This is a genomic window from Serratia sp. CY31944, assembly GCF_052169175.1.
Taxonomy (GTDB): domain Bacteria; phylum Pseudomonadota; class Gammaproteobacteria; order Enterobacterales; family Enterobacteriaceae; genus Serratia; species Serratia sarumanii.
Genome location: NZ_JBJNLG010000001.1, coordinates 114320 through 169625, shown reverse-complemented (window position 1 = coordinate 169625; position 55306 = coordinate 114320). Strand labels below are relative to the sequence as shown.

Genomic DNA, 55306 nt, shown 5'->3' with positions numbered 1-55306 from the left:
ATGGCGGTCTGCAATTCGTAGAAACCGCCGTCGCCATAGGCTACGCGGTACTGCATCCTTAATCTGACTACGTCATAAGAGAGTTTGATCAACAACAATGCGCCGAGCACCACATAAAGCGCGCTTACCATTTTTAACTCCGTTCCCTAACCAAAACTGGCAGCCAGCATCATAGCCGTCATTGTATTCACTGTCGCGGGGAAATATTTGATGTTATTGGTCAGATTAATAGGTCAAAACAGTGCATCTTGTTCTGGCCAGTCCGGCGGCGCAGGCAAATCGGGGATCGCCAGCCGTAGCTGCTGCCAAATTTTTTGCGCCTGCTGGGGCGAATCGCCGTTGTCCGGCGTATGAATAAACAGATAGGGCTGATGCTGTTGCTGCCACAGCGGCAGTTTTTGCTGCCAGGCGTCGAACCAGCGCAGGTTGTCGGCCAATTGGTCACCGCCGATAAAGCGCACCAGCGGTTGGTCGGCGGTGACCAGGGCGTGCACCGGCAGCTTCGGCTTTTTCTGCTGGGCATCGCGCACGGCGGCGGTGTCGGGGGCGGCGTGATGCACCGGGCGGCTGTCGAGGATCACCCGATTGATGCCGCGCTGGTGCAATCCCTGATTCAGCGCACGCTCTTCCTCGCCCTTGGCGAAAAACGCCGGATGACGCACTTCTACGCCGTAGGTGAATTCCTTCGGCAGGCTTTCGAAGAACTGCCACATGCGCGGCAGCTCGTCAGGGCCGAAGGCGGCGGGCAACTGCAGCCACAGTTGGCCGATGCGTTGATGCACCGGGCTCAGGCAGTGGTAAAACGCCTGCAGCTCGGCGGCGCAGTTGCGCAGGGAGGCCTTGTGGCTGATGTCCGACGGGAATTTGAAGCAGAAGCGAAAATCGTCACCGGTCATGTCGCGCCAGCGCTGCACGATTTCCAGCTTCGGCAGCGCGTAGAAGGTGGTATTGCCTTCCACGCAGTTGAAATAGCGGCTGTAATCCGCCAAATCACGCAGCCCGATGCGATTCCAGGCTGCATGTTGCCATTGCGGCAGTCCGATGTAGATCACGGCGTCGTCTTCCTTTACTTGTCCTTGGCTTATCAGGCTACAACTTAACGTTACCGCTCGAGCGCGGCAAGAATTTCGCCGGTGTCGCGCACCCGTGCCAAACGCGGGAAGATGTGTTCGAACGCGAAACGGTGCATTTCCGCGTTCTGCGCGCTGCAGACATCTTCGGCGATCACCAGCTCATAGCCATGCTCCCAGGCGGCGCGGGCGGTGGATTCCACGCCGATATTGGTGGATATGCCGCCCAATACCACGGATTTGATGCCGCGACGGCGCAGCTGCAAATCCAGATCGGTGCCGTAGAAGGCGCCCCATTGGCGCTTGGTGACCAGAATATCGCTGTCGCAGACCGCCAGCGGCGCGGGGAACTCCCACCAACTGGCCGGCAAGCCGCCGGCGGGCGCGGGAGCCGGCTTGTCCACCGGCTGTTTCAGCGCTTCGGCGAAGGAGTTTGACCAGCCGACGCGCACCAGCAGCACCGGCGCGCCAAGCAGACGAAAACGGGCGGCCAGCAGGGCGGCGTTCGCCACCACCTGGTCGGCGCTGTGCGGGCCGCCGGCGTAGGGCAGAATGCCGTTTTGCAAATCGATCAGCACCAGAGCGGTGGTTTGGGCGTCAAGTTTCAGCATGGATTTCATCTCGTTGCGAAGTGGATAAAAACTGTTCGGTGCGCCGGGCGAGCTGCGTTCGGCGCAGAACCGGGGGAGAATCAGGCTACGTGAAAAAACTGTCGCAGGTTAATGGGAAATTTGTTAACCGATGTGTTGATTCGAGCAAAAACGCGCCATTTAGTGCAGTAACAATGCTGTGTTCGCACTTATCGGGCGGATGAATTTCCTTTATAATGACTCCCTTTTTTCAACACTCTTTAATCCAACGACCTATGCCGATTTATGAATATGCATGTGGTGCTTGCAACCATCGGTTAGAGAAATTGCAAAAATTTTCCGATGCGCCGCTGGCAGACTGCCCGGCGTGTGGGCAGCCCGCGTTGACCAAGTTGATTTCATCCTCCGGTTTCCAGCTTAAGGGCACCGGCTGGTATGCGACGGATTTTAAACCGGGTAACAAGTAGAATTTATCAGATAACAGCCGCGCGACAGGGGCGCAGTAGCCCGGCGCGGCATCGGCTGTGTAAAAGGATAGCGTATGCGTACTGAATATTGCGGGCAGTTGAATCTGTCCCACGTGGGCCAGGAAGTCACTCTGTGTGGTTGGGTCAATCGTCGTCGCGATCTCGGCGGCCTGATCTTTATTGATATGCGCGACCGCGAAGGCATCGTGCAGGTGTTCTTCGATCCGGACCAGAAAGTGGCGTTCGACAAGGCCTACGACCTGCGCAATGAGTTCTGCATCCAGATCGTCGGCACCGTGCGTGCGCGTCCGGACAGCCAGATCAATAAAGATATGGCCACTGGCGAAGTGGAAGTGTTCGCCCACGCGCTGGAGATCATCAACCGCTCCGAGCCGCTGCCGCTGGACTCCAATCAGGTCAACAGCGAAGAAGCGCGCCTGAAATACCGCTACCTGGATCTGCGCCGCCCGGAAATGGCCGAGCGTCTGAAGACCCGCGCCAAAATCACCAGCTTCGTGCGCCGCTTCATGGACAGCCACGGCTTCCTCGATATCGAAACGCCGATGCTGACCAAGGCGACGCCGGAAGGTGCCCGCGATTACCTGGTGCCGAGCCGCGTACACAAGGGCAAATTCTACGCGCTGCCGCAGTCCCCGCAGCTGTTCAAACAGCTGCTGATGATGTCCGGCTTCGATCGTTACTACCAGATCGTCAAATGCTTCCGCGACGAAGACCTGCGTGCGGACCGTCAGCCTGAATTCACCCAGATCGACGTCGAAACCTCCTTCATGACCGCCGATCAGGTACGTGAAGTGATGGAAAAACTGGCGCGCGAGCTGTGGCTGGACGTGAAGGGCGTGGATCTGGGTGATTTCCCGGTCATGACCTTCGCCGAAGCGATGCGTCGCTTTGGTTCCGACAAGCCGGACCTGCGTAACCCGCTCGAGCTGGTGGACGTGGCTGACTTGGTCAAAGACGTCGAGTTTAAAGTGTTCTCCGGCCCGGCCAACGACGCCAAAGGCCGCGTGGCGGCGATCCGCGTACCGGGCGGCGCACAGCTGACCCGCAAGCAGATCGACGAGTACGGCGCTTTCGTCAATATCTACGGCGCCAAAGGCCTGGCGTGGCTGAAGGTCAACGACCGCGCCGCCGGCATGGAAGGCGTGCAGAGCCCGATCGCCAAATTCCTCAGTGCAGACGTGCTGGAAGGCATCCTGGCGCGCACCGATGCGCAGACCGGCGATATCCTGTTCTTCGGCGCCGACAGCGTCAAGATTGTCACCGATGCGATGGGCGCGCTGCGTCTGAAGCTGGGGCGCGATCTGGCGCTGACCCAACTCGACAGCTGGGCACCGCTGTGGGTGGTTGACTTCCCGATGTTCGAAGAAGACGAAGAGGGCGGCCTGGCGGCCATGCACCACCCGTTCACCTCGCCACGCGACATGAGCCCGGAAGAGCTGGAGGCAGCGCCGGTCAACGCCATCGCCAACGCCTATGACATGGTGATCAACGGTTACGAAGTGGGCGGCGGTTCGGTGCGTATCCACCGTAGCGAAATGCAGCAGACGGTGTTCAGCATTCTGGGCATTAACGAACACGAACAGCGCGAGAAGTTCGGCTTCCTGCTGGACGCGCTGAAGTACGGTACGCCGCCGCACGCCGGCCTGGCCTTCGGCCTGGATCGTCTGGTGATGCTGTTGACCGGCACCGACAACATCCGCGACGTCATCGCCTTCCCGAAAACCACCGCGGCGGCCTGTCTGATGACCGACGCGCCGAGCTTCGCTAACCCGGCTGCGCTGCAGGAGCTGGCGATCAGCGTGGTAAAGAAAGCCGGTGCGGAACAAGAGAGCGAGTGATGAGTTACAAGCGCCCTGAATCTATCCTGGTAGTGATTTATGCGAAATCCAGTGGTCGGGTGCTGATGTTACAGCGGCGCGACGATACCGAGTTCTGGCAGTCGGTCACCGGCAGCCTGGAACAGGATGAGTCGCCGCCGCATGCCGCGCGGCGTGAAGTCATGGAAGAAGTCGGCATCGATATCGAAGCAGAGCACCTGCCGTTGTTCGATTGCCAGCGCTGCGTGGAGTTTGAACTCTTTGTCCATTTGCGGCATCGCTATGCGCCGGGAACCACGCGCAATAAAGAGCACTGGTTCTGTCTGGCGTTGCCCGAAGAGCGCGATCCGGTGATTACCGAGCATCACGCTTACCAATGGCTTGAGGCGGCCGAGGCCGTGAAGTTGACCAAGTCGTGGAGCAATCAGCAGGCGATTGAAGAGTTCGTGATCAATTCAGTCCAGTAGTTTTTTTCGGAGATTTTTTATGGCAGGTCATAGTAAGTGGGCCAACACAAAGCACCGTAAAGCGGCGCAGGACGCCAAGCGCGGTAAAATTTTCACCAAGATTATTCGTGAGCTGGTCACGGCCGCCAAGCTGGGCGGCGGCGATCCGGATTCCAACCCGCGTCTGCGCGCGGCGATGGACAAGGCGCTGTCGAACAACATGACGCGCGACACCATGAACCGTGCAATCGCGCGCGGCGTGGGCGGCGATGATGATACCAATATGGAAACCATCATCTATGAAGGTTACGGCCCTGGCGGCACCGCCGTGATGATCGAATGCCTGAGCGACAACCGCAACCGCACCGTGGCGGAAGTGCGCCACGCCTTCACCAAATGCGGCGGCAACCTCGGCACCGACGGTTCCGTGGCTTACCTGTTCACCAAGAAGGGCGTGATCACCTACGCACCGGGCCTGGATGAAGACACCGTGATGGAAGCGGCGCTGGAAGCCGGTGCGGAAGACATCGTGACCTATGACGATGGCGCCATCGACGTGTTCACCGCCTGGGAAAGCCTGGGCGCGGTGAAAGACGCGCTGACCGCGGCGGGCTTCGAAGCCGAAGCGGCGGAAGTGTCGATGATCCCATCGACCAAGGCCGACATGGACGCGGAAACCGCGCCTAAGCTGCTGCGCCTGATCGATATGCTGGAAGACTGCGACGACGTGCAGGAAGTTTACCATAACGGTGAAATCTCCGACGAAGTGGCGGCGACGCTGTAATCCGGTAAAACGGGCGCCGCCGTTCGGCGGCGCCGTGCATGCAAGGTGGATGTAGATATGGCGATCATACTCGGTATCGATCCCGGCTCACGCGTCACCGGCTATGGCCTTATCCGCCAGCAGGGGCGTCAGTTGAGCTATATTGCCAGCGGCTGCATCCGCACGGTGGTGGACGACATGCCGACGCGACTGAAGCTGATTTACGCCGGCGTCAGCGAGATCATCACCCAGTTTCAGCCCGACTTCTTCGCCGTCGAACAGGTGTTTATGGCCAAGAACCCGGATTCGGCGCTCAAGCTCGGCCAGGCGCGCGGCGTCGCCATCGTCGCGGCGGTGAATCAGAATCTGGAAGTGTTCGAGTATGCGGCGCGGCAGGTCAAACAGACCGTGGTCGGCACCGGCGCGGCCGAAAAGGCGCAGGTACAGCACATGGTGCGCTCGCTGCTCAAACTCTCGGCCAACCCGCAGGCGGACGCCGCCGATGCCCTGGCCATCGCCATTACCCACTGCCACCTCAGCCAGAACGTGCTGCGGATGAGCGAAGGGCGGTTGAACCTGGCGCGCGGGCGTTTGCGCTGACGCAAAGCGATGATTGCTCAGGCTGGATATTCATCCAGCCTTTTTTATGTTATAAGCTTTACCAGCAACGGCATGGCAGGGCGCCATGCCCGGTCATTCTGCAGGAGGGTAAATGATAGGTCGTCTCAGAGGAAATATTCTGGAAAAGCAGCCGCCGCTGGTGTTACTGGAGGCGAACGGCGTGGGCTATGAGGTACACATGCCGATGACCTGTTTTTACGAGCTGCCGGAACTGGGGCAAGAGGCCATCGTGTTTACCCACTTCGTGGTGCGTGAAGACGCACAACTGCTGTACGGTTTCAACGACAAGCAGGAGCGCGCGCTGTTCCGCGAGCTGATCAAGGTCAACGGCGTCGGGCCGAAACTGGCGTTGGCGATCCTGTCAGGCATGTCCGCGCAGCAGTTCGTCAGCGCGGTGGAGCGCGAAGAGATCACCGCGCTGGTCAAGCTGCCGGGCGTAGGCAAGAAAACCGCCGAGCGCCTGGTGGTAGAGATGAAAGACCGCTTCAAAGGGCTGAACGGCGATCTGTTCAACAGCAGCAGCGAGATCAGCCTGCCGTCCGCCGCCGCCAACGCGCCGGAAGCGGACGCAGAAGCCGAAGCTGTCTCGGCGTTGGTGGCGCTGGGCTATAAGCCGCAGGAAGCCAGCCGCATGATCAGCAAAATTGCCAAACCGGGCGCCGACTGCGAGACCCTGATCCGCGACGCGCTGCGCGCGGCTTTGTAAGGCCGCTAAGAGGTAGATAATGATTGAAGCCGATCGCCTGATCTCCGCCGAACCGATCAACGAGGAAGAAGTCCTCGATCGCGCCATTCGTCCCAAGCTGTTGACCGAATACGTTGGCCAGCCGCACGTGCGCGAGCAGATGGAGATTTTCATCCAGGCGGCCAAGCAGCGCGGCGACGCGCTCGACCATCTGCTGATCTTCGGCCCGCCGGGCTTAGGGAAGACCACCCTGGCCAACATCGTGGCCAACGAAATGGGCGTGAATCTGCGCACCACGTCCGGCCCGGTGCTGGAGAAGGCGGGTGATTTGGCGGCGATGCTGACCAACCTCGAACCGCACGACGTGTTGTTCATCGACGAAATCCACCGTTTGTCTCCGGTGGTGGAAGAGGTGCTGTATCCGGCGATGGAAGACTATCAGCTGGATATCATGATTGGCGAAGGGCCGGCGGCGCGTTCGATTAAGCTCGATCTGCCGCCGTTTACCTTGGTGGGCGCTACCACTCGCGCCGGCTCGCTGACCTCGCCGCTGCGCGATCGCTTCGGCATTGTCCAGCGGTTGGAGTTTTATCAGGTGGCGGATCTGCAGCACATCGTCTCGCGCAGCGCCGGCTGCCTGGGGCTGGAGCTGTCCGATGAGGGCGCCCATGAAGTGGCCCGCCGTGCGCGCGGTACGCCGCGTATCGCCAACCGCCTGTTGCGCCGGGTGCGCGACTTTGCCGAGGTGCGCGCCAACGGCGTGATCAGCGGCGCGGTGGCGGCACAGGCGCTCGATATGCTCAACGTTGACGCCGAAGGTTTCGACTATATGGATCGCAAGCTGCTGTTGGCGATTATCGACAAGTTTACCGGCGGCCCGGTTGGGCTGGACAACCTGGCGGCGGCGATCGGCGAAGAGCGCGAAACCATCGAGGACGTGATCGAACCGTTCCTGATCCAGCAGGGCTTTATCCAGCGCACGCCGCGCGGCCGCCTGGCGACGCAGCATGCCTACCGGCATTTCGGGCTGGAACGCGAAGCATAAGTTTGCCATCCTCCATACAAAAGGGCCGCATCTGCGGCCCTCGTCATATTCTGGTTCTGGCTTCAATCAAGCCTGCTGTTTTTTTAACAGGCTCAGCGTGAACAGCACGGCGGCGCAGAGCACTACCGAAGGGCCGGCCGGCGTATCGTAACACGCCGAGAAAGTCAGGCCGCCGGTGACGGCCACCATGCCGAGCAGCACCGCGACGCCGGCCATCTGTTCCGGCGTGCGCGCGAAGCGGCGAGCGGTGGCTGCGGGAATGATCAGCAGCGAAGTGATGATCAGCGCGCCGACGAATTTCATCGCCAGGCCGATGGTCAACGCGGTCACCAGCATCAGCACGGTGCGCGCCCGCGCCAGATTGACGCCGTCGACGTGCGCCAGCTCCGGGCTGATGGTCATCGACAGCAGATCGCGCCACTGCCACCACAGCACCAACAGCACCACGGCGACGCCGCCGGCGATCATCATGATATCGCTCAGCGTGACCGACAGCAGATCGCCGAACAGGTAGGCCATCAGATCGACCCGCACGTTGGACATCAGCGCCACCACTACCAGGCCCAGCGACAGGGCGCTGTGGGCCAGAATGCCGAGCAGGGTATCCACCGAAAGCTGCGGGCGGCGTTCCAGCCACACCAGGGCCAGAGCCAGCAGCAGCGTAATGGCGATCACCGCATAGAAAGGATTGATGTCGAGCAGCAGACCAAAGGCGACGCCGAGCAGCGAGGCGTGCGCCAGGGTATCGCCAAAGTAGGACATGCGGCGCCAGACCACGAAGGAGCCCAGCGGCCCGGCGGCGCCGGCCAACAACACGCCGGCCAGCCAGCCGGGAAGTAACAGTTCGATCATGCTTCGCGGCTCCCGGTTTTCTTCAAGACAATTCTTCCCTGCAGGTCGTGGCGGTGATTGTGATGGTGGCGATACACCGCCAGTTGCTCTGCGCCGCGGTTGCCGAACATGGCGATGAATTCGGGATGCATCGACACCACCTCCGGCGCTCCTGAGCAGCAGATGTGCTGATTGAGGCACAAGACCTCGTCGGTTTTCGCCATCACCAGATGCAGATCGTGCGACACCATCAGCACGGCGCAACCCAGCTCTTTACGCAGTTGATCGATCAGATCGTAGAGCGCCAGCTGGCCGTTGACGTCCACTCCCTGCGTGGGTTCGTCCAGCACCAGCAGCTGCGGTTTGTTCAGCAGCGCTCGCGCCAGCAGTACGCGTTGGTTTTCACCGCCGGAGAGCTTTTGCATCGGCTGGTCGAGCAGGTGGGCGGCGTGCACGCGCTTGAGCGCCGGCAGAATGTCGGCTTTCTTGACGCCGGGCTTGAGGCGCATAAAGCGGCTGACGGTCAGCGGCAGGGTGGCGTCAAGGTGCAGCTTTTGCGGCACGTAGCCGATGCGCAGATCGGGCTCACGCTCCAGCGTGCCGGCGGTCGGTTTGACCAATCCCAGCACCACGCGCACCAACGTAGACTTGCCCGCGCCGTTCGGGCCCAGAAGCGTGAGAATACGGCCGGGTTGCAGGCTGAGGGAAATGTTCGACAGCACCTTGCGGCTGCCGAAGGCGACGGAGATATTTTTTAGCGTTATCAGTGTAGACATCTCGAGATTACAGGTTGCAGAACGAAGCGAATGTTATAATATCACGCCTTGTTGATGAAAACGATGGGATTACTGATGATGGCAAAGAAAAATAAATGGCTGCAGCGCACGCTGCTGGCCAGCGCACTGTTGATGGCCGGCCCGCTGAGCAGCGCTTCCGCGGCGGTGGTGACCTCGATTCGTCCGTTGGGCTTTATCGCTTCGGCCATCGCCGACGGCGTGACGCCGACCGAAGTGTTGCTGCCGGATGGCGCTTCACCGCACGATTTTGCGTTGCGTCCTTCCGATATCCAGCGCTTGCGTTCCGCGGACCTGGTGCTGTGGGTTGGGCCGGATATGGAGGCGTTCCTGAACAAGGCGCTGGTGCCGATCTCGGCGACCCGAAAACTGGCCATCAGCGAACTGCCGGCGGTGAAGCCGCTGCTGATGAAAGGCGAAGAGGACGACGATCATGATCATGCAGGCGAAGCGCATAACCATGCCGATGACGATCATGGGCATCATCACGGCGAGTACAATATGCACGTTTGGCTGTCGCCGGAGATAGCAAAAGTGACCGCGATCGCGATTCACGACAGATTGTTGGAACTTATGCCGCAAAATAAGGACAAATTAGACGCAAACCTGCGCCAGTTCGAGAATCTGCTGACGCAAACTGACAAAAATGTTGGTAACATGCTTACGCCTGTGCAAGGTAAGGGTTATTTTGTTTTTCATGATGCTTACGGCTACTTTGAGAAACACTACGGTTTGAGTCCGCTGGGCCATTTCACCGTCAATCCCGAAATTCAGCCTGGAGCACAGCGCCTACACCAAATTCGAACACAGTTGGTTGAGCAGAAAGCGGTATGCGTTTTTGCTGAGCCACAATTCAGGCCGGCCGTAATCAATGCCGTCGCCAAGGGTACCAAAGTGCGTTCCGGAACGCTGGACCCGCTGGGCGTCGGCATCGCGCTGGGGAAGGACAGCTACGGGAAATTCCTGACTCAGCTGTCAAGCCAGTACGTGAGCTGCCTGAAGTAAAGCTTATGAGGATAATATCGAGTGCAGCAGATAGTCCGAACTATCGCTCTGGCGTATAACAACCTGCCACGGCCCCACCGCGTCATGCTGGGGTCGCTGACAGTCGTCACATTGGCCGTCGCTGTTTGGCGGCCTTTTGTTTACCACCCAGAACACAATCCCATCGCCAAGAGCGTCGAGTTAGAATCCAGCCAGATGCGGTCATTGCTCCCCGAAGCCAGTGAGCCGATTGATGCCGACCAACCCACTCCCGATGACGAAATCCCGCAGGATGAGCTGGATCAGAAAGACGCCGGCGACGATGGCGTGCATGAATATGTGGTTTCCACCGGCGACACCCTCGGCAGCATTCTGACGCAATATGGCATCGATATGTCGGATGTCACGCTGCTGGCCTCGCAAAACCGCGATCTGCGTAATCTGAAGATCGGCCAACAGCTGTCGTGGACCGTGAACGATGCGGGCGATCTGCAGCAGTTGACCTGGGAAGTTTCCCGCCGCGAAACCCGCACCTATGACCGCGTCGGCAACAGCTTCAAAGAGTCGAAAGAGGCGCAGCAGGGCGAATGGCGCAACAACGTGATCAGCGGCCGGGTCAACGGCAGCTTCGTCAGCAGCGCCGGCGACGCCGGGCTGAGCCGTAACGAAATCAACTCGGTGATTAAGGCGCTGCAGTGGCAGCTCGATTTCCGCAAGCTGCGCAAAGGCGACCAGTTCTCCGTGCTGATGTCGCGCGAGCATTTCGACGGCAAGAAATCGCAAAGCCAGCTGCTGGGCGTGCGTTTGCGCACAGGCGGCAAGGATTACTACGCGATCCGCGCCGAAGACGGCAAATTCTACGATCGCCAGGGCTCAGGCCTGGCGCGCGGCTTCATGCGTTTCCCGACCATGAAACAGTTCCGCATCTCCTCCAACTTCAACCCGCGCCGCGTGAACCCGGTGACCGGCCGCGTGGCGCCGCACAAAGGCGTCGATTTTGCCATGCCGGTCGGCACGCCGGTGCTGGCGGTCGGCGACGGTGAAGTGGTGATCGCCAAACGCAGTGGCGCAGCGGGCAACTATGTGGCGATCCGCCACGGTCGTCAGTACACCACGCGTTATATGCACCTGAAAAAGCTGCTGGTGAAACCGGGCCAGAAGGTGAAACGCGGCGATCGCATTGCGCTCTCCGGCAACACCGGCCGCTCCACCGGGCCGCACCTGCACTTTGAACTGTGGACCGGCCAACAGGCGGTGAACCCGCTGACGGCCAAGCTGCCGCGTTCCGAAGGGCTGAGCGGCAAAGATCGCAGCGATTATCTGGCGCAGGTGAAGGAAGTGGTTCCTCAACTGCAGTTGGATTAACGCCCGCCCTTTTTCCGGCGCTTCGGCGCCGCTAATTTCATCGGCCTGATTGCGGGCCGATGCTGTTTTATCTGGGCGGTTCGCGGTTGTTAATTGCAAAATCGGTGATGGCAATTATGATTAGCCGAATCGCTAAGCTAAGAGCATGTGCATGCAAAACGAGAAGAAATCGAACGTAGAGTTCATCCCGCAGTTTCAAAAAGCCTTTTTATATCCGCGCTACTGGGGCGTGTGGTTGGGAACCGGCCTGATGGCCGGCATTTCGCTGGTGCCTGCGCGCCTGCGCGATCCGGTGCTGGGTGCGGTCGGCAAACTGGCCGGCAAGCTGGCGAAGGGCGCGCGCCGCCGTGCCCGCATCAACCTGCTGTATTGCTTGCCGGGGCTGCCGGAAAGCGACCGCGAGCACATTATCGACCAGATGTTCGCCTGTGCGCCGCAGTCGATGGTGCTGATGGCGGAGCTGGCCTGCACCAAGCCCGAGAAAGTGCTCAAGCGCGTGCGTTGGCACGGTGAAGAGGTGTTGGACAAGATCCGGGCGGAAGGGCGCAACGTGATTTTCCTGGTGCCTCACGGCTGGGCGGTGGATGTGCCGGCGATGCTGATGGCCGCGCGCGGCCAACCGATGGCGGCGATGTTCCACAATCAGCGTAATCAGCTGATCGACTACCTGTGGAATGCCGTGCGGCGTAAATTCGGCGGCCGCATGCACGCGCGCAACGACGGCATCAAACCGTTTATCAGTTCGGTACGGCAGGGGTATTGGGGCTACTATCTGCCCGATCAGGATCACGGCGCCGAGCACAGCGAGTTCGTCGATTTCTTCGCCACCTATAAGGCGACGCTGCCGGCGGTGGGTCGGCTGATGAAGGTGTGTCGTGCGGCGATCGTGCCTTTGTTCCCGGTGTACGACGGCAAAACCAGCATGCTGGATATTTATATTCGCGAGCCGATGGACGATCTGGCCGAAGCCGACGATCCGCGCATTGCCCGCCGCATGAATGAAGAAGTGGAAAATCTGGTGGGCCCGAATCCGGAGCAGTATACCTGGATCCTCAAACTGCTGAAGACGCGCAAGGAAGGGGAGATTGAACCTTACTCGCGCGACGATCTGTATCGTTAATCCTTTCTGCCGCTAACGCCGGCCGGGCCGCAATCCGGCCGGCGTCTCTTCATATATGCACCCTACAGCCGCGAGCCCGCAGGATGTCGATGACGTTGGGGGTGTGGGTGAAATCATTCCAGCGCAGATCCAGTTTGCGCAGGCGGCTCAGTTCGCCAAGGCTTTCCGGCAGGTCGCTCAGGCGGTTGGCGCGCAGATCCAGACTTCTCAGCGCCGTCAGCTCGCCGATATTTTCCGGCAGGCGCGTCAGCTGATTGAAACGCAGGTTCAGCTCGCTCAGCCGCGGCAACCGACAGAAGGCCTGCGGCAGCTCGGCGATGGCATTGTTAGCCGCGTCGAGTATCTCCAGCTCACCGAGCTGAGCCATTTCCGCCGGCAGCGAGTTCAGGGCATTTTTCATGATATGCAGTTCGCGCAGCGCGTGCAGTTGCCCGATTTCGGCGGGCAGGTTGCCGATGCGGTTGTTGTATAAACGCAGCTCTTGCAATGCCGCCAGCCTCGGTATCGCCTGTGGCAAAACGGTTAAATGGTTGTCGGTCGCGTTGAGGTAAACCAGCTGCTGCAGCTGCGCCAGCGAGCGCGGCAGATCGCTAAAGCCGTTATCGCTCAGATAGAGATATTTCAACCGATGCAGCTGCCCCAGCTCTTCGGGGAGTTCGTTTGCGCGATTGTGGCCAAAGTCGAACATCTCGAGCTGTTGCAACTGGCCAATCTCCGGCGGCAGGCGGTCGAGCTGATTGCAGGAGATATTCAGCACCCGCAGATTTCGGTGCCTGAAGAGGGCGACAGGGAGGGCCGTCAGCTGATTATCGTACAGGCTAATCTTGCGCAGCGCGTGGCCGGCTAACGGCGACTCGTCGAGCTGCGTCAGGCCGTGGCCGTCGAGATCGAGCTCATCACCGCTCGCTGCGGGAGTGTGTTGGTGGAGCATGGCGTTCTCCGTCTTTTATGGCGGTGTCAGGGCAAAAAAAATGCCGGCCAACGTGAGCCGGCCGGCATTTCGTCTGCGGCGTGGATTACTCGACGCGCAGGATACGGCTGGTATTGGTGGTGCCGACGGTTTCCATCACGTCGCCCTGGGTAACGATCACCAGATCGCCGGAGACCAGGAAGCCCTTGTCGCGCAGGCGATTGACGGCTTCATTGGCGGCGATCACGCCGTCTTTGTGGCTGTCGAAATACACCGGCGTCACGCCGCGATACAGCGCAGTCAGGTTCAGCGTGTGCTCATGGCGCGACATGGCGAAGATCGGCAGGCCGGAGCTGATGCGCGACATCATCAGCGCGGTGCGGCCGGATTCGGTCATGGCGATCAGCGCGGTAACGCCTTTCAGGTGGTTGGCGGCATACATCGAAGACATGGCAATCGCTTCTTCAATGTTGTCGAACTGCACGTCCAGGCGGTGTTTGGAAACATTGATGCTCGGGATCTTCTCGGCGCCCAGACAAACGCGCGCCATCGCCGCCACGGTTTCCGCCGGGTATTGGCCGGCGGCGGTTTCCGCCGACAGCATAACGGCGTCGGTGCCGTCCAGCACGGCGTTGGCCACGTCCATGACTTCGGCGCGGGTCGGCATCGGGTTGGTGATCATCGACTCCATCATCTGAGTTGCGGTGATCACCGCGCGGTTCAGGGTACGGGCGCGGCGGATCAGTTTCTTCTGAATGCCGACCAGTTCCGGATCGCCGATTTCGACGCCGAGATCGCCACGGGCAACCATCACCACGTCGGAGGCCAGAATAATGTCGTCCATCGCTTCGTCGCTGCAGACCGCTTCGGCGCGCTCAACCTTGGACACGATCTTGGCGTTGCAGCCGGCGTCGCGCGCCAGGCGGCGGGCATAGTTCAGGTCTTCACCGGTGCGCGGGAAGGAAACCGCCAGATAGTCGACGCCAATCTTGGCGGCGGTCACAATGTCCGCCTTGTCTTTTTCGGTCAGCGCTTCGGCCGACAGGCCACCGCCGAGCTTATTGATGCCCTTGTTGTTGGACAGCGGGCCGCCGACCGTCACTTCGGTAAACACTTTCATGCCCTGAACTTCGAGCACTTTCAGCTGAACGCGGCCGTCGTCGAGCAGCAGGACATCGCCCGGCACCACGTCGGCAGGCAGGCCTTTATAGTCGATACCGACTTTTTCTTTATCGCCTTCGCCTTTTGACAGGTTGGCGTCCAGCAGGAATTTATCGCCCACGTTGAGGAAGATTTTGCCTTCCTTGAAGGTGGAGACGCGGATTTTCGGCCCTTGCAGATCGCCGAGTATAGCGACGTGACGTCCCAGTTTTGCGGCGATTTCGCGCACTTTGTCAGCGCGAGCCTGGTGATCTTCCGGGCTGCCGTGGGAGAAGTTAAGCCGAACTACGTTGGCGCCGGCGGCAATGATCTTTTCCAGATTATTGTCGCGGTCAGTAGCCGGACCCAGGGTGGTAACGATTTTGGTTCTTCTGAGCCGTCTGGACATGTATTACTCCGTTGACTGGTGAAGCAAATATTGGTGTTGCGATAACGTCGGATAACGAAACCAGGCGTGAAATGTAATTTTACAACACTGATATTTCACCCGGGTTACCCGCATGAGCATGTTAACAGGGTACCGCCTCTGATGCCGTCATTCAAATGTCTGTTGAACGGCGATTTTTTCTTCGTCGGGTCACGAATCAAAACTGTTGGGAATGACCACGCCTTTATCAAAGCGCGATTCTTTGAGCGCTTCTTTGACCCGCTTCAAGTTATCTCTGAATTTAGCCCCTCGGCGCAAGGTAAATCCGGTGGCGAGCACGTCAATGAGCGTTAATTGCGCGATCCGCGACACCATCGGCATGTAAACGTCGGTGTCTTCGGGCACATCGAGCAGCAGAGCGAGGGTCGCCGCCTGGGCGAGCGGGGTGTCGCGCGAGGTGATAGCCAGTACCGTGGCGTCGTTTTCTCGCGCCAGGTGGGCCATCTCCACCAGATTCTTGGTGCGGCCGGTGTGTGAGATCAGCACCACCACGTCGCCTTCGCCGGAGTTCATGCAGCTCATGCGCTGCATAACGATGTCATCGAAGTAGACCACCGGAATGTTGAAGCGGAAAAATTTGTTCATCGCATCGTGCGCCACCGCCGCGGAGGCGCCCAGGCCGAAGAAAGAGATCTTTTTTGCCTGGGTGAGCAGGTCAACCGCACGATTGATTGCGGCAATATCCAAATTTGCCTTTACTGTATCCAGGCTGGCCATGACCGATTCGAAGATCTTGCTGGTATAAGCATCGACGCTGTCGTCTTCCTCGACGTTACGGTTTACGTAGGGCGTGCCGTTAGCCAGGCTTTGGGCGAGATGCAGTTTGAAGTCGGGAAAGCCTTTGGTGTCAAGGCGGCGGCAAAAACGGTTGACGGTGGGTTCACTGACGTCGGCCATGCGCGCCAGCGTGGCGATGCTGGAGTGAATGGCGGTCTGCGGGGAGGCCAGGATCACCTCGGCGACTTTCCTTTCAGATTTGCTCAGGAGTTCCAGATGGCTCTGGATTTTGTCCAGCGTATTCATATAACGAGAGTCACTCATGGTTTTATCCCTGTGGCTTTCAAGCAACAGCGTCGAATCTCGCCCGTGTTTGCCGTGCAAGCAGACGCCAAACGAGCGGCTGTAACCTGGAATCGATAGGGTATGACGATTTCAAACAAAGGAGAAATCAATGCCGGTTTAGTGAAAATATACTACGTGCTGGTAACCGTTGGCAGTCTCGACAGGGCGTATGCAGGCTTTTTTCACCAGAATATGACCTGTGTCTAACTTTCATAATGGTAACAGAGCGTCAAAAAAGACGAAAAATTACAGTTTTGCCCGGGACGAGGGCGCTGGCGCACATTGGCGCTTTCCACTGGAATATTGAGGTCTTTTTTTCTGCTTCTGCGCTGGGTTTGCTGGCCGTAGTCAAACAGAGTACATTAGTAATGTAAGAAAATTACAAATATCCTGCAACGAGGAGATGAACATGGCGGTAACCTCTACAGCCCAGGCGTGTGACCTGGTTATTTTCGGCGCGAAAGGTGATTTGGCGCGCCGTAAGCTGCTGCCTTCCCTGTACCAGTTAGAGAAAGCCGGACACATCCACCCGGAAACGCGGATCATCGGCGTCGGCCGCGCGGAGTGGGATAAAAAAGCCTATACCGAAGTGGTCAAGGAAGCGCTTGGCACCTTCATGAAGGAAAAACTGGATGACGAACTCTGGGCCACGCTGAGCGCACGCCTGGACTTCTGCAATCTGGACGTCAACGACAGCAAGAACTTTACCAAATTGGGTAAAATGCTGGATCAGAAACACCGCACCACCATCAACTACTTCGCCATGCCGCCAAGCACCTTCGGCGCCATCTGCAAAGGGTTGGGTGAAGCCAAGCTGAACCATGAGCCGGCGCGCGTGGTGATGGAGAAGCCGCTGGGCACCGATCTGGCGTCTTCCCGCGTGATCAACGACCAGGTGGCGGAGTACTTCAACGAATCCCAGGTTTACCGTATCGACCACTATCTCGGCAAAGAGACGGTGCTGAACCTGTTGGCGCTGCGTTTCGCCAACTCGCTGTTCGCATCCAACTGGGATAACCGTACCATCGATTCGGTGCAGATCACCGTGGCGGAAGAGGTGGGCATCGAAGGGCGCTGGGGTTACTTCGACCAGGCCGGCCAGATGCGCGACATGATCCAGAACCACCTGCTGCAGATCCTGACCATGATCGCCATGTCGCCGCCGGCGGATCTGACCACCGACCGTATCCGCGACGAGAAGGTGAAGGTACTGCGTTCGCTGCGCCGCATCGATCAGACCAATGTACGGGAAACCACCGTGCGCGGTCAGTACACCGCCGGTTTCGTCCAGGGCAAGAAAGTGCCGGGTTATCTGGAAGAGGAAGGGGCGAACAAGAGCAGCAGCACCGAAACTTTCGTCTCCATCCGCGTGGATATCGACAACTGGCAGTGGGCCGGGGTGCCGTTCTACCTGCGTACCGGTAAACGTCTGCCGACCAAATGCTCGGAAGTGGTGGTGTACTTCAAAAACCCACCGCTTAACCTGTTCAGCGACTCTTACCAACAGCTACCGCAGAACAAGCTGACCATCCGCCTGCAGCCGGACGAAGGCATCGAAATTCAGGTGCTGAACAAGGTGCCGGGGCTGGATCACAAGCACCGTCTGCAGACCACCAAGCTGGATCTGAGCTTCTCGGAAACCTTCAACCAGGAGCACGTGGCGGACGCCTACGAGCGCCTGCTGCTGGAGACCATGCGCGGCATTCAGGCGCTGTTTGTGCGCCGCGATGAAGTGGAAGAGGCCTGGAAGTGGGTCGACTCCATCATGGACGCATGGAAAGCCGACAACGAGGCGCCGAAGCCTTATCAGGCGGGCACCTGGGGGCCGGTGGCCTCGGTGGCGATGATCACCCGCGACGGCCGTTCCTGGAACGAGTTCGAGTAATGCGCAATGCCGGCAGCCTGTCTGCCGGCTTTTTTTTGCCTGCGATCTGCGCGTGGGCCACATCACTTACGGTACGGCCGGACGTCCGCGCATTTGCGCGGAGCCCTGTGGCAGGGGCGTGCCATTGTTAACCGCGAGTAATGGAGAAATAACGATGAAAAACTGGAAAACCAGCGCCGAGCAGATCCTGACGGCAGGGCCGGTGGTGCCTGTTATCGTGATCAACAAGCTGGAGCAGGCGGTGCCGCTGGCGAAAGCGCTGGTTGCCGGCGGCGTGCGGGTATTGGAGGTGACGCTGCGCACCACCTGCGGGCTGGAGGCGATCCGCGCTATCGCCAAAGAGGTGCCGGAGGCCATTATCGGCGCTGGTACGGTGATCAATCCGCAGCAGCTGCGGGAGGTGACCGAGGCGGGAGCGCAGTTCGCCATCAGCCCGGGGCTGACCGAAGCCTTGCTGCAGGCGGCGACGGCGGGGCCAATCCCGCTGATCCCGGGCATCAGCACCGTTTCCGAGCTGATGCAGGGCATGGATCACGGCCTGCGCGAGTTCAAATTCTTCCCGGCGGAAGCCAACGGCGGCGTGAAGGCGCTGCAGGCGATCGGCGGCCCGTTCCCGCAGGTGCGTTTTTGCCCGACCGGCGGCATTACGCCGAACAACTACCGCGATTATCTGGCGCTGAACAGCGTACTTTGCATCGGTGGTTCCTGGCTGGTGCCGGCGGACGCGCTCGAAAGCGGCGACTACGCGCGCATCACTGAACTGGCGCGCAGCGCCGTCAGCGGGGCCGCGTTGTAACCCGCGCCGCGCCTGGGGTTGGCGCTTATTTGCGCGCCCGCGAATATCGCAAGGCTCAACGCTCCGTTGAGCCTTTTTTAATTTTTATCGTGATTAACGTTCTTATTTTTAACCCGTTTTTTTTCGATTTTTATGAAAACGGCAGTTTGCTTTCTTATTTTGGCTGTGGTAAAAATATCTCAGTCGAAAATTTTACTTTCATGAGGATATTGGGCAAATCGCACGGTGTGCGGCTGATAATAGAGAACGATTATGATGACTATTAACGGAATTACCCTCAGAACCTCTACGTGCCAACTCTTCCTGTCTGCGATCCTTGCCAGTGAGCATCACTGGTGCAGCGAGCTATAGCGTCTTTCTCCCTTAACCGGTGCCGGTAGCGGGCTTTCGCCTTCGCTCTACCGTTCAGCCGGGCAAACATTCTTTTTGCGTTTGGGTCAGTTTATCCCCAGGGATCTCTGCGTCTTGCGCGCCGCAATGCGGCCGTTCGACGAGATAAATCGGGATAAATATGCCTTGGCGCGCGTTATTCGCCGTTTGGGAGAAAAATTATGATTTATTGGATCTTTTTAGGTTTGGCCATCATTACCGAAATCATCGGCACCTTGTCGATGAAATACGCCAGCGTCAATGGCGGCATGATTGGGCACATCGTGATGTACGTGATGATCACCGCCTCTTATGTGTTGCTGTCCGTAGCGGTAAAACGCGTGGCGCTGGGCGTGGCCTATGCGCTGTGGGAAGGCATCGGTATTCTGTTCATTACCCTGTTCAGCGTGCTGTGGTTCGACGAGCCAATCTCGGCGCTGAAGGTGCTGGGCCTGGCTACGCTGATCGCCGGCATCATGCTGGTGAAATCCGGTACCCGCAAAGAGCGAAAACAGGTCAGCCCGCGAGGTAACAACCATGCAACAGTTTGAGTTGTACCACATTGGGTTCCTGGGGCTGGCGATCGTGCTGGAAATCATCGCCAACATCTTCCTGAAGATGTCGGACGGCTTCCGTAAAATTTGGCTGGGGCTGTTGTCGCTGCTGTCGGTGCTCGGCGCGTTCAGCGCCCTGGCGCAGGCGGTGAAGGGCATCGATCTGTCGATCGCTTATGCGCTGTGGGGCGGTTTCGGTATCGCCGCCACCATCGCCGCAGGCTGGATCATGTTCGGCCAGCGGTTGAACGCCAAAGGCTGGATTGGCCTGGCGCTGCTGCTGATGGGGATGGTGATCCTTAAACTGTCCTGATAACGGGCAATAAAAAACCGCAGGCGTTGCGTCTGCGGTTTTTTTTCGTCTGCGCTCAGGCTTACAGCGCGGCGATGATTTTGATTTCCACCTTGTACTTCGGATTCATCAGCTGCGCCTGCACGGTGCAGCGCACCGGCGCGCTGCCGGCGACCACCCAGGCGTCCCAGGCGGCGTTCATCGCGGCGAAGTCGGCGCTGTTGGCCAGGAAAATGGTGGCATCCAGAATGCGGCTTTTGTCCGAACCTACGCGCGCCAGCAGCACGTCGATGGCGGCGAGGGCGTTGGCGGTCTGCGCGGTCGCGTCGTCGTCCAGGTTCTCCGGCACGCTGGTGTAGTAAACGGTCTCGTTGTGCACCACGGCTTCGGACCAGCGCTGATCGGGATCAATTCTTTCGATATTCATTTGCTTATCTCCATATCATAGTCCCGCTAAGGGTAGCACAGCCGGTAATGAAAAAGCGCGGCGATAAAGTGGGTGGTAGCCGGGCGGCAGGCTTGGCATAATCACCGCTGAATGACACCGGCAGAGAGACAGCGTGACAGACGATTTTGCAACAGACGGCGCATTGGCGCAGGCTATCAAGGGATTCAAACCGCGTGAGCCGCAGCGGCAGATGGCGCAAGCCGTCACCGAGGCGATCAATTTCAAGCAGGAGCTGGTGGTGGAAGCCGGCACTGGCACCGGCAAAACCTTCGCTTATCTGGCGCCGGCGCTGCGCTCCGATCGCAAAGTGATCATCTCTACCGGTTCGAAAGCGTTGCAGGATCAGCTGTATGCGCGCGATCTGCCCACCGTCGCCAAAGCGTTGAAGTACAAAGGCAAGCTGGCGCTGCTGAAGGGGCGCTCCAATTATCTGTGTCTGGAGCGGCTGGAGCAGCAGTCGATGGCCGGCGGTGAGCTGGCGGGGCAGACGCTGATCGATCTGGTGCAGCTGCGCAAGTGGTCGTCGCAGACCAAAGAGGGCGACATCAGCACCTGCAGCGAAGTGGCGGAAGACAGCTTCGTCTGGCCATTGGTGACCAGCACCAATGACAACTGCCTGGGCAGCGATTGCCCGCTGTATCAGGATTGCTTCGTGGTCAAGGCACGCCGCCGCGCGATGGATGCGGATGTGGTGGTGGTAAACCATCACCTGTTCCTGGCGGATATGGTGGTGAAAGAGGGCGGTTTCGCCGAGCTGATCCCGGAAGCCGAGGTGATGATTTTCGACGAAGCGCACCAAATCCCCGACATCGCCAGCCAGTATTTCGGCCAACAGCTCACCAGCCGCCAACTGTTGGATCTGGCGAAGGACATCACCATCGCCTACCGCACCGAGGTGCGCGACGCCGCTCAACTGCAAAAAAGCGCCGACCGTCTCAGCCTGAGCACGCAAGATTTCCGTCTGAATCTGGGCGAGCCGGGTTTTCGCGGCAATTTGCGTGACGTGCTCGGCGAACCGAACGTGCAGCGCGCTCTGTTGCTGCTCGATGACGCGTTGGAGCTGTGTTATGACGTGATGAAACTGTCGCTGGGGCGTTCGGCGCTGCTGGACGCCGCCTTTGAGCGCGCCACGCTGTACCGCGCGCGCCTCAAGCGGCTGAAGGCGGTGACGGAGCCGGGCTACAGCTATTGGTATGAATGCAACTCGCGCCATTTCGTGCTGGCGCTGACGCCGCTGACGGTAGCCGATCGGTTCCGCGAAATGCTGGACGAGAAGCCGGGCAGTTGGATCTTTACCTCGGCCACGCTGTCGGTCAACGATCGGTTGGGCCACTTCACCGAACGGCTGGGGCTGACCAAGGCCAAAACGCTGCTGTTGCCGAGCCCGTTCGACTATGCCAAGCAGGCGCTGCTGTGCGTGCCGCGCTTTTTGCCTTCGCCGAATCAGCGCGGCGGAGCGCGCCAGCTGGCGCGCATGCTGCGGCCATTAATTGAAGCCAACAACGGCCGCTGCTTCTTTTTATGCACCTCGCACCAGATGATGCGCGAGCTGGCGGAAGAGTTCCGCGCCACGATGACGCTGCCGGTGCTGTTGCAAGGGGAAACCAGCAAAGGGCAGCTGCTGGCGCAGTTCGTCGCCGCCGGTAACGCGCTGCTGGTGGCGACCAGCAGCTTCTGGGAGGGGGTGGACGTGCGCGGCGATGCGCTGTCCTGCGTGATCATCGATAAACTGCCGTTCACTTCACCGGACGATCCGCTGCTGAAGGCGCGCATTGAAGATTGCCGCCTGCGCGGCGGCGATCCGTTCAATGACGTGCAGCTGCCGGATGCGGTCATCACCCTGAAACAGGGCGTCGGCCGTTTGATCCGCGACACCGACGATCGCGGCGTGCTGGTGATTTGCGATAACCGTCTGGTCATGCGGCCCTACGGCGAGGTGTTCCTCAATAGCCTGCCACCTACGCCGCGCACCCGCGATTTGAAGCAGGCGATCGCCTTCCTGCAGGCCGCCGACACGTCGGCCACTTGAAAGATGAAGGGCTTACGGGGCTGTGCTACAATGCGCGCCCTGTATGAAAAACCCAGTTTTATTCCCGCCAGAGGTTGGCATGTCCACGCGAATTTTAGCGATCGATACCGCGACGGAAGCCTGTTCCGTCGCCGTCTGGAATCAAGGCGAAATCCACGCCCTGTTTGAGCTGTGCCCACGCGAGCATACGCAACGTATTTTACCTATGGTGCAGCAGGTGCTGGCGGAATCCGGCCTGGCGCTCAACCAGCTCGATGCGCTGGCCTTTGGCCGCGGCCCCGGCAGCTTTACCGGGGTACGCATCGGCATTGGCATCGCTCAGGGCCTGGCGCTGGGCGCCGATCTGCCGATGCTCGGCATTTCCACGCTGCAAACCATGGCGCAGGGCGCCTGGCGCGTTTGCGGCGCGGAGCGGGTGCTGGCGGCGATAGATGCGCGCATGGGCGAAGTCTACTGGGGGCAGTTCGAACGCCAGGCGGACGGTAGCTGGTTGGAAAGCGAAGGCGAGGCGGTGTTGTCGCCGGCGCAGGCGCTGGAGCGTGCGCAGCGCCTGCAGGGCGAATGGGCCCACGTCGGCACCGGCTGGCAAACCTATCCCGATCTGGTCAAGGGGTCTACGCTGAGCGTGCGTGACGGGCAGATGCTGTTGCCGCAGGCGCAAGACATGCTGCCGCTGGCGCTGCACGCCTGGCAACAGGGGCTGGCGGTGGCGGTGGAAAACGCCGAGCCGACCTATCTGCGCAATGAAGTCACCTGGAAAAAACTGCCGGGCCGCGAGTAAGCGCGGCCTATTGTGCTGTTGTTAAGGCCGGGCGATGAAAGCCTGCAACTTGAACGATGAAACGCGGTCAAAGTTACAGCCATTTCAGGAGATTGCGACCATGTTAATCCGCACTGCAAGTAAAAAGCTGTCGCTGCTGGCCGTCGCCTGCGGCGCGCTGGTTCTGTCCGGGTGCGTCACCGTACCGGATGCGATCAAAGGTTCCACCCCTTCGCCGGTGACTCAGCTTTCCTCGGTACAAAATGCACCCAATCTGTTTACCGGCGCGGAAGCCCGCTTCGGCGGCACCGTAGTAAACGTCGCCAACGAGCAAGGGCGCACAGTGCTGGAGATCGCGGCGGTGCCGCTCGACAGCGGTGCGCGGCCGATTTTGGGCGAACCGTCGCGCGGCCGCTTGCTGGCCACGGTAAACGGCTTCCTCGAACCGGTTGATTTCAAAGGCCAGTTGGTGACCGTCGTCGGCCCCATTACCGGCCTGAAAGAGGGGCGTATCGGCATGACGCCGTATCGCTTCGTGACGATGAACGTGACCGGTTTCAAACGCTGGCACCTGGTGCAGCAGGTGGTAATGCCGCCTGCGCCAATGGGCCCCTGGGGCTGGCGCGGTGGCCCGTGGGGACCCGGTTGGGGCGCAGGCTATGGCTGGTACAATCCTGGCCCGGCACAGGTGCAAACCATCGTAACCGAGTAGCATACGCTTGATGTGATCACATTTGACAGGGCGGCTCAGGCCGCCCTTTTGCTTTTTGGGATAAGGAATATCCGACAATTAGTGACGTACATCGCAACCTGAATAATGTTTAAAACCTGCACTGGTCTGCTGAGTTAAAATATTGTTATGGTTAGGCTGCGAGTTTGAGGCTGCGATGATAATTAGTAATGATTTCAGGAGTAATACCTTGGATAAGGTCTGGTTAAAACGGTATCCGGCAGATGTGCCCGCAGAGATTGATGCCGATCGCTATTCGTCGTTGATCGAAATGTTTGAGCATGCCGTGCAGCGCTATGCCGATCAGCCCGCCTTTATCAACATGGGCGAGGTGATGACCTTCCGCAAACTGGAAGAGCGCAGCCGGGCTTTCGCGGCTTACCTGCAAAATGAACTGGGCCTGAAGAAGGGCGACCGCGTCGCGCTGATGATGCCTAACCTGTTGCAGTACCCCATCGCCCTGTTCGGCATTCTGCGCGCCGGTATGGTGGTGGTTAACGTCAACCCGCTGTATACCCCGCGCGAGCTGGAACACCAGTTGAACGACAGCGGCGCCAGCGCCATCGTCATCGTCTCCAACTTTGCCCATACGTTGGAAAAAGTGGTGTTCAACACCCAGGTCAAGCACGTGATCCTCACGCGCATGGGCGATCAGCTTTCGGCCGCCAAAGGCACGCTGGTCAACTTTGTGGTCAAGTACATCAAGCGCCTGGTGCCTAAATATAACCTGCCGGACGCCATTTCATTCCGCAGCGCGCTGCAGCGCGGACGCCGTCTGCAATATGTAAAGCCGGACATCATTAATACCGATTTGGCCTTCCTGCAATACACCGGCGGTACCACCGGCGTAGCGAAAGGCGCGATGCTGACGCACCGCAACATGCAGGCCAACCTCGAACAGGCCAAAGCCGCCTACTCGCCGCTGTTCCGTGAAGGGCAGGAACTGGTGGTGACGGCGTTGCCGCTGTACCACATTTTCGCGCTGACGGTGAACTGCCTGCTGTTTATCGATCTGGGCGGGCGCAATTTGCTGATCACCAACCCGCGCGATATTCCGGGGCTGGTGAAGGAGCTGGGCAAATACCCGTTCACCGCCATGAGCGGGGTGAATACCTTGTTCAACGCGTTGCTGAACAACGAAGAGTTCCACAAACTCGACTTCTCCACGCTGCGTTTCTCGGTCGGCGGCGGCATGTCGGTGCAAAAAGCGGTGGCCGAGAAGTGGGAGAAAACCACCGGCAAACACCTGCTGGAAGGCTATGGCCTGACGGAGTGCGCGCCGCTGGTGGCCGGCAACCCTTACGATCTGAAACACTACAGCGGCAGCATCGGCTTACCGGTGCCGTCGACGGATATTCGGCTGTTGGACGACAATGGCCAGGATGTGCCGCCGGGAGAACCGGGCGAACTGTGGGTCAAAGGCCCGCAAGTTATGTTAGGCTATTGGCAACGCCCGGAAGCTACCGACGAAGTGCTGAAAGATGGCTGGTTGGCGACCGGTGATGTGGTGACCGTGGACGAGCAGGGGTTTGTGCGCATCGTCGACCGTAAGAAAGACATGATCCTGGTCTCTGGTTTCAACGTTTACCCGAACGAGATCGAGGACGTGGTCAGCCAGCATCCGAAGGTGCTGGAATGTGCGGCGATCGGGGTGCCCAGCGAGGTCTCCGGCGAGACGGTGAAGATCTGCGTGGTGAAGAAAGACGCCTCGCTGACCAAGGAAGAGCTGTTGACCCATTGCCGTCGGCACCTGACCGGGTATAAAGTGCCTAAAATTGTTGAGTTCCGCGATGAATTGCCGAAGTCGAACGTCGGCAAGATTTTGCGGCGAGAACTGCGCGATGAGCTAAAAACGCCGAAACCGGCCGATGCCGCCTAGGTTTCGCTCTTGCGCCTGACTATCGACAACGCCGGTGAATGCCGGCGTTGTTGTGTTTGAATCCTACAAGAGAATGATGTTTTGAATTATCAGTTGATCACTACCGATGCCGGATTGCAGCAGGTCTGCGAGCAGGCGAGAAAGCATGCCCAGATTGCGCTGGACACCGAGTTTGTCAGAACGCGCACCTACTATCCGCAGCTGGGCCTGATCCAGCTCTACGACGGTGAACAACTCTCCCTTATCGATCCTCTGCCGATCAAGCAATGGCAGCCGTTTGTCGACCTGCTGGCCGATACCGCCGTGGTGAAGTTCCTGCATGCCGGCAGTGAAGATCTTGAAGTGTTTCTCAACGCCTTTAAAACGCTGCCGACGCCGATGGTCGATACCCAGATCCTGGCGGCGTTTACCGGCCGGCCGCTCTCCTGCGGTTTCGCGACGCTGGTGGCGGAGTATATGAAGGTTGAGCTGGACAAGAGCGAGTCGCGCACCGACTGGCTGGCGCGTCCGTTGACCGAAAGGCAGTGCGTGTACGCAGCCGCCGACGTGTTCTATCTGCTGCCGATGGCCAAACAGCTGGTGCAGGAGACCGAAGAGGCCGGTTGGACCGCGGCGGCCAACAACGAGTGCCTGCTGCTGTGCCAGCGCCGCAGCGAGGCGCTGGCGCCGGAATTGGCCTATCGCGAAATCAGCAATGCCTGGCAGCTGCGCCCGCGTCAACTCGGTTGTTTGCAGAAGTTGGCGGAATGGCGGCTGCGCCAGGCGCGCGAGCGCGATCTGGCGGTGAACTTCGTGGTGCGTGAGGAAAACCTGTGGCAGGTGGCGCGCTATATGCCGTCTTCGCTGGGAGAACTGGATTCGCTGGGCCTGAGCGGGCCGGAGATCCGTTATCACGGTAAAACGCTGCTGGCGCTGGTGGCGGAGGCCGAAGCGCTGGACGAATCCGAGCTGCCGGCGCCGTTGGCAAACCTGATCGATCAGCCGGGCTACAAGAAGGTGTTCAAAGACATCAAGGCGGCGATCGCTACCGTCAGCGAGCAAAGCGGGTTGAGCAGCGAGCTGCTGGCATCCCGTCGCCAAATTAACCAATTGCTGAACTGGCATTGGCAACTGAAAGACGGCGAAAGTCGCCCTGAATTAATCAGCGGCTGGCGTGGCGATCTATTAATGGCACCGCTGCAGGACATCCTGAAAGATTATTAATCGCTGATTATCACCAGGGCAGGGTAGGGAAACTCTGCTCGGGTGAATATAGGCAGGAAATAATGCGTTGAAGGTAAATCTGGCCAGAATTTACTTTAAACGAGGCGGCGGCAAAGTTAATTGGGAATAGTCCCAAAGGGAAAAATCACTTTTTTGCTGCCGATAAAGCTTAATAACTGGATGTACATACAGTTACCCCCTGTATAAAATATACAGGGGGTAATTAATGCGTCGCAATCATTTAGCTGCTTCTTCCGATTCCGGTAATGTCACGTTAAGTTCAAGTACCGAAATATCGTCCCCTTTCTGCTCGAACTGCACGTGCAGCATTTCAGGATCGATCTGAATGTATTTGCAAATAACCGCCAGAATATCGCGTTTCAGATCAGGCAGATACGGGGGCTCACTGTCCCCGCGACGACGCTCTGCGACGATAATCTGCAGCCGTTCCTTGGCTATATTGGCTGTCTGTTTTTTGCGGGACAGAAAGAAGTCTAATAAGGCCATGGTTTATCCCCCAAAAAGGCGTTTCAGGAAACCCTTCTTCTCTTCTTCAATGAAGCGGAATGGGCGTTCTTCCCCCAACAAGCGGCAAACGGTATCGTCGTACGCCTTACCGGCGTCTGACTCGGCATCCAGAATGACAGGCTCACCCTGGTTGGAAGCGCGCAGCACGGACTGGTCTTCCGGGATCACACCCACCAGTGGAATGCGCAGGATTTCCAGCACGTCTTCCATGCTCAGCATGTCGCCACGGCTGACGCGGCCCGGGTTGTAACGGGTCAGCAGCAGGTGTTCCTTGATGGGCGACTCGCCTTTCTCGGCGCGGCGTGACTTGGAGGAGAGGATGCCCAGGATACGGTCGGAGTCGCGTACCGAAGACACTTCCGGGTTGGTGGTGATGATAGCTTCGTCGGCGAAATACAGCGCCATCAGCGCACCGGTTTCGATACCGGCCGGTGAATCGCACACCACGAAGTCAAAATCCATCTCGCCGAGATCGTTGAGAATTTTTTCAACGCCTTCGCGGGTCAACGCGTCTTTGTCGCGCGTCTGCGAAGCAGGCAGGATATAGAGGTTTTCAGTGCGTTTGTCTTTGATCAACGCCTGATTCAGCGTGGCATCGCCCTGAATCACGTTCACGAAATCATACACTACCCGACGTTCGCAGCCCATGATCAGGTCAAGATTACGCAGGCCGATATCGAAATCGATCACGACGGTTTTCTTGCCTTTCTGGGCCAGGCCGGTAGCGATGGCCGCGCTCGAAGTGGTCTTGCCAACGCCCCCTTTACCCGATGTAACAACAATAATGCGTGCCATGAAATGGATTCCTTGTCAAAAGGGCTTAATTTAAAGGTTGTATGGTTAAAGCGTTATCCAACAGGCTGAGTCGTACGGCCTGCCCGACGTAATCGGACGGGATTTGGTCGCTCAACCAGTACTGCCCTGCGATAGAGACTAGCTCAGCCGCCAGGTGGGTGCAAAAAATCTGACATTGCGTGTCGCCTGACGCGCCTGCCAGTGCGCGACCGCGCATCATGCCGTAAACATGAATGTTGCCGTCGGCAATCAGTTCGGCGCCGGCGCTGACGCTGCTGGTCACGATAAGATCGCAGTTGCGGGCGTAAATCTGTTGGCCGGAACGGACAGGCGTGCTGATGATGCGCGTTTTGGCGGGGGCGTTATCCGCCACCACGGGCGCAGGTGCAGGCTCCGGCGCCGCCATTTTCTGGCCTTTGCCTTCGCTCAGCAGCGGCAGCCCGGCGCGGGCTATCGCGCGCTTTTGACGCTCATCTCTGCAACCGCTGATACCCACAACGCGCAGACCTGCTGCCGCGACAGCCTGTTGAAGTTCTTTCCAGTTCGCATCGCCTTCCAGCGTTGCGACGTTGATAACAACAGGGGCGTTTTTCAGAAAAGCGGGCGCTTGCTCAACTTTTTCCTGTAACGCCTGACGTATTACCTCGGGCTGCGAATTATGCAAATGAACAACCGATAGGGTAAAACTGCTGCCTTTTAGCTCAATTGGCGATTGTGACATCTATCCTGACTCAGTCTCAGCAACTTTAAATCCCCGGAATACCACTCGGGGTGCGATATTCCGATGTACTATAAGCATGTTATAGTCAGAGTTATATCCAGGCAAGACGCTCCCTCAATTAAATAGAGTTAAAAAAATGCTTTGTGTGATCTATAGAAGCCCGAAACGCGATCAAACTTATCTTTATGTCGAAAAAAAAGACGATTTCTCTCGTGTGCCAGAGGATCTGATGAAAAGTTTCGGCGTGCCGCAATTCGCCATGATGCTTTCGCTCGATGAGCGCAAGAAATTGGCCTCGGCGGATATCGAAAAGGTGAAGCAGGCGTTGAAAGACGAAGGCTATTACCTGCAGTTCCCGCCGCCGGTTGAAAACCTGCTCAATCAGCATCTGGCGGGCGACAAGGCCTGAGACAGTCGCCACGGCCAAGGGAGGCGCGATGACACGTTCGGCGAGAAGAACCGTATTGGCCGCCTGGCTGGCGCTGGGCGGTGTGCTGATGCCCGGCGCGCCGCAGGCGGCTCAGGAGACGACGCTGGCGGCGAGCGGCCGCGATCCGGCGCAGTTCCCGGCGTATGTCGAGCAGCTCAAGCGCCGGGCGCGGGAGCAGGGCATCAGCCAGGGCACCCTTGACCGCGCTTTTGCGCAAATCCATTTCGTCGATCGGGTGATCAAGGCCGATCGCAATCAGCCGGAGCAGAAAATTACCCTGGACGACTACCTGCGGCGGGTGATGTCGCCCGCCAAGGTGCGCCAAGGGCGCGAACTGTATCGGCAGCGCCAGGCGCAATGGGCGCGCGCCAGCGAGCGCTACCGGGTGCCGGGGCGCTATATCATTGCGCTGTGGGGCATGGAGAGCGCCTACGGCAAGATTCAGGGGCGGGAAGACGTGGTGTCCGCGCTGGCGACGCTGGCGTTTGAAGGGCGCCGCGAGGCCTTTTTCAGCCAGGAGCTGATGGCGGCGTTGCAGATAGTCGAGCAGGGGCACGTCGGCGATACGCCGCTGAAAGGCTCCTGGGCCGGCGCGATGGGGCAATGCCAGTTTATGCCGAGCTCCTTCTTGCGCTACGCGGCGGACGGCGACGGTGACGGGCGCATCGATATCTGGAATAACATTGATGACGTCTTTGCGTCTACGGCCAGTTATTTGTCCAAAGAGGGCTGGCAGCCCGGTATCGGCTGGGGGCGCGAGGTTAAACTGCCCGCCGGTTTCAAGCGATCCGAGCTGGGGTTGAAAGACGCGCAGGCGCGCAGCGTCAACGCCTGGCAACAGCGCGGGGTGCGTCGTGCGGATGGCAGTGCATTGCCGCATGCCGTCCAGCGCGGTTGGATCATCGCGCCGGATGATCTCCAGGGGCGGACGTTCCTGGTCTATGATAATTTCCGCACCCTCATGCACTGGAATCGCTCTTACTATTTCGCCATCGCCGTGGGTATGATGGCGGACGCGATCGGGCATTGATCCGGCACACCAATAATCGGCTTGGCGCGCCAAGCCTCCACAGTTTGGGAGAAGCGGTATGTATCAACATAGAGACTGGCAGGGTTCGCTGCTCGATTTTCCGGTGAACAAGGTGGTTTGTGTCGGCAGCAACTACGCCGATCACATCAAGGAAATGGGCAGTGCGGTTTCCGTCGAGCCGGTGGTGTTCATCAAACCGGAAACGGCGCTGTGCGATATTCGCCAGCCGGTGGCTATCCCCAAAGAGTTCGGTGCGGTGCACCATGAGGTGGAGCTGGCGGTATTGATCGGCACGCCGTTGAAACAGGCCAACGAAGACCGCGTTGCGCGGGCGATCGCCGGCTACGGCGTGGCGCTCGATCTGACGCTGCGCGATCTGCAGGCGGGTTTTAAAAAGGCCGGTCAGCCGTGGGAAAAGGCCAAGGCTTTCGACGGTTCCTGCCCGATGTCGGGGTTTATCCCGGTGGCGGAATTTGGCGATCCGCAAAACGCCGAGCTGTCATTGACCGTCAACGATCAACTGCGCCAGCAGGGCAATACGCGTGACATGATCACGCCGATCCTGCCGCTTATCAGTTACATGAGCCGTTTCTTCACGCTGCGCGCCGGCGACATCATCCTGACCGGCACGCCGCAGGGCGTAGGCCCGATGGCCTCCGGCGACATGCTGAAAATCAGCCTGAACGGCAAAATGCTCAGCACCCGCGTGATCTGATCTCTCGCCGCCGGCGCCGTCGGCGGCAAAGCTTGCATCTTGCGGCTAAAATGTCTATATAGTCCCCCCTCGAACCTGTGCGCAGGTGACTTATCCATTTACCGAAACCGGACGCTAACATGTCACAACTCGCTTTTTGGCAACAGAAAACGCTGGCGGAAATGTCAGAACAAGAGTGGGAATCGCTGTGCGACGGGTGCGGGCAATGCTGTTTGAATAAGCTGATCGACGAAGATACCGACGAGATTTATTTTACCAACGTAGCCTGCAACCAGCTCAACATCAAATCCTGCCAATGCCGCAACTACGAGCGGCGCTTCGAGCTGGAAGAAGACTGCATCAAACTGACGCGCGAGAACCTCACCACCTTCGATTGGTTGCCGCCGACCTGCGCCTATCGCCTGATCGGCGAAGGCAAGCCGCTGTTCCCCTGGCATCCGCTGCTGAGCGGCTCCAAGGCGGCGATGCACGGCGAGCGCATCACGGTGCGGCATATCGCGGTGCGCGAGAGCGAAGTGGTGGACTGGCAGGACCATATCCTCAACAAGCCGGACTGGGCCAGATAAAGGCGGGCGCCTGCAGGGCGAAATGGGGCTTCATGCAAGAGGGCGGCGTGTTCAGACATGCCGCCCTCTTGCATTATTTAATCATTGGCGTGCGAATGGCGTTGACGCTCGAGGCCGGACAGAGGGAAATTTCAACATTTGATTCAAGGATGATAGGGGCTTGCGTAATAAGAGGTAGGGAGAAAAAAGCCCCTGCAAAGATGAGGGGCAAGACACACAACAACACCAGGGAAATCGGTAGTACTCACTTTGCCGATACTATAAGGATTTTATGGGTAAACTTCACCAAAATATTGTGCTCTGAATGTGACAAAGGTGCAGTCGTTCATTAGTAACGGTAATTTATTGATGCCTGTAGGTAGGGAGAGCCGCGCTGGCGCAGCCTGTTTTTACCCGCCGGCGTCGCAGAAGTTTAATGTTATGTAAATTACGCGCTTAACCGCGCCAGGATGCTTCTTTTCAAACGATAAGTTGGGTAATTTGGCCGCTCTCCCGCAAGTTCGAGAGTATAACAATGAAAATGGTCCGTCTGTTTGCCGTGGCTGGAGCGCTGATCGTGCTCGTTTACTTCCTTACACATGCCTGAGAGGGTTTTATCTCGGAATGTGACAGCAATACCTAAAACAACGGCGCCTTTCGGCGCCGTTGTTTGTTTGTCAGCCGATCAGCGGCCGAACAGATCGCGGCGACGTGGGCGAACAAATTGTGCGATCAGCACAATCAGCGCCACCAGCAGATAGGCGCCGAAGATGCCGACCAGCCACTGCGGCATTTCCAGCGTCAGGAATTGCCATTGGCGCACGGAGCAGTCGCCGGAAGCGTGGAACACCGCCGGCAGCCATTTGTCCAGCGGCAGCCACGAAGGGAAGCTCACGAAGAAGTCGCAGGTATTGAACGGCGAAGGGTGCAACTGGATCATGGTGTGCTTCCACGCCAGTTGGAGGCCTTCCCAGGCGCTGTAGATCCACAGCAAGATCGCCGCGTAGCGCAGCGGGGTTTTCGGCGCGATGGCGCCCACCAGCGAGGCGCCGAGAATGCCGAACAGCGCACAACGCTCATAAATGCACATCACGCACGGCTGCAGCAGCATAACGTGCTGAAAATAGAGCGCGACCAGTTCCAACACCAACGCTGTCAGGGCCATTAGCAGCCAGGCGCCGCGTCCTTGTGAACAGCGGTTAAAGAATTGCAACATATCTAGATTCTTCCATGCAGTAAGCAATTGAACCGGCAGTGTAAACCAATTCCTCCTCGCTGCCAGCCTCCTGGGCTGGATTCAGCGTAAAAATAGTCGGTTCACCCTGCCGGCACCGTCTCAGTGGCCGACGGCGTCGATGGGCGGCAGCGTCAGCCAATGCAACTGGGTCAACAGCTCGGTCGCCGGTTCCAGCGTGAACTGGACGCACAGCAAGCCAACCACCGTCAGCACCACCGTATAAGGCAGGGCCATCCACACCATGCGGCCATACGACAGACGCACCAGCGGCGCCAATGCCGACGTCAGCAGGAACAGAAACGCCGCTTGCCCGTTAGGGGTGGCAACCGATGGCAGGTTGGTGCCGGTATTGATGGCGACCGCCAGCAGCTCGAACTGCTTCAGCCCGATAGCGCCGGTTTCCAGCGCGGTGCGCGCCTCGTTGATGTAAACCGTGCCGACGAACACGTTGTCGGAAACCGACGACAGCAGGCCGTTGAACAGATAGAACAGCGAAAGCTGAGAGGCGGGCTCGGCGCGTAGCACGAACTGGATCACCGGGCTGAACAGGTGCTGTTCGATGATCACCGCGACCACGGTGAAAAACACCGTCAGCAGAGCGGTGAACGGCAGCGCTTCCTGGAACGCTTTGCCGATGGCGTGCTCATCGTTCACGCCGCACAGGGAGGTGGCGAGCACGATCACCGACAGGCCGATCAGCCCCACTTCCGCCAGGTGGAAGGCCAGCGCCAGCACCAGCCAAACGCCGATCAGCGCCTGCATCACCAGTTTGAGCCGTTCTTGCTTGCTGCGGCCCGCGGTGGCCTTGCGGTCATACTCTTTCAGCACGTCGCGCACCGCCTCCGGCAACTGCGCGCCGTAGCCAAACAGGCGAAAACGTTCTACCAGCCAACAAACCAGCAGGCCGCACACCAACACCGGCAGCGTGACCGGCGCCATACGCAGGAAGAAATCGATAAAGCCCCAGCCCGCGTTTTTGGCGATGATTAGGTTCTGCGGCTCGCCCACCATGGTCATGACCCCGCCGAGCGCGGTGCCGACGCCGGCGTGCATCAGCAGGCTGCGCAGAAAGGCGCGGAATTGCTCCAGCGTCTGTTTACGCTCTTCACCGGCGAAATCGCTGTCATCGCCGATGTCGCCATCGGGGCGATTCGAGGTCACGTTGTGATAGATGGAATAAAAGCCGGTGGCCACGCTGATCACTACCGCCACGACCGTCAGCGCGTCGAGGAAGGCGGAAAGTAAGGCGGCGGCCAGGCAGAACGCCAGCGACAGCAGCGTTTTCGAACGGATGTTGAGCAGCAGCTTGGTGAACACGAACAGCAGCAGCTGCTTCATAAAGTAGATGCCGGCCACCATAAAGATCAGCAGCAGCAGCACTTCCAGGTTATGTTCGATTTCCTGCGAAACCTGCGCCGGGCTGGTCATGCCGATGGCCACCGCCTCCAGCGCCAGCAGGCCGCCCGGCAGCAGCGGATAGCATTTCAGCGCCATCGCCAGGGTAAAGATGAACTCGACCACCAGCAGCCAGCCCGCGATAAACGGGCTGGCGAAAAAGAACACCAGGGGGTTGATCGCCAGAAAAATGAGAATGGTCAGTTTGTACCAGTCGGGAGATTGCCCCAGAAAATTTTTGAGCAGGGCGTTGCGCAGGGTTGTTTCCATTGTGCTCTATGCATCCTTAAATCAGTCGTAGCACGTACCCTAACAATGCGGCGGGGGCGGGCGCAACCGGAGCTTGTTTTACGGCGGCAAATTTCCGCCAGCCGGTATTTTTGCTCGTTTTTTGCCACGTTATGCACACTTTCGTTTATTGTTTTTCGCTCACGCTATGTCATGTCAGCGCGATCTGGTATGATGAGCTGATTACTTTTACTGATTTTATCGTCGCAACGGAACGTCAAACACATGGTCATAAAGGCGCAGAGTCCTGCCGGTTTCGCGGAAGAGTACATTATTGAGAGTATTTGGAATAATCGCTTCCCCCCTGGCTCTATTTTGCCCGCGGAGCGTGAGCTTTCGGAGTTGATTGGCGTCACGCGCACCACGTTACGTGAAGTGTTGCAACGTCTGGCCCGCGATGGCTGGTTGACCATTCAGCATGGCAAACCGACCAAAGTGAACAATTTCTGGGAAACGTCCGGCCTCAATATCCTTGAGACCGTAGCCCGTCTCGATCACAAAAGCGTCCCGCAGCTGATCGATAACCTGCTGTCCGTGCGCACCAATATCGCGTCGATCTTTATTCGTGCCGCGGTGCGCAATCATCCTGAGCAGGCGCAGGAAGTGCTGGCGAAAGCCACCGAGGTGGAAGATCAGGCGGACGCTTTCAATCTGCTCGATTACGAGATCTTCCGCGGCTTGGCGTTCGCTTCCGGCAACCCGATCTACGGCCTGATTTTCAACGGCCTGAAAGGGCTGTATACCCGCGTGGGCCGTTACTACTTCTCCAACCCGGAAGCGCGCAAGCTGGCGCTGGCCTTCTACAGCAAGCTGTCCACGCTGTGCCATGAGAAGCTGTACGACCAGGTGATGGATACCGTGCGCAACTACGGTAAAGACAGCGGGGCGATTTGGCAGAGCATGCAGGGCACCATGCCGAGCGATCTGACCGAAGCGCGTCGCTAATCGCGTGTCGATGAAATAACGAAGGGCGCCATGCGGCGCCCTTTGTCGTTGTGGCGGTTACAGCGGCGTCGGCCGCTGCGGGCAGCGATCGAGCAACTCCACGCTGCCGTCTTCGTTTTGCTGTTCGAGGATCACGTCGAAGCCCCACAGGCGATGCAGGTGCTTCAACACGTCGCGGCGGCTCTTATCCAGCGGCGCGCGTTCCTGTGGGATGTAGCGCAGCGTCAGCGAGCGATCGCCGCGCAGATCCACGTTCCAGATCTGAATGTTCGGCTCGTGATTGCTCAGGTTGTATTGCGCCGACAGCTCCTGGCGGATCGCCCGGTAACCGGCCTCGTTGTGGATCGCGGCAATTTCCAGATAGTTGTTGCGATCGTCGTCCAGTACGGTGAACAACCGGAAATCGCGCATCACTTTGGGTGACAGGAACTGGCTGATAAAGCTCTCGTCCTTGAAGTCGCGCATGGCGAAGTGCAAGGTGTCCAGCCAGTCTTTGCCGGCGATGTCCGGGAACCAGTAGCGGTCTTCTTCGGTTGGCGACTGGCAGATTCGCTTGATGTCCTGGAACATGGCGAAGCCCAGCGCATAAGGGTTGATGCCGTTATAGTACGGGCTGTTGTACGGCGGCTGATACACCACGTTGGTGTGGCTGTGCAAAAACTCCAGCATAAACCGCTCGGTCACACGGCCCTCGTCGTACAAATGGTTGAGGATGGTGTAGTGCCAGAAAGTGGCCCAGCCCTCGTTCATCACCTGAGTCTGTTTTTGCGGATAAAAATACTGGCTGACTTTGCGCACGATGCGCAGCACCTCACGCTGCCAGGGTTCCAGCAGCGGCGCATTTTTCTCGATAAAATAGAGGATGTTTTCCTGCGGCTCGCTCGGATAGCGGCGCGCCTGCTCCGGCGACTCTTCACGTTCGACGCGTGGCAGGGTCTTCCACAGCGTGTTCACCTGGCTTTGCAGATACTCTTCGCGGCTTTTCTGGCGCGCTTTCTCTTCCACCAGTGAGATTTTCTGCGGGCGTTTGTACCTGTCGACCCCGTAGTTCATCAGCGCGTGGCAGGAGTCCAGCAGCCGCTCCACTTCATCGACGCCGTAGCGTTCTTCGCACTGGCTGATGTAGTGGCGGGCGAACAGCAGATAATCGACGATGGAGCTGGCGTCGGTCCAACTGCGGAACAGATAGTTATTCTTGAAGAACGAGTTGTGGCCATAGCAGGCGTGCGCCATCACCAGCGCCTGCATGGTGATGGTGTTCTCCTCCATCAGGTAGGCGATGCAGGGATTGGAGTTGATGACGATTTCATACGCCAGCCCTTGCTGGCCCTGTTTGTAGCGCTGTTCGGTTTCGATGAATTTCTTGCCGAAGGACCAATGGGTATAGTTGATCGGCATGCCGACGCTCGAATAGGCGTCCATCATCTGCTCGGAGGTGATCACCTCGATCTGATGGGGGTAGGTGTCGAGCCGGTAATGCTTGGCGACGCGGTCAATCTGCTCCAAATACACCTGCAGCAGTTCGAACGTCCAGTCCGGTCCATCGCTCAGACGTTTGTCATCCCTGACCTTTTCATGTGTTGAAGTAGTCATCAGCGCACCCTCATTATTCACGGGTCTTGCTCAAACGGCAGACCCTGTATCAAGCATAGTTCAAGTCATAATTAACCATTGCAAATCAGTGAAATAAAAATGCCGGTACGCAAGGGAGCGAACGGCGGTCAATCCGGCGCCCGTCCCGGCAGAAAGCGCCTCAGCATCTGGCTTCCTCTCCGAGTATAGCCCTGCGGCAAGGGCGCGCAACACACTGCCTGATACGCGACAGGGATTGAAAAATGTTATGTTATATTGTAACTTTTGGTTTTTCTCAATAACGGACAAGGAGCGCATTTTGGCGAGGCATTTTGGCAAACTGGCGGTGGCGCTGGCCGCACTGTTTATCAGCGGGCAGGCGTTTGCCCACGGGCATCATTCACATGGCAAGCCGCTGACGGAGGTGGAAAAAAAAGCGGAGGCGGGCGTGTTCGACGATAAGGACGTCAAAGATCGCAACTTGGCGGATTGGGAGGGCGTCTGGCAATCCGTGTATCCTTATCTGCTCAATGGGGATCTTGACCCGGTGTTCAAGAAGAAAGCGGCAAAGGATAAGAGTAAGACCTTCGCGGAAGTAAAAGCGTATTACCGAAAAGGGTATGCTACCGATGTGGATACCATCGGCATTGAAAACGGCGTCATGGAGTTTCATCGCGGCGACCAATCCAGCGCCTGTCAGTATAAGTACGCCGGGCACAAGATCTTGACCTATGTTTCCGGTAAAAAGGGCGTGCGTTATCTGTTCGAATGCCAGGATGCCGGCAGCCTGGCACCGAAATTCGTGCAGTTCAGCGATCATATTATCGGCCCGCGAAAATCGGCACATTTCCATATCTTTATGGGCAACACGTCGCAGGAAGCGTTGCTGAAAGAAATGGACAACTGGCCGACTTATTACCCATTCCAACTGCAGACCAAAGAAGTCGTGGACGAGATGCTGCATCATTGATGCCGCTCCCCCGCAACCACAAGCCCGCTTATGTGGGCTTGTGCTCAGGCAAACGGTCTGATTTGCAGGTAATCGTCCGTCACTGCCATTTCAAATAATGTTTCATCCGCCAACAGGGTCGCCCGCATTCGCTCCCGGGCTTGCCGGTAGCGTTCATCCAACTGAATATCACCGGCGTTTTCCCATGCGGCTCGGCTTGGCCATTGCGCATAGCCGATAAACTTCCCGCTCATATCTCGATGCAGGCGCGAGCCGAGGCTGCCGCGCTGCAGATAGATCCCTTGGGTCAACTCAAGCCAGGCCTGGCGAAAGGCGTGTTCGTGCCCGGTTTTGACTGAGAACTGGTAGATGGCGATGAACATAAGGGGTCTCCAGAAAAGCGACAATGTGAACTTTAGGATCTGCTTCTGGCTTCAACGTTCATATCGTGCTGCCGCGTTCAACCTAAACGGGCGGGGTTAAGGGCGTTCGCCTGTTTTATTCCAGTAGTGAAAACAAGGTTAATTTTTTGCCGAAATTTTACGCGTTTTTTCTGCTGCGGGGAGAGGGGATTCATTTTGTCTGTTATGTTGGTATTTTTTATTTTATTGGTTTTTTATTCTGCTTATATGTTGGCTGGTGTTTTTATATTCTGTTAAATCAATGTTGCTTATTACGCCTTTTTTGAGTGCTATCATTGATAGCGTTGCTATCGATTCAGCGGCGGTTTGACGCTATAATCCCTTCTAAACCGCATCTTATCGCTATTTACGAGCGGCTATTGCAAATGCTCGGCTCATCGACGATAAATTAATTGTGAATATTGTCACGTTTGATGACGAAGTTGTTGGACGGATTTTTTCACTGAGTTAATTTCCTGTGAGCAGAAGATTATGCTTTGTGAAGCCTTGGGCTGGAGTCAGCGATGCGAGTGGTAATTTTAGGTAGTGGAGTGGTGGGCGTAGCCAGTGCCTGGTATTTGGCGAAGGCAGGGCATGAGGTGACGGTGATCGATCGTCAGCCTGGCCCGGCACTGGAAACCAGCGCGGCGAACGCCGGGCAGATTTCACCGGGCTATGCTGCTCCCTGGGCGGCTCCGGGCGTGCCGCTGAAGGCCATCAAGTGGATGTTCCAGCGCCATGCGCCGTTGGCGATCCGTCTCGACGGCAGCAGCTTCCAGCTGAGCTGGATGTGGCAGATGTTGAAAAACTGCAACACCGAACACTACATGACCAATAAAGGCCGCATGGTGCGCCTGGCGGAATACAGCCGCGACTGTATCAAGGCGCTGCGTCAGGAGACCGGCATCCAGTACGAAGGTCGCCAGGGCGGCACGCTGCAGCTGTTCCGCACCCAACAACAGTTCGAAAACGCAGCGAAAGACATTGCGGTATTGGAAGATGCCGGTGTGCCTTACAGATTGCTGGAAGCCGGCCAACTCGGCAGCGTCGAGCCGGCGCTGGCGCAGGTGGCGCACAAGCTGACCGGCGGCCTGCAGCTGCCGAACGACGAAACCGGCGATTGCCAGCTGTTTACGCAGCAGCTGGCGAAAATGGCGCAGCAGGCGGGCGTAACCTTCCTGTTCAACCGCAGCGTTGACCGCCTGCTGGTGGAGGGCGACAAGATCGCCGGCGTGCAGTGCGGCGAGGACGTGTTTAAAGCCGACAGCTACGTGGTGGCGTTCGGTTCGTATTCCACGGCGCTGCTGCGCGGCCTGGTTTCTATCCCGGTTTATCCGCTGAAGGGCTATTCGCTGACCATTCCGATCACCGATGAAGCGGCGGCGCCGTTCTCCACGGTGCTGGACGAGACGTACAAAATCGCCATCACCCGTTTCAACCAGCGCATCCGCGTCGGCGGCATGGCGGAGATCGTCGGTTTCAATACGCAGTTGGAGCAAAAACGGCGCGAAACGCTGGAGATGGTGGTGCGCGATCTCTACCCGAACGGCGGAAGAGTGGAAGACGCGACGTTCTGGACCGGCCTGCGGCCGATGACGCCGGACGGTACGCCCATTGTCGGCCGCACTTCGCTGAAGAACCTGTATCTCAATACCGGGCATGGCACGTTGGGCTGGACGATGGCCTGCGGTTCCGGGCAGCTGTTGTCCGATCTGATGTCCGGCATTACGCCGGCGATCCCTTCCGATGATCTGGCGGTGGCGCGTTACAGCGCCGGGTTTCGCCAGCAACACGCGGTTCCGCTGAACGACGTGCATCCCGCGCGTTAATCGTCGACGCTGTCATAGACTTTCCCGGCCACGCGCAGGCGCGCGTGGCCGCTGTATGCTGCCCCAAGGAGAAGCGATGCCCCGTCCGATAACCGCCACGATGCATCTTGGCGCAATTGAAAATAACCTGCAGGTGGTGCGCCGTTTCGCCCCCGGCGCCAAAGTCTGGGCGGTGGTCAAGGCCAACGCCTATGGCCACGGCATCAAACACGTTTGGCGTAGCATGGCGCAAACCGACGGCTTCGCCATGCTGGATCTGGCCGAAGCGGTGCTGCTGCGTGAGTCGGGTTGGCAAGGGCCGATTCTCCTGCTGGAAGGTTTCTTCCAGCCGCAGGATTTGGCGTTGCTCGATCGTTATCGCCTGACGACGGCGGTGCACAGCGACTGGCAGCTGGCGGCGATCGCCAATGCCACGCTGAGCGCGCCGCTCAATGTCTATCTGAAAGTGAACAGCGGCATGAATCGGCTGGGGTTCGCACCCGAGCGGCTGCATGAGGTGTGGCGCAGGGCGCAGGCGGTTGCCAACATCGGTGAGCTTACGCTGATGAGCCATTTCGCCACCGCCGACGGCCCGGAAGGCGTGACCCAGCAGATGGCTACCATCGAGGCGGCCGCTGCCGATATCCCGCTGCCGCGCTGCCTGGCCAACTCGGCCGCCACGCTGTGGCATTCTTCTACCCACGGCAGTTGGGTACGCCCTGGGATCATTCTGTATGGCGCTTCGCCGAGCGGGTGCTGGAATGACGTTGCGGCGACGGGGTTGCAGCCGGCGATGACGCTGAGCAGCGAGATCATCGGCATTCAGCAGCTGAAGTCTGGCGATCGCGTGGGTTACGGCGGCCGTTACAGCGCCGCCGGCGCGCAGCGTATTGGCGTGGTGGCCTGCGGTTACGCCGACGGCTATCCGCGTCATGCGCCGACCGGCACGCCGGTATGGGTTGACGGCGTGCTGACACGCACCCTGGGAACGGTATCGATGGATATGCTGGCGGTGGATCTGACGCCCTGTCCGCAAGTCGAGCTGGGCGCCGAAGTGGAGCTGTGGGGGAAACGCCTGCCGGTGGACGAGGTGGCCACGGCGGCAGGAACGTTGGGCTATGAGCTGCTGTCGGCGTTAGCGGCGCGGGTGCCGGTCGCCATTGAAGCCTGAGCCGCGGCTCAGGCGACTTTTCTGATCTGCCCTTTAATCTGCTTGCTGAGCCGCCGCGCGTGCAGCGCCAGCAGGCAGCCTGCCAGCATCACCAGCGCCAGCGACAGCTTCGGTTGCAGCGGCAACGCCATCGCCACCAGACCCAGTGCGGCACCACCCGCCATCTGCACGAAACCGACCAGCGCGGACGCGACGCCGGCCTCATTGGAATACGGCTCCAGCGCGTAGCTGGTGGCCGGGCCCATCACGAATGCCAACCCGGCGCAGGCGCTGGCGACCGGCAACATATACGCCAGCCAGTGCGCTTGCGCCGTCGCGGGCAGTAGCATGACGCCCAGCAGCAGGCCCAGACAGCCCAGCCCCATCAACATGCCGCCGGTCGCCAGACAAACCGGGCGGCCGACCTTGTGGATGATGCGGTTGGCGAAGAAGCTGACCAGCATGATCCAGAAACCGTTGGCGCCGAACACCAGCGAGAATTGCAGCGGGGTCAGGCAGGCGGTGCCCATCAGCACGTTCGGCGCCAGAGAAACGTAGGTCAGCGCCATGCCCATCGCCCCGGAGTTCACCACCGCAAAGGAGAGGAAACGGCGATCGCTGAGGATGCGCGCGTATTGGCGCACCGGCAACCCTTTGACCGGCACGGTGTCGGCAGGGCGAGTTTCCGGCAGGCGCAGCGCGATCAGCACCAACACCAGCAGCGCGTAGCCGACCAGGAACCAGAAGGGGGCGCGCCAGCCGAAGGCTTCGGCGAGCAGGCCGCCGAGCAGCGGCGCCAGCGCAGGGATGATGTTCAGCGTGCCGTTGAGAAAGCCGAAAGCGCGGGCGGCATCGTCGCCATTCAGGCGATCGCGCACGCCGCTGAAGGCGACGACGGCGGTGCAGCAAACCGCCACCCCTTGCAGCAGACGCGAAGCGATGAAAATCGTCGGGCTGGTGGCCAGCGCCGCCATCGCGGCGCCGATCATGTAGAGGATAATGCCGGCCAGCGCCACCGGCTTGCGGCCATAGTTATCCACCAGCGGCCCGGCGATGACCTGGCCGAGGCCAAGCACCAGAATAAACAGTGAAATGGTGGATTGGATCAGCGCTTCGCTGCTGCCCAGGCCGACGGCAATGGCGGGAATGGTCGGCAGGTAAAGATCGATGCCTAATGGGCCGAGCAGCACCAGGCTGAGAAGCATAAACAGAAACTTTTGCATAACAGGAAAGGCACGTCCAAGTGACAAAGAGGGCTAGAGTAGAGACTCTGGCGGTAAATGGAAAGGGGCAAAGCGGGTCAGCGCTGCGCCCCTTGGCGGTAATAGAGCGCCGAGACGGTATCGGCCACATAACGGGCCTGGTGGCGAGCATCATCCAGCGCGCGATGCGGCATACCCTCGAACGGGCGGGCTTTTTTCGGGTTAAAGCCGTGCAGTTCCGCCAGCGTGATCACCGTGCGCACGTCCTGGGTATCCCAGAATTTCCACGGGCAGGGCATTTCCAATTGCTGGAAGGCGTGTTCGAGGATCGCGCAGTCGAACTCTTTGCCGTTGCCCCAGACTTTCACCGTGTCGGTGCTGTTCATATGGATAAAGCGGCTGAGGCTGCTCAGCACGCGTTTCAGGCTCTCGGTGCCGCTGAAGGCCTGTTTGCGGGCCTCATCGGACTGTTTCGCCCACCAGGCGACCGTATCCAGGCTAATGGTTCGGCCCGGCTGGTCTTTCTGGCTGCTGACGGCGGCTTCGAATTCGGCGCCCAGCTCCCCGGTTCGGGGATCGAAAAACACCGCCGCCACCACCAGAATGACGGCGCTGGGTTTTATATCCAGGGTTTCAATGTCTAACATCAGATGGTGCATCGGCGTATCCGGCGGCTGCGTGGTGGCTTAATGTTACTACAGAACGTGCGCCGATGAGGGCTGTGTGCGCATGAAATCCTTTTAAAGCGCCGCGTTCAGGTTATGATATTCGGGATACTCTTGTCAGGTTGGTCGCTATCGGTGAGAACGCTTATCTTTATTCTGTGCATGGTTGGCTACTTGCTGTTGCTGGGCTACCTTGGCATGTTCGTCACGGACAAGATCTGTGAGAAGGCGGGTAACTACACTAAAATCTGCCGTATCGTAGACATTTCCGAACCGCACATCCCCTAATAGCCCCCTGTTTATCCCAGATAGTCGGTGGTAATCAGCGGCGTCAGGATGGCCGCCAGCGCCGTGAGCGCTCCCCATTGCCGCCAGCCCAGCCGCGCCAGCCAGTCATGCCGCTGCGGCGGCGTGGCCAGTTGCCCGACGGCCACGGCGCCGGTAAGCAGCAGCGTCAGAATCAGCAGCACCAGGCCACGGCTCACCAGCGTGAACTCTACATGCAGTACATTGGCGTAATACAGGCGCATCAGAATAAAATAGCTGAGCAAGACCCAGGCGAAAACGACGTTCTTCTTGAGCACCTGCTGCAGCATCAGCGCGAGGAACAGGCTGTGAAACAGCGACAGCAGCGGGGCCTCGATCGGATGCCGAACGCAGACGTTGTAGACCGCCATGTAAATGTTGAAAACCAGCAGGGTATAGATCACGTAAATATACCAGCCGTAGATGACCTTGAGCTTTTTCGGGTTCGGCGGCAGAGAGAGTGCGTCCGGTTTCATTAATGCCTCCTGATGATGCCATGCGAACGCTGCGGTTGAAGGCGGCGCGGCGACATCGTAATTTAAAATCCACAGGGTATATATCACCCGAGCGCTAAATGACAATTAAACGCCGGATCGGCTTTATTTCCGCGTTTGCCTGGAACTCTTTTGCGCTTGCGGGGTCGATTGGCGTGTGAACGCCTGGCGGTGTTCGCACCACAATGGAAGACGTAATGCATTGATATGAAAGATTATAAAAACACTTCGGGCACAAAAATCCTGCTGCTGTTCAGCCTGGCGTTTTATACGTTGTTGCCGCCGTTGTTGACGGCGGCCGTGTTTGACCGTTTCAATCTTAACCCGTTTTCGATCGTTAAATTTTTCCACTTTAACCCGTTTTCAGCCGATCGGGGCATACCCGGTTATCAGACGTTCTTCTACTTGCTGATGTTATGGTTGGGGGTGAATATTTTTCTCTGGCTGCTGGTGTGGGGCGCAGGGCGGCTGTATCAACGCTGGCGTGCGCCGCGCGGCTGATATTTTTCCAGGGGGAAGAGTTACGCAGGGAAATGACTTTACATTCAATAATGAGACGTATTATCATTTGAATCGCCGGTGAGGGGAAAAGGGTTGTCTCCTTCTGTGCCCCCCGATCCGGCACGACATTGCTCACATTGCTTCCAATTTTCATGCCAGCCTTGCGCTGGCGTTTTTTTATCCCGCGCCAAAAATCCACTGCGCCGGTGGTCGGCCTCTTTTCATTAGCATGCCTGTTTAAAAACCCACGCGAGGTATTGGGGGCGTCAGAACAGCGAAAACAGCAACACCACCGGCAGGCTTAACGGCCAGGTTAACCCGATGGTCAGCGCGCTGATACAGCGAATTTTGACGGTGTCCCGGCTAACCAGGTAGGTGAAAATCATAGAAACTAACAGGCCGATAAAATAACAGTATTGCGTTGCAACCCACAGCGACGACATGAAACCCGATCCCAGTTGTATTTTTACGCGCGAATTCTAGGAGCTTGGCGGGTGATAATCAATGACTAAAGGCCGTTTATTCAAACCTTTATCCATAAGAATGCATAATTTATTTCTATAAAGAACGTAGGGTTATTAACGGTCTTACGTTTATTACCAAAAGAAATCAACAGCATAGTTACCGGTAACATTCCGCGTCTGGCAAACCTTCTTTCTGGAGGTGACTCCCCTAAGCAGTAAAAGAGCCGGTGAAGGGGGGGAACGCGATGGGGGTTATGACTCATAAAAATTAATGATGTATTGGCGGGCGGACGGCTAAGGTGAGGTGGCGTGGGTTTGGCGGTACGTGAACCTTTCAGGTGCCGGTTTTAGCGCATCTGTCACGATGCGCCGCCAGCCGGCCAGGGAGGGGGGGCGTGGACGTTGCGGGTTTAATGAATGTTAAGACCGTAGACGAACAGCCACGAAAACAGCAGCGCCAGCAGGCATGCCATAAAAACGATGGAGATCATTTCCTTCACAACTTCATTCCTTTTCCCGTTGGGCTAAATTTACTTCTCTTTGTTTTTGCGCGAAATTTTAGATCGACATGGGTAAAAATCCTAGTTTTAATCGTTTTTTTCTCCCCCCTTGCGGCGTAAGCCGCTTCGATAAGGCCGTGGCGACGCCGGAAAACCGGGAACGCTAACTCGTCGTCGCCATTGCTGAACGCCTGAGGCTGACTATAGAAAATGGGGACTGCGTGGCGCCGAAGGCAGCCACGCGCCTCCCTTAAGGGGAGCCATTCATCTGTCTACGGCGCAGTCTATGAGATGAAGGAGTCGGCAATGAGCACGCACCCCATTATCGTGCTGGTACGCTGATTCTGGGACGGCGTCGCGCAGGGGATATTCGGCGATTCATACAGAGGAGATGCGTTGACCTCGCTGGTTTCCATGCCGATGAGGTGGCGGGTTTGATTGATGAGGCAGCCAGCGCGAAATACAGCAAGGGCAGAAAGGGTTTTCGGACTAAAAGATGACATTCTGCGGCAGGCTATCCCTTCGCTGAAATCGCTATCGATATTAATAATCAACAGCATCATCGACACGCGGCGGCGGCAATAATGGCGTAGATGCCTGCCTTACGTATATCGCCTTAGCGTCCGTTAACGCCGATCATTTCTATGGCTGCACGATGCAACCGCTGAAAATAATCATCGGGCTGTTTTTCTATCTCCTGGATAAGGCTGGCGAGCAGGTTCTGTTTGGTTATCGGCTTGTTGGCGGTCAGCACCAGCAGCACGTTTTTGCCGAGCAGGCAGCATATTTGCTTATGGTATTCATCAACATCGTGCTTGTTGAGGCCATATAGGGTGTAATCGATCATGATGTCTAACCTGCTGACAGGTAAATGCCCGCCGCAGCGGGCTGAGAAGCCATAGAAAAATAAAATGAGGCAAATTTCGCTTAGGAAGAGACTTAAGCGATGGGGTAACGATAACTGAATGGGAATATTCCTATCAAGCCGTGTGGGCACAGAGGCGAATGTTTAGGAATAACCTCAGAAGAACAAATAATAGAGACGGCCGTTCTGGGGAATCTGACTTATTATTGATATTGCCATTGCCTAAAAATCAAACATAGATGATGTGAATATATAATGCGAAAAAGAAACAGCCGGAAAACGGCGTTTTCCGGCTGTGGTGACATTCACGCGACGTTATTTACACGGTCTGTTTGCGAAACAGTTCGCGGAATACCGGATAGATATCGTCCGGTTCGCGGATATGCTGCATGGCGAAGTTATCGAATCTTGCCTGCAGATCCTCATATTCGCGCCACAGCGTTTGGTGAGCGCGGCGAGTGATTTCTATGTAGCTGTAATAACGCACCATCGGCAGGATCTTCTTCGCCAACAGCTCATGGCACAGCGGTGAATCGTCGGCCCAGTTGTCGCCGTCCGACGCTTGCGCGGCGTAGATATTCCATTGCGCCGGGTCATAACGCTCTTCGACCACGTCGTTCATCAACTTCAGCGCGCTGGAGACGATGGTGCCGCCGGTTTCCTGCGAATAGAAGAACTCCTGTTCGTCCACCTCTTTCGCCTGGGTGTGATGGCGAATATAGACCACCTCGACGTTCTTGTAGGTTCGGCTCAGGAACAGATAAAGCAGAATGTAAAAGCGCTTGGCCATGTCTTTGGTCGCCTGATCCATCGAACCGGACACGTCCATCAGGCAGAACATCACCGCCTGGCTGGAAGGCTCCGGCCGGCGCTCATAGTTTTTGTAGCGCAGGTCGAAGGTATCGATAAACGGTACGCTTTCGATTTTCTTGCGCAGTTCGGTAATTTCCTTGCGCAGCCGCTCCTCTTCCAGCAATTGCACCGGTTCGGTGTTTTCCAGCTGGGTCAGCGCGTCTTCCAGCTCGTGCAACGCGCGTCTTTTACCGGCGGTCATGGCGGTACGTCGCGCCAACGAGTTCTGCAGCGAACGCACGACGCTGATGTTGGCCGGCACGCCGTTGGCGGTATAGCCGGCGCGATGGGTTTTGAACTCGGTCAGCTGCTTGTACTGATTCTTTTTCAGGTTGGGCAGGGCGAGATCCTCAAACAGCAGATCGAGGTACTCGTCTTTGGAGATCTGGAAGACGAATTCATCCTGGCCTTCACCGTCCTGGCTGGCGTTGCCCTGGCCGCCGCCACCGCCTGCGCCGCCCTGAGGCCGCTCAACGCGATCGTTCTGCACGAAGTGGTCATTGCCCGGGTGAACGCGATGGCGAGTGCCGCCGCGCCCCTGATGAAACATCGGTTCGTTGATATCGTCAGTGGGGATGGAGACCGACTCCCCGCTGTCTACGTCGGTGACCGAACGCTTGTTGATGGCTTCGGCAATCGACTGTTTGATTTGCGACTTGTAACGGCGCAAGAAGCGCTGGCGGTTCACCATGCTCTTGTTTTTGCCGTTCAGCCGCCGGTCAATGAAATAGGCCATACTTCCCCCAAACGACGTTGCCAACTCTTCATGTCCCGGCCGCGACAGCGCAATATGCCAGCCCCTCCCTGGGCTGCGCTGCAACGTCCATGACTGTGGACATGGCCCTGATAATGCCGCTTACCTGAGGCGTTATGAGGATTTTCTGACCCGCAGATACCATTCACACAGCAGGCGAACCTGCTTGCGGGTATAGCCTTTCTCCATCATGCGGTCGACGAAGTCGTCGTGTTTCTTCTGCTCGTCCGTCGATGTTTTGGCGTTAAACGAAATGACCGGCAACAGCTCTTCGGTATTGGAGAACATTTTCTTCTCGATCACGGTGCGCAGCTTCTCGTAGCTGGTCCAGTTCGGATTACGGCCGTTGTTGTTGGCGCGGGCGCGCAGCACGAAGTTCACGATTTCGTTACGGAAATCTTTCGGGTTGCTGATGCCGGCCGGCTTCTCGATTTTCTCCAGTTCGGCGTTCAACGACTCGCGGTCGAACAGCTGACCGGTGTCGGGATCGCGATACTCCTGATCCTGGATCCAGAAGTCCGCGTAGGTCACGTAACGGTCAAAAATGTTCTGCCCGTATTCCGAGTAGGATTCCAGATAGGCGGTCTGGATCTCTTTGCCGATAAATTCGGCGTATTTCGGGATCAGATAGCCTTTCAGGTGCTCCAGGTATTTCTCTGCCAAATCCTGCGGGAACTGTTCGCGTTCGATCTGCTGTTCCAATACATAGAACAGGTGTACCGGGTTGGCCGCCACCTCGGCGTGATCGAAGTTGAATACCCGCGAGAGGATTTTAAAGGCGAAACGGGTGGAGAGGCCGTTCATGCCTTCGTCAACCCCGGCGTAGTCGCGGTACTCCTGATAGGACTTGGCTTTCGGATCGGTATCCTTGAGGCTTTCACCGTCATACACGCGCATTTTCGAGTAAATGCTTGAGTTTTCCGGCTCTTTCAGCCGCGACAGCACGCTAAAGCGCGCCAGCGTTTCGAGGGTGCCCGGCGCGCAGGGCGCGTGGGTCAGCTCGCTGTGATCCAGCAGCTTGTCGTAAATCTTGATCTCTTCCGACACGCGCAGGCAGTAAGGCACCTTGACGATGTACACGCGGTCGAGGAACGCTTCGTTGTTCTTGTTGTTACGGAAGGTCACCCACTCGGATTCGTTGGAGTGCGCCAGAATGATGCCGTTGAACGGCAGGGCGGAGATGCCCTCGGTGCCGTTGTAGTTGCCTTCCTGGGTCGCCGTCAGCAGCGGGTGCAGCACCTTGATCGGCGCTTTGAACATCTCGACGAATTCCATTATCCCCTGGTTGGCGCGGCACAGGGCGCCGGAGTAGCCGTAGGCGTCCGGATCGTTCTGCGCATGATTCTCCAGCTTACGGATGTCCACTTTACCGACCAGCGCCGAGATGTCCTGGTTGTTCTCATCGCCCGGTTCGGTTTTGGCGATGGCGATCTGCTCCAGGATGGATGGGCGCACTTTGACGACTTTAAACTTGGTGATGTCGCCGCCGAACTCATGCAGGCGCTTCGCCGCCCACGGCGACATGATGGTGCCGAGATAGCGACTCGGGATGTTGAATTCTTTCTCCAGGATCGAGGCATCTTCCTGCGGGTTGAACAGGCACAGCGGATGATCGTTGACCGGGCTGCGTTCGCCGTTGGCGCTGAGGGTGTAGATGGGTACGCGCTGCATCAACGCCTTAAGACGCTCCGCCAGCGAGGATTTACCGCCGCCCACCGGGCCGAGCAGGTAAAGGATCTGTTTCTTCTCTTCCAGGCCCTGCGCGGCGTGTTTCAGGTAAGAGACGATCTGTTCGATGGCCTCTTCCATGCCGTAGAATTCTTCAAAGGCCGGATAGCGTGCGATCACGCGGTTGGAGAACAGGCGCGACAGGCGTGATTCTAGCGCAGTGTCGACCATCACAGGTTCACCGATAGCCATCAGCAGACGTTCGGCCGCGTTGGCATAGGCACTGCGATCTTGCCGGCAAATGGTAAGAAATTCCTGCAGTGTGAACTCTTCGTCCTTGGCAGCTTCGTAGCGCTGGCGATAGTGGTCAAATATGTTCATGATGCCCGTCCTTTCGTTATTAGCACAGGTTAAAGAGAGCGTGTGATAGTGTTCTGGCCCCCGGAAGATGAGAATACGCCTGAGTACAGCAACCCGTATGCCAACTTGGTGCGCTTATTATCGCGAGTTGCGCTGTTTGCCACTGGGCTCAGGATAAATTCACCTTCTGATTTAAGCTTAGTTTGCTTGCCGGAAAATTTCCTGCCGCAGAAAAAGCTTTTTTTAAGTCATATCAATGACTCAGTTATTACAGTGGAAGCCAAATGCCTTGTCTGGCGCGGCCTGCAGGATGAAACGTCATCGTTCCGCCATGATTAATTCATAATTCCGCTATAAGTTATTCGATCTTGGTCGTTTTCTATTGTAAAGATTAGGCGCGCAACTAAATTTTCACATAAACTATTGCGGCTATTAACCCTGTAATTTATGGAAAAAGAACCAGTGAAGATTTCAAAACTCAAAACGCTAGCAATTATCGCTTCCGCAATGGTTTGTGCGCAAAGTGCTCAGGCGGGAACCTGGTCACTCGGCGCCGGCGCGCTGGTTAGCCCGGACGCGTATCGCGGTTATCAGGATCGCGTATATCCGGTGCCCGTCATCGACTATGAAGGTGACGACTTCTACTTCCGTACTCTGACCGCCGGTTACTACCTGTGGAAAGATCAAGAAAACCAGCTGAGCATCATGGGTTACTACACGCCATGGGGCTACCGCCCTGGCGACAGCGATGACGATCGCATGAAGCGTCTCGACAAACGCCGCGGCACGCTGATGGCCGGCCTGGCTTATTCGCACCACGCGGAGTGGGGCACCCTCCGCACCACCTTCACCGGCGACACGTTGAACTACAGCAACGGGCTGGTGGGCGATGTGGCTTATCTGTACAAGTTTGATCTGGACGCGCTGACGCTGGTTCCGGGCGTAGGCGTGATGTGGAACAGCAAAAACCAGAACAAATATTACTACGGCGTCAGCGCCAATGAATCGCGCCGCAGCGGCCTGGACAGCTACACCCCTGGCGATAGCTGGGCGCCGTATCTCGAGCTGAGCGCCAATTACCAGATCAACAAAAGCTGGAACGCCTTCTTCCTCGGCCGCTATGTGAAGTTGTCGGATGAAGTGAAAGACAGCCCGATGGTGGATAAATCCTACACCGGTTTGTTGATGACGGGTGTGAGCTACACCTTCTAATCACGCATTGCACGATTATCGTGCATGGCGTGCATCAAAAAGGGGCGCTGGCGCCCCTTTTGCACATCTGCAGTGCGCTGTCGCGCGCGGCGCCTCAGGCCTTCTTACGGCTGCGGAAGGTCACGCCCAAACGGGCGGGTTGCTCGCCTGCGGCGACCAGCGGTTTGCTGACGCGCCCGGTCTCGATGCAGACCATGGTCTTGTAACCGTCGTTCGGCATATCCCCCATGCTGCAGGAGAGCTCCACGCCGGGGTTCCAGGCGATGACGTCGCTCATATGATGGTGGTGAACCTCTATGGTGCGCGCGAGCGCCTGATCGCGGATCTGGCTGAAGGCTTCCGGGCGGGTATAGACGCGGTCGGTTTGGCCGACGAAGGTCACTTCGCCTTCCTGAAGCGCCTCTGCGCCGCCCGCCACCTTGTCGATATAAGGCTCGCCCAGGCCCGCCACGCTGACCCGATCGATGTCGCCGACCTGGAAGTAACTGTGCAACGCCGCCGTGGCCTGATAATCGCCGTGCGATTCCAGTTCGATTTCGCACTCCGCACCCAGCTTGAAGCGGGCAATCAGCGTGAAGGCGTGCGGCCACAGTTTGCGGGTCTGCTCATTGTCTTTCAGCGTAAAGGTCAGGATGACGCCGTTGTCATCTTCATCGTGCGCCGTTAGGCTCCAGGGCTGGTTGCGGGCAAAACCGTGGGAGGGTTGCGCCACCGGGCCGAACCACGGCCAGCAGATCGGCACGCCGCCGCGGATGGCCTTGCCTTTGGCGAAGGGGGTATTGTTGCTGAGCCAAATCACCGGCTGCTCACCGCTGGGCTGCCAGGCCAGCAAATGGGCGCCCTGCAGTGCGACGGCTGCGCGCACTTTCGGATGCGACACCACAACCACGCCCAGCTCATCGAGTTGCCGCTGGCTGATGTATGGCGAAATCTGTTCGGAAACGGGCAGGGTGAAAATTTTCTCGTTCATTTCATGACCTATTGTTTGCCGGAGAGACAAATAAAAAAGGGCGACAAAAATGTCGCCCTCATTATCAGCTTAACATCATGCCATTACTTGGAGATGTGAGCGATCAGATCCAGAACCTTGTTGGAATAACCGGTTTCGTTGTCGTACCAGGAAACCAGTTTCACGAAGTTGTCGTTCAGTGCGATACCGGCTTTGGCATCGAACACGGAAGTCAGCACTTCGCCGTTGAAATCGGTGGAAACCACGTCGTCTTCAACGTAGCCCAGAACGCCTTTCATAGAACCTTCAGCGGCGTCTTTGATGGCTTTCTTGATTTCTTCGTAGGTAGCCGCTTTTTCCAGACGCACGGTCAGGTCAACAACGGATACGTTTGGCGTCGGTACGCGGAACGCCATACCGGTCAGTTTGCCTTTCAGCTCTGGCAGAACAACGCCAACCGCTTTCGCTGCGCCGGTAGAAGAAGGGATGATGTTCTGGGATGCGCCGCGGCCGCCGCGCCAGTCTTTGTGGGACGGGCCATCAACGGTTTTCTGAGTTGCGGTGGTCGCGTGAACGGTGGTCATCAGGCCTTCAACGATACCGAAGTTGTCGTTGATGACTTTAGCCAGTGGCGCCAGACAGTTGGTGGTGCAAGAGGCGTTGGACACGATGTCCTGGCCGGCATATTTATCAAAGTTGGCGCCGCGCACGAACATTGGGGTCGCATCTTTGGATGGGCCAGTCAGAACCACTTTTTTAGCGCCGGCGGTGATGTGCTTACGTGCGGTTTCGTCGGTCAGGAAGATACCGGTCGCTTCAGCAACCACGTCAACACCCACTTCGTTCCACTTCAGGTTAGCCGGGTCTTTCTCTGCGGTAACACGGATGGTTTTGCCGTTAACAACCAGGTGGCCGTCTTTAACTTCTACCGTACCGTTGAAACGGCCGTGAGTAGAGTCATACTTCAGCATGTAAGCCATGTACTCTGCGTCCAACAGGTCGTTGATTGCAACGATCTCGATGTCAGAACGCTCTTGAGCAGCACGGAAAACAATGCGACCGATACGGCCAAAACCGTTGATACCTACTTTGATAGTCATATATTCCACCAGCTATTTGTTAGTGAATAAAAGGTTGGTTGTAAAATTACAAAAACCTTACCCAGCGTCAAGCGGAATCGTGTCAATTCTTGCGGCAAGTCAAACCGGAAGGGTGGTTTTGCACGCTTATTGCACAGTCCATTTGCGCTCGGCCTCATCCGTTATATGGGGACAAGCCGCCAAGTATAAAGTCAGCATACGCAAGATGTGTGATCGCTATCACATATCATCGTGACGTGGCCTTTATGGGCTACAGTTTAGGCCAAAAAACCCTGCAGTGGTGTTAATTTTTTGTTATTATTAATCATTGTTTTCGTTGACATTATCCACATTCAGAGATAAGCACAAATGGCTAAAGAGACAACCCCCGGTCATCCGGTCACGGAACTGAATGAAATCCAACGTTATGTGACGCAACAGCGCGGCACCGAAGCGCCGTTCAGCGGCAAATTGCTGCACAACAAGCGCGAGGGCGTGTACCATTGCCTGTGCTGTAACCAGCCGCTGTTCTATTCCGAAACCAAATACGATTCCGGCTGCGGCTGGCCGAGCTTTTATGAGCCGGTTTCCGCCGATGCTATCCGTTATCTTGATGATAATTCACATAATATGCATCGTGTTGAAATCCGCTGTGGCCATTGCGACGCACACCTGGGGCACGTTTTCCCCGATGGCCCGCAGCCGACCGGCGATCGCTACTGCGTCAATTCCGCTTCACTGAGCTTTACCGATGGCGAAAATGGCGACCAAACGGCTGGTTAAGTGGTAATTTAACCAACAAAATCGATTCAGCTAATTATTCATCCGTAAGCGAGAAGGGCTCTGATGGACGTGAAAGATCTGATTGCGGCGATGACGCCCGAGATATACCAGCGCCTGGTACAGGCGGTTGAGCTGGGCAAATGGCCGGACGGCGTGGCGCTGACGCCGGAGCAAAAAGAAAACAGCCTGCAGGCGGTGATGCTGTGGCAGTCGATGAACAACGTCGATCCGCAGCACATGAGCATCGGCACCGACGGGCAGATCGTGATGAAGAGCAAGCAAGAGCTGAAACAGCAGTTTGTTGCCGAGCCGTTGGCCAAACTCAAACCGCAGTAAGGCTGCCCTAATGAAAGCGGGGCGATGTCGCCATCGCCCCGTCGATTCACCGTTTTTCGCCCTTAATTCCCAGCGATTCCGCCAGCTGCTGCGCCAGCCGATTGTCGTCATCCGCGCCGTATTCCCAGAACATCGCACCGCCCAATCCCTGACTTTTGATGTATTCGGCCTTGATGGCTACCGAACGCGGATTCTCGTAGGAGATTGCGAACAGCGGCTTGCCTTCGGCGGATTGCAGCGTCAGGTAAGGCACTTTGGCGTCGTCATCCCAGTGCTCGCGAAAACGATGCTGGGGATCGTTGAGCAATTTGCTGACGATATCGTGGTATTTAAAGTAAGTGTCTTTGCTGAGATCCAGCCCCAGCGCGTTGAACAGGGCGGTTTCTCGCGCGCTGAAGTAAGGTTGCGTCACCGGATGTTTGGCGGCGTCCGGCTTGTCCCAGTCGATACCCGCCTCGGTCGCCCGTTTCGGAACCCGGCCGTAGAAACCGATACCCAGGTTCATCTGCGCCGGTTTCAGGCCGGCAGCCAGATAATTCTTGACCACGAAATCGGCGCTGTAGCGGTCGGCGGCCGCCACGGTTGGCCAACGCTTTGAATCGTACAGGTTGGCATTGAAGTACTGCGTGCCGTAAGCCATGTCGTAGGTCATCAGATTGATGTAGTCGAGGTAAGGGGCAATG

At 57.8% G+C, this 55306-nt stretch carries 59 protein-coding genes (2 of these 59 cut by a window edge); 32 read left to right on the top strand and 27 right to left on the bottom strand.

Translation table 11 applies throughout. The annotated features are described in order from the left end of the window. From ACJ8IN_RS00795 to ACJ8IN_RS00785, 3 genes are all read right to left on the bottom strand, one after another. Window positions 1-131: the beginning of an MAPEG family protein gene (locus tag ACJ8IN_RS00795; RefSeq protein ID WP_004932387.1), read on the bottom strand. The gene continues 265 nt to the left of window position 1, outside the view; the window shows 131 of its 396 coding nt (coding positions 1-131); its start codon is at window positions 129-131; its stop codon lies beyond the left edge, outside the window. Between the two features lie 102 nt (window positions 132-233). Continuing rightward, a complete protein-coding gene (locus ACJ8IN_RS00790) occupies window positions 234-1049 on the bottom strand; it encodes a DUF72 domain-containing protein (RefSeq protein WP_308326150.1) in 816 nt (271 codons plus the stop codon). A gap of 53 nt (window positions 1050-1102) precedes the next feature. Continuing rightward, complete coding sequence (locus tag ACJ8IN_RS00785; protein ID WP_094859964.1) at window positions 1103-1681, bottom strand: hydrolase; 579 nt, start codon at window positions 1679-1681, stop codon at window positions 1103-1105. Window positions 1682-1896: 215 nt separating this feature from the next. Here ACJ8IN_RS00785 and ACJ8IN_RS00780 point away from each other — a divergent pair, with 215 nt between their 5' ends. The 7 genes from ACJ8IN_RS00780 to ruvB all read left to right on the top strand — a co-directional run bounded on the left by ACJ8IN_RS00780 (window position 1897) and on the right by ruvB (window position 7525). Next, on the top strand, window positions 1897-2127 hold the full coding sequence (locus tag ACJ8IN_RS00780; RefSeq protein WP_320204121.1) for an FmdB family zinc ribbon protein: 231 nt from the start codon (window positions 1897-1899) through the stop codon (window positions 2125-2127). 74 nt (window positions 2128-2201) lie between these two features. Continuing rightward, on the top strand, window positions 2202-3986 hold the full coding sequence (gene aspS / locus ACJ8IN_RS00775) for an aspartate--tRNA ligase (protein ID WP_047571600.1): 1785 nt from the start codon (window positions 2202-2204) through the stop codon (window positions 3984-3986). Continuing rightward, window positions 3986-4432, top strand: coding sequence for a dihydroneopterin triphosphate diphosphatase (nudB, locus tag ACJ8IN_RS00770; protein ID WP_004932373.1), 447 nt, complete (start codon window positions 3986-3988; stop codon window positions 4430-4432). The genes aspS and nudB overlap by 1 nt, the downstream gene beginning before the upstream one ends. Window positions 4433-4451: 19 nt before the next feature. Next, on the top strand, window positions 4452-5195 hold the full coding sequence (locus tag ACJ8IN_RS00765; protein ID WP_033647638.1) for a YebC/PmpR family DNA-binding transcriptional regulator: 744 nt from the start codon (window positions 4452-4454) through the stop codon (window positions 5193-5195). Between the two features lie 57 nt (window positions 5196-5252). Further along, window positions 5253-5774, top strand: a complete 522-nt coding sequence (gene ruvC / locus ACJ8IN_RS00760) for a crossover junction endodeoxyribonuclease RuvC (RefSeq protein WP_033634853.1) — start codon at window positions 5253-5255, stop codon at window positions 5772-5774. A 112-nt stretch (window positions 5775-5886) separates the two neighbouring features. Then, window positions 5887-6501 (top strand): Holliday junction branch migration protein RuvA, encoded by a 615-nt coding sequence (gene ruvA, locus ACJ8IN_RS00755; RefSeq protein ID WP_033634852.1) that lies wholly within the window; start codon window positions 5887-5889, stop codon window positions 6499-6501. 19 nt (window positions 6502-6520) lie between these two features. Further along, on the top strand, window positions 6521-7525 hold the full coding sequence (gene ruvB, locus ACJ8IN_RS00750) for a Holliday junction branch migration DNA helicase RuvB (protein WP_025303125.1): 1005 nt from the start codon (window positions 6521-6523) through the stop codon (window positions 7523-7525). 66 nt (window positions 7526-7591) lie between these two features. On the opposite strand, the gene znuB is transcribed toward ruvB, so the two are convergent. Continuing rightward, window positions 7592-8377: a zinc ABC transporter permease subunit ZnuB gene (gene znuB, locus ACJ8IN_RS00745; RefSeq protein WP_060421135.1), complete on the bottom strand. Its 786-nt coding sequence runs from the start codon at window positions 8375-8377 to the stop codon at window positions 7592-7594. Next, on the bottom strand, window positions 8374-9132 hold the full coding sequence (gene znuC / locus ACJ8IN_RS00740) for a zinc ABC transporter ATP-binding protein ZnuC (RefSeq protein ID WP_004932357.1): 759 nt from the start codon (window positions 9130-9132) through the stop codon (window positions 8374-8376). The genes znuB and znuC overlap by 4 nt, the downstream gene beginning before the upstream one ends. 78 nt (window positions 9133-9210) lie before the next feature. Here znuC and znuA point away from each other — a divergent pair, with 78 nt between their 5' ends. The 3 genes from znuA to lpxM all read left to right on the top strand — a co-directional run bounded on the left by znuA (window position 9211) and on the right by lpxM (window position 12619). Beyond that, window positions 9211-10155, top strand: a complete 945-nt coding sequence (znuA, locus tag ACJ8IN_RS00735; RefSeq protein WP_060421186.1) for a zinc ABC transporter substrate-binding protein ZnuA — start codon at window positions 9211-9213, stop codon at window positions 10153-10155. Between the two features lie 21 nt (window positions 10156-10176). Further along, entirely contained in the window at window positions 10177-11499 is a 1323-nt protein-coding gene (gene mepM, locus ACJ8IN_RS00730; protein ID WP_033634847.1) for a murein DD-endopeptidase MepM, read from the top strand. A gap of 151 nt (window positions 11500-11650) precedes the next feature. Further along, complete coding sequence (gene lpxM, locus ACJ8IN_RS00725; protein ID WP_033638507.1) at window positions 11651-12619, top strand: lauroyl-Kdo(2)-lipid IV(A) myristoyltransferase; 969 nt, start codon at window positions 11651-11653, stop codon at window positions 12617-12619. Window positions 12620-12668: 49 nt separating this feature from the next. Here the strand turns inward: lpxM and ACJ8IN_RS00720 are convergent, their stop codons facing one another. The 3 genes from ACJ8IN_RS00720 to ACJ8IN_RS00710 all read right to left on the bottom strand — a co-directional run bounded on the left by ACJ8IN_RS00720 (window position 12669) and on the right by ACJ8IN_RS00710 (window position 16140). Then, the gene (locus tag ACJ8IN_RS00720) at window positions 12669-13550 is read right to left on the bottom strand and encodes a leucine-rich repeat domain-containing protein (protein WP_060421133.1); all 882 of its coding nucleotides are present in this window, start codon (window positions 13548-13550) and stop codon (window positions 12669-12671) included. An 85-nt stretch (window positions 13551-13635) separates the two neighbouring features. Continuing rightward, entirely contained in the window at window positions 13636-15078 is a 1443-nt protein-coding gene (gene pyk / locus ACJ8IN_RS00715) for a pyruvate kinase (RefSeq protein ID WP_019452801.1), read from the bottom strand. 189 nt (window positions 15079-15267) lie between these two features. Next, window positions 15268-16140, bottom strand: a complete 873-nt coding sequence (locus tag ACJ8IN_RS00710) for a MurR/RpiR family transcriptional regulator (RefSeq protein WP_033634845.1) — start codon at window positions 16138-16140, stop codon at window positions 15268-15270. Between the two features lie 448 nt (window positions 16141-16588). Between ACJ8IN_RS00710 and zwf the strand changes: the two genes are divergently transcribed. The 4 genes from zwf to mdtI all read left to right on the top strand — a co-directional run bounded on the left by zwf (window position 16589) and on the right by mdtI (window position 20096). Then, window positions 16589-18064, top strand: coding sequence for a glucose-6-phosphate dehydrogenase (zwf, locus tag ACJ8IN_RS00705; RefSeq protein ID WP_033634844.1), 1476 nt, complete (start codon window positions 16589-16591; stop codon window positions 18062-18064). A gap of 154 nt (window positions 18065-18218) precedes the next feature. Continuing rightward, on the top strand, window positions 18219-18860 hold the full coding sequence (locus ACJ8IN_RS00700; RefSeq protein WP_047567052.1) for a bifunctional 4-hydroxy-2-oxoglutarate aldolase/2-dehydro-3-deoxy-phosphogluconate aldolase: 642 nt from the start codon (window positions 18219-18221) through the stop codon (window positions 18858-18860). 551 nt (window positions 18861-19411) lie between these two features. Continuing rightward, the gene (gene mdtJ / locus ACJ8IN_RS00695; protein WP_060421131.1) at window positions 19412-19780 is read left to right on the top strand and encodes a multidrug/spermidine efflux SMR transporter subunit MdtJ; all 369 of its coding nucleotides are present in this window, start codon (window positions 19412-19414) and stop codon (window positions 19778-19780) included. After that, a complete protein-coding gene (mdtI, locus tag ACJ8IN_RS00690; protein ID WP_033634839.1) occupies window positions 19767-20096 on the top strand; it encodes a multidrug/spermidine efflux SMR transporter subunit MdtI in 330 nt (109 codons plus the stop codon). Before mdtJ ends, mdtI begins: the two co-directional genes overlap by 14 nt. A 61-nt stretch (window positions 20097-20157) precedes the next feature. On the opposite strand, the gene ACJ8IN_RS00685 is transcribed toward mdtI, so the two are convergent. Beyond that, complete coding sequence (locus ACJ8IN_RS00685; protein ID WP_033634838.1) at window positions 20158-20502, bottom strand: RidA family protein; 345 nt, start codon at window positions 20500-20502, stop codon at window positions 20158-20160. A gap of 133 nt (window positions 20503-20635) precedes the next feature. On the opposite strand from ACJ8IN_RS00685, the gene ACJ8IN_RS00680 reads away from it, so the two are divergent. The 5 genes from ACJ8IN_RS00680 to rnd all read left to right on the top strand — a co-directional run bounded on the left by ACJ8IN_RS00680 (window position 20636) and on the right by rnd (window position 27124). Beyond that, window positions 20636-22552 (top strand): ATP-dependent DNA helicase, encoded by a 1917-nt coding sequence (locus ACJ8IN_RS00680; RefSeq protein ID WP_060421128.1) that lies wholly within the window; start codon window positions 20636-20638, stop codon window positions 22550-22552. Between the two features lie 79 nt (window positions 22553-22631). Then, entirely contained in the window at window positions 22632-23333 is a 702-nt protein-coding gene (gene tsaB, locus ACJ8IN_RS00675) for a tRNA (adenosine(37)-N6)-threonylcarbamoyltransferase complex dimerization subunit type 1 TsaB (RefSeq protein ID WP_033647628.1), read from the top strand. Window positions 23334-23433: 100 nt separating this feature from the next. Next, complete coding sequence (locus ACJ8IN_RS00670) at window positions 23434-24024, top strand: Slp family lipoprotein (RefSeq protein WP_033638506.1); 591 nt, start codon at window positions 23434-23436, stop codon at window positions 24022-24024. Between the two features lie 208 nt (window positions 24025-24232). After that, a complete protein-coding gene (gene fadD / locus ACJ8IN_RS00665) occupies window positions 24233-25921 on the top strand; it encodes a long-chain-fatty-acid--CoA ligase FadD (protein ID WP_033654397.1) in 1689 nt (562 codons plus the stop codon). 81 nt (window positions 25922-26002) lie between these two features. Further along, window positions 26003-27124: a ribonuclease D gene (gene rnd / locus ACJ8IN_RS00660; protein WP_033634833.1), complete on the top strand. Its 1122-nt coding sequence runs from the start codon at window positions 26003-26005 to the stop codon at window positions 27122-27124. 237 nt (window positions 27125-27361) lie between these two features. Here the strand turns inward: rnd and minE are convergent, their stop codons facing one another. Genes minE through minC form a run of 3 tightly spaced genes read right to left on the bottom strand, consistent with a single transcriptional unit; the run spans window position 27362 to window position 29168 of the window. Next, window positions 27362-27631, bottom strand: a complete 270-nt coding sequence (gene minE, locus ACJ8IN_RS00655) for a cell division topological specificity factor MinE (protein WP_004932303.1) — start codon at window positions 27629-27631, stop codon at window positions 27362-27364. Between the two features lie 3 nt (window positions 27632-27634). Then, window positions 27635-28447, bottom strand: coding sequence for a septum site-determining protein MinD (gene minD / locus ACJ8IN_RS00650; protein WP_016927452.1), 813 nt, complete (start codon window positions 28445-28447; stop codon window positions 27635-27637). Window positions 28448-28472: 25 nt separating this feature from the next. Continuing rightward, window positions 28473-29168 carry a septum site-determining protein MinC gene (gene minC, locus ACJ8IN_RS00645; RefSeq protein WP_025303113.1) on the bottom strand — a complete coding sequence of 232 codons (696 nt, stop codon included), beginning with the start codon at window positions 29166-29168 and terminating at the stop codon, window positions 28473-28475. 136 nt (window positions 29169-29304) lie between these two features. Between minC and ACJ8IN_RS00640 the strand changes: the two genes are divergently transcribed. From ACJ8IN_RS00640 to ACJ8IN_RS00625, 4 genes are all read left to right on the top strand, one after another. After that, on the top strand, window positions 29305-29577 hold the full coding sequence (locus tag ACJ8IN_RS00640) for a YcgL domain-containing protein (RefSeq protein WP_033634832.1): 273 nt from the start codon (window positions 29305-29307) through the stop codon (window positions 29575-29577). Window positions 29578-29605: 28 nt separating this feature from the next. Next, window positions 29606-30628 (top strand): lytic murein transglycosylase, encoded by a 1023-nt coding sequence (locus tag ACJ8IN_RS00635; RefSeq protein WP_060421365.1) that lies wholly within the window; start codon window positions 29606-29608, stop codon window positions 30626-30628. Window positions 30629-30686: 58 nt separating this feature from the next. Continuing rightward, window positions 30687-31343: a fumarylacetoacetate hydrolase family protein gene (locus ACJ8IN_RS00630; protein ID WP_033634830.1), complete on the top strand. Its 657-nt coding sequence runs from the start codon at window positions 30687-30689 to the stop codon at window positions 31341-31343. Between the two features lie 119 nt (window positions 31344-31462). After that, complete coding sequence (locus tag ACJ8IN_RS00625; RefSeq protein WP_025159803.1) at window positions 31463-31909, top strand: YcgN family cysteine cluster protein; 447 nt, start codon at window positions 31463-31465, stop codon at window positions 31907-31909. Between the two features lie 664 nt (window positions 31910-32573). Here the strand turns inward: ACJ8IN_RS00625 and dsbB are convergent. Continuing rightward, the gene (gene dsbB / locus ACJ8IN_RS00620; RefSeq protein WP_033634829.1) at window positions 32574-33104 is read right to left on the bottom strand and encodes a disulfide bond formation protein DsbB; all 531 of its coding nucleotides are present in this window, start codon (window positions 33102-33104) and stop codon (window positions 32574-32576) included. A gap of 120 nt (window positions 33105-33224) precedes the next feature. Beyond that, window positions 33225-34790 (bottom strand): sodium/proton antiporter NhaB, encoded by a 1566-nt coding sequence (gene nhaB, locus ACJ8IN_RS00615; RefSeq protein WP_308325787.1) that lies wholly within the window; start codon window positions 34788-34790, stop codon window positions 33225-33227. Window positions 34791-35033: 243 nt separating this feature from the next. Here nhaB and fadR point away from each other — a divergent pair, with 243 nt between their 5' ends. After that, window positions 35034-35753: a fatty acid metabolism transcriptional regulator FadR gene (gene fadR / locus ACJ8IN_RS00610; protein WP_308325785.1), complete on the top strand. Its 720-nt coding sequence runs from the start codon at window positions 35034-35036 to the stop codon at window positions 35751-35753. 57 nt (window positions 35754-35810) lie between these two features. Here fadR and ACJ8IN_RS00605 read toward each other — a convergent pair whose 3' ends face one another. Then, window positions 35811-37346, bottom strand: coding sequence for a SpoVR family protein (locus ACJ8IN_RS00605; protein WP_308325784.1), 1536 nt, complete (start codon window positions 37344-37346; stop codon window positions 35811-35813). 298 nt (window positions 37347-37644) lie between these two features. On the opposite strand from ACJ8IN_RS00605, the gene zinT reads away from it, so the two are divergent. Beyond that, a complete protein-coding gene (gene zinT, locus ACJ8IN_RS00600) occupies window positions 37645-38295 on the top strand; it encodes a metal-binding protein ZinT (RefSeq protein WP_033647622.1) in 651 nt (216 codons plus the stop codon). 44 nt (window positions 38296-38339) lie between these two features. On the opposite strand, the gene ACJ8IN_RS00595 is transcribed toward zinT, so the two are convergent. Then, window positions 38340-38657, bottom strand: a complete 318-nt coding sequence (locus tag ACJ8IN_RS00595) for an antibiotic biosynthesis monooxygenase family protein (protein ID WP_060427427.1) — start codon at window positions 38655-38657, stop codon at window positions 38340-38342. A 542-nt stretch (window positions 38658-39199) separates the two neighbouring features. On the opposite strand from ACJ8IN_RS00595, the gene ACJ8IN_RS00590 reads away from it, so the two are divergent. Further along, on the top strand, window positions 39200-40504 hold the full coding sequence (locus ACJ8IN_RS00590) for a D-amino acid dehydrogenase (protein ID WP_047567078.1): 1305 nt from the start codon (window positions 39200-39202) through the stop codon (window positions 40502-40504). A gap of 76 nt (window positions 40505-40580) precedes the next feature. Next, window positions 40581-41654 (top strand): catabolic alanine racemase DadX, encoded by a 1074-nt coding sequence (dadX, locus tag ACJ8IN_RS00585; protein WP_060427428.1) that lies wholly within the window; start codon window positions 40581-40583, stop codon window positions 41652-41654. A gap of 8 nt (window positions 41655-41662) precedes the next feature. Here the strand turns inward: dadX and ACJ8IN_RS00580 are convergent, their stop codons facing one another. The 3 genes from ACJ8IN_RS00580 to ACJ8IN_RS00570 form a co-directional block, all read right to left on the bottom strand. After that, entirely contained in the window at window positions 41663-42856 is a 1194-nt protein-coding gene (locus tag ACJ8IN_RS00580) for a multidrug effflux MFS transporter (protein WP_308325783.1), read from the bottom strand. Window positions 42857-42933: 77 nt separating this feature from the next. Next, a complete protein-coding gene (locus tag ACJ8IN_RS00575) occupies window positions 42934-43494 on the bottom strand; it encodes a 3'-5' exonuclease (protein ID WP_033634819.1) in 561 nt (186 codons plus the stop codon). Window positions 43495-43799: 305 nt separating this feature from the next. Beyond that, window positions 43800-44282: a hypothetical protein gene (locus tag ACJ8IN_RS00570; protein ID WP_047567085.1), complete on the bottom strand. Its 483-nt coding sequence runs from the start codon at window positions 44280-44282 to the stop codon at window positions 43800-43802. 225 nt (window positions 44283-44507) lie between these two features. On the opposite strand from ACJ8IN_RS00570, the gene ACJ8IN_RS00565 reads away from it, so the two are divergent. Continuing rightward, window positions 44508-44801: a hypothetical protein gene (locus ACJ8IN_RS00565; RefSeq protein WP_308325782.1), complete on the top strand. Its 294-nt coding sequence runs from the start codon at window positions 44508-44510 to the stop codon at window positions 44799-44801. Between the two features lie 266 nt (window positions 44802-45067). Here ACJ8IN_RS00565 and ACJ8IN_RS00560 read toward each other — a convergent pair whose 3' ends face one another. From ACJ8IN_RS00560 to yeaG, 5 genes are all read right to left on the bottom strand, one after another. Further along, complete coding sequence (locus ACJ8IN_RS00560) at window positions 45068-45244, bottom strand: GhoT/OrtT family toxin (protein ID WP_033634815.1); 177 nt, start codon at window positions 45242-45244, stop codon at window positions 45068-45070. Window positions 45245-46049: 805 nt separating this feature from the next. After that, window positions 46050-46328, bottom strand: coding sequence for a hypothetical protein (locus ACJ8IN_RS00555; RefSeq protein WP_047567087.1), 279 nt, complete (start codon window positions 46326-46328; stop codon window positions 46050-46052). 53 nt (window positions 46329-46381) lie between these two features. Next, complete coding sequence (locus ACJ8IN_RS00550; protein ID WP_004932237.1) at window positions 46382-46612, bottom strand: hypothetical protein; 231 nt, start codon at window positions 46610-46612, stop codon at window positions 46382-46384. Window positions 46613-46949: 337 nt separating this feature from the next. Then, window positions 46950-48218 (bottom strand): YeaH/YhbH family protein, encoded by a 1269-nt coding sequence (locus ACJ8IN_RS00545; RefSeq protein ID WP_047567090.1) that lies wholly within the window; start codon window positions 48216-48218, stop codon window positions 46950-46952. A 132-nt stretch (window positions 48219-48350) separates the two neighbouring features. Then, window positions 48351-50285 carry a protein kinase YeaG gene (yeaG, locus tag ACJ8IN_RS00540; RefSeq protein WP_004932230.1) on the bottom strand — a complete coding sequence of 645 codons (1935 nt, stop codon included), beginning with the start codon at window positions 50283-50285 and terminating at the stop codon, window positions 48351-48353. A 42-nt stretch (window positions 50286-50327) separates the two neighbouring features. On the opposite strand from yeaG, the gene ACJ8IN_RS00535 reads away from it, so the two are divergent. Together ACJ8IN_RS00535 and ACJ8IN_RS00530 are read left to right on the top strand one after the other, a co-directional pair. Further along, entirely contained in the window at window positions 50328-50603 is a 276-nt protein-coding gene (locus ACJ8IN_RS00535; protein WP_154067234.1) for a hypothetical protein, read from the top strand. 108 nt (window positions 50604-50711) lie between these two features. After that, window positions 50712-51476 carry a MipA/OmpV family protein gene (locus ACJ8IN_RS00530; RefSeq protein WP_033647613.1) on the top strand — a complete coding sequence of 255 codons (765 nt, stop codon included), beginning with the start codon at window positions 50712-50714 and terminating at the stop codon, window positions 51474-51476. Between the two features lie 94 nt (window positions 51477-51570). On the opposite strand, the gene ACJ8IN_RS00525 is transcribed toward ACJ8IN_RS00530, so the two are convergent. Next, a complete protein-coding gene (locus ACJ8IN_RS00525) occupies window positions 51571-52446 on the bottom strand; it encodes a D-hexose-6-phosphate mutarotase (RefSeq protein ID WP_047567093.1) in 876 nt (291 codons plus the stop codon). An 83-nt stretch (window positions 52447-52529) separates the two neighbouring features. Beyond that, window positions 52530-53525 carry a glyceraldehyde-3-phosphate dehydrogenase gene (gapA, locus tag ACJ8IN_RS00520; protein ID WP_004932222.1) on the bottom strand — a complete coding sequence of 332 codons (996 nt, stop codon included), beginning with the start codon at window positions 53523-53525 and terminating at the stop codon, window positions 52530-52532. Window positions 53526-53873: 348 nt separating this feature from the next. Here gapA and msrB point away from each other — a divergent pair, with 348 nt between their 5' ends. Continuing rightward, window positions 53874-54287 (top strand): peptide-methionine (R)-S-oxide reductase MsrB, encoded by a 414-nt coding sequence (gene msrB, locus ACJ8IN_RS00515; protein ID WP_004932219.1) that lies wholly within the window; start codon window positions 53874-53876, stop codon window positions 54285-54287. 63 nt (window positions 54288-54350) lie between these two features. Next, on the top strand, window positions 54351-54623 hold the full coding sequence (locus tag ACJ8IN_RS00510) for a YeaC family protein (protein WP_033634809.1): 273 nt from the start codon (window positions 54351-54353) through the stop codon (window positions 54621-54623). Between the two features lie 46 nt (window positions 54624-54669). Here ACJ8IN_RS00510 and ACJ8IN_RS00505 read toward each other — a convergent pair whose 3' ends face one another. Then, window positions 54670-55306: the 3' end of a glycoside hydrolase family 18 protein gene (locus ACJ8IN_RS00505; RefSeq protein ID WP_308325781.1), read on the bottom strand. The gene runs 641 nt beyond the window's last position; the window shows 637 of its 1278 coding nt (coding positions 642-1278); its start codon lies off the right edge, out of view — the gene reads right to left on this strand; the stop codon is at window positions 54670-54672.

Coding starts and splice junctions, on each gene's coding strand:
- ACJ8IN_RS00590 (WP_047567078.1), top strand. CDS start 39,200: ATGCGAGTGGTAATTTTAGGTAGTGGAGTGGTGGGCGTAGCCAGTGCC.
- znuC (WP_004932357.1), bottom strand. CDS start 9,132: ATGTCTACACTGATAACGCTAAAAAATATCTCCGTCGCCTTCGGCAGC.
- ACJ8IN_RS00545 (WP_047567090.1), bottom strand. CDS start 48,218: ATGGCCTATTTCATTGACCGGCGGCTGAACGGCAAAAACAAGAGCATG.
- msrB (WP_004932219.1), top strand. CDS start 53,874: ATGGCTAAAGAGACAACCCCCGGTCATCCGGTCACGGAACTGAATGAA.
- ACJ8IN_RS00565 (WP_308325782.1), top strand. CDS start 44,508: ATGAAAGATTATAAAAACACTTCGGGCACAAAAATCCTGCTGCTGTTC.
- ACJ8IN_RS00765 (WP_033647638.1), top strand. CDS start 4,452: ATGGCAGGTCATAGTAAGTGGGCCAACACAAAGCACCGTAAAGCGGCG.
- minC (WP_025303113.1), bottom strand. CDS start 29,168: ATGTCACAATCGCCAATTGAGCTAAAAGGCAGCAGTTTTACCCTATCG.
- ACJ8IN_RS00635 (WP_060421365.1), top strand. CDS start 29,606: ATGACACGTTCGGCGAGAAGAACCGTATTGGCCGCCTGGCTGGCGCTG.
- ACJ8IN_RS00580 (WP_308325783.1), bottom strand. CDS start 42,856: ATGCAAAAGTTTCTGTTTATGCTTCTCAGCCTGGTGCTGCTCGGCCCA.
- aspS (WP_047571600.1), top strand. CDS start 2,202: ATGCGTACTGAATATTGCGGGCAGTTGAATCTGTCCCACGTGGGCCAG.
- minE (WP_004932303.1), bottom strand. CDS start 27,631: ATGGCCTTATTAGACTTCTTTCTGTCCCGCAAAAAACAGACAGCCAAT.
- ACJ8IN_RS00720 (WP_060421133.1), bottom strand. CDS start 13,550: ATGCTCCACCAACACACTCCCGCAGCGAGCGGTGATGAGCTCGATCTC.
- nhaB (WP_308325787.1), bottom strand. CDS start 34,790: ATGGAAACAACCCTGCGCAACGCCCTGCTCAAAAATTTTCTGGGGCAA.
- ACJ8IN_RS00530 (WP_033647613.1), top strand. CDS start 50,712: ATGGAAAAAGAACCAGTGAAGATTTCAAAACTCAAAACGCTAGCAATT.
- ACJ8IN_RS00785 (WP_094859964.1), bottom strand. CDS start 1,681: ATGCTGAAACTTGACGCCCAAACCACCGCTCTGGTGCTGATCGATTTG.
- znuA (WP_060421186.1), top strand. CDS start 9,211: ATGGCAAAGAAAAATAAATGGCTGCAGCGCACGCTGCTGGCCAGCGCA.
- ACJ8IN_RS00710 (WP_033634845.1), bottom strand. CDS start 16,140: ATGAATACGCTGGACAAAATCCAGAGCCATCTGGAACTCCTGAGCAAA.
- ACJ8IN_RS00560 (WP_033634815.1), bottom strand. CDS start 45,244: ATGTCGTCGCTGTGGGTTGCAACGCAATACTGTTATTTTATCGGCCTG.
- znuB (WP_060421135.1), bottom strand. CDS start 8,377: ATGATCGAACTGTTACTTCCCGGCTGGCTGGCCGGCGTGTTGTTGGCC.
- zwf (WP_033634844.1), top strand. CDS start 16,589: ATGGCGGTAACCTCTACAGCCCAGGCGTGTGACCTGGTTATTTTCGGC.
- minD (WP_016927452.1), bottom strand. CDS start 28,447: ATGGCACGCATTATTGTTGTTACATCGGGTAAAGGGGGCGTTGGCAAG.
- yeaG (WP_004932230.1), bottom strand. CDS start 50,285: ATGAACATATTTGACCACTATCGCCAGCGCTACGAAGCTGCCAAGGAC.
- ACJ8IN_RS00570 (WP_047567085.1), bottom strand. CDS start 44,282: ATGAAACCGGACGCACTCTCTCTGCCGCCGAACCCGAAAAAGCTCAAG.
- ACJ8IN_RS00670 (WP_033638506.1), top strand. CDS start 23,434: ATGTTAATCCGCACTGCAAGTAAAAAGCTGTCGCTGCTGGCCGTCGCC.
- ruvB (WP_025303125.1), top strand. CDS start 6,521: ATGATTGAAGCCGATCGCCTGATCTCCGCCGAACCGATCAACGAGGAA.
- gapA (WP_004932222.1), bottom strand. CDS start 53,525: ATGACTATCAAAGTAGGTATCAACGGTTTTGGCCGTATCGGTCGCATT.
- ACJ8IN_RS00640 (WP_033634832.1), top strand. CDS start 29,305: ATGCTTTGTGTGATCTATAGAAGCCCGAAACGCGATCAAACTTATCTT.
- pyk (WP_019452801.1), bottom strand. CDS start 15,078: ATGTCCAGACGGCTCAGAAGAACCAAAATCGTTACCACCCTGGGTCCG.
- ACJ8IN_RS00575 (WP_033634819.1), bottom strand. CDS start 43,494: ATGCACCATCTGATGTTAGACATTGAAACCCTGGATATAAAACCCAGC.
- ACJ8IN_RS00595 (WP_060427427.1), bottom strand. CDS start 38,657: ATGTTCATCGCCATCTACCAGTTCTCAGTCAAAACCGGGCACGAACAC.
- ACJ8IN_RS00700 (WP_047567052.1), top strand. CDS start 18,219: ATGAAAAACTGGAAAACCAGCGCCGAGCAGATCCTGACGGCAGGGCCG.
- ACJ8IN_RS00605 (WP_308325784.1), bottom strand. CDS start 37,346: ATGACTACTTCAACACATGAAAAGGTCAGGGATGACAAACGTCTGAGC.
- ACJ8IN_RS00555 (WP_047567087.1), bottom strand. CDS start 46,328: ATGATGCTGTTGATTATTAATATCGATAGCGATTTCAGCGAAGGGATA.
- ACJ8IN_RS00685 (WP_033634838.1), bottom strand. CDS start 20,502: ATGAATATCGAAAGAATTGATCCCGATCAGCGCTGGTCCGAAGCCGTG.
- ruvC (WP_033634853.1), top strand. CDS start 5,253: ATGGCGATCATACTCGGTATCGATCCCGGCTCACGCGTCACCGGCTAT.
- ACJ8IN_RS00525 (WP_047567093.1), bottom strand. CDS start 52,446: ATGAACGAGAAAATTTTCACCCTGCCCGTTTCCGAACAGATTTCGCCA.
- ACJ8IN_RS00780 (WP_320204121.1), top strand. CDS start 1,897: ATGACTCCCTTTTTTCAACACTCTTTAATCCAACGACCTATGCCGATT.
- ACJ8IN_RS00510 (WP_033634809.1), top strand. CDS start 54,351: ATGGACGTGAAAGATCTGATTGCGGCGATGACGCCCGAGATATACCAG.
- mdtI (WP_033634839.1), top strand. CDS start 19,767: ATGCAACAGTTTGAGTTGTACCACATTGGGTTCCTGGGGCTGGCGATC.
- fadR (WP_308325785.1), top strand. CDS start 35,034: ATGGTCATAAAGGCGCAGAGTCCTGCCGGTTTCGCGGAAGAGTACATT.
- dsbB (WP_033634829.1), bottom strand. CDS start 33,104: ATGTTGCAATTCTTTAACCGCTGTTCACAAGGACGCGGCGCCTGGCTG.
- ACJ8IN_RS00550 (WP_004932237.1), bottom strand. CDS start 46,612: ATGATCGATTACACCCTATATGGCCTCAACAAGCACGATGTTGATGAA.
- dadX (WP_060427428.1), top strand. CDS start 40,581: ATGCCCCGTCCGATAACCGCCACGATGCATCTTGGCGCAATTGAAAAT.
- nudB (WP_004932373.1), top strand. CDS start 3,986: ATGAGTTACAAGCGCCCTGAATCTATCCTGGTAGTGATTTATGCGAAA.
- ACJ8IN_RS00630 (WP_033634830.1), top strand. CDS start 30,687: ATGTATCAACATAGAGACTGGCAGGGTTCGCTGCTCGATTTTCCGGTG.
- lpxM (WP_033638507.1), top strand. CDS start 11,651: ATGCAAAACGAGAAGAAATCGAACGTAGAGTTCATCCCGCAGTTTCAA.
- ruvA (WP_033634852.1), top strand. CDS start 5,887: ATGATAGGTCGTCTCAGAGGAAATATTCTGGAAAAGCAGCCGCCGCTG.
- tsaB (WP_033647628.1), top strand. CDS start 22,632: ATGTCCACGCGAATTTTAGCGATCGATACCGCGACGGAAGCCTGTTCC.
- mdtJ (WP_060421131.1), top strand. CDS start 19,412: ATGATTTATTGGATCTTTTTAGGTTTGGCCATCATTACCGAAATCATC.
- ACJ8IN_RS00625 (WP_025159803.1), top strand. CDS start 31,463: ATGTCACAACTCGCTTTTTGGCAACAGAAAACGCTGGCGGAAATGTCA.